Annotated in this window: 49 protein-coding genes and 1 riboswitch (1 of these 50 only partly in view); of the genes, 20 read left to right on the top strand and 29 right to left on the bottom strand. The window is 70.5% G+C overall.

Translation table 11 applies throughout. The features are described 5' to 3' along the window. The 6 genes from AB0H82_RS24870 to AB0H82_RS24895 form a co-directional block, all read right to left on the bottom strand. Window positions 1–10193: SDR family NAD(P)-dependent oxidoreductase (locus AB0H82_RS24870; RefSeq protein ID WP_362996254.1), on the bottom strand; the 10193-nt coding region annotated here is incomplete at its 3' end. Between the two features lie 191 nt (window positions 10194–10384). Further along, window positions 10385–11062 carry a response regulator transcription factor gene (locus tag AB0H82_RS24875; protein WP_362996256.1) on the bottom strand — a complete coding sequence of 226 codons (678 nt, stop codon included), beginning with the start codon at window positions 11060–11062 and terminating at the stop codon, window positions 10385–10387. A gap of 72 nt (window positions 11063–11134) precedes the next feature. Further along, on the bottom strand, window positions 11135–11353 hold the full coding sequence (locus AB0H82_RS24880) for a ferredoxin (protein ID WP_223828508.1): 219 nt from the start codon (window positions 11351–11353) through the stop codon (window positions 11135–11137). Between the two features lie 4 nt (window positions 11354–11357). Further along, a complete protein-coding gene (locus AB0H82_RS24885) occupies window positions 11358–12584 on the bottom strand; it encodes a cytochrome P450 (RefSeq protein ID WP_362996258.1) in 1227 nt (408 codons plus the stop codon). Between the two features lie 150 nt (window positions 12585–12734). After that, on the bottom strand, window positions 12735–13496 hold the full coding sequence (locus AB0H82_RS24890) for an alpha/beta fold hydrolase (protein ID WP_362996260.1): 762 nt from the start codon (window positions 13494–13496) through the stop codon (window positions 12735–12737). A gap of 43 nt (window positions 13497–13539) precedes the next feature. After that, on the bottom strand, window positions 13540–14475 hold the full coding sequence (locus AB0H82_RS24895) for an oxidoreductase (RefSeq protein WP_362996262.1): 936 nt from the start codon (window positions 14473–14475) through the stop codon (window positions 13540–13542). An 86-nt stretch (window positions 14476–14561) separates the two neighbouring features. Here AB0H82_RS24895 and AB0H82_RS24900 point away from each other — a divergent pair, with 86 nt between their 5' ends. Then, window positions 14562–15188, top strand: a complete 627-nt coding sequence (locus AB0H82_RS24900; RefSeq protein WP_362996264.1) for a TetR family transcriptional regulator — start codon at window positions 14562–14564, stop codon at window positions 15186–15188. Here the strand turns inward: AB0H82_RS24900 and AB0H82_RS24905 are convergent. Continuing rightward, window positions 15151–15420 carry an HGxxPAAW family protein gene (locus AB0H82_RS24905; RefSeq protein ID WP_362996431.1) on the bottom strand — a complete coding sequence of 90 codons (270 nt, stop codon included), beginning with the start codon at window positions 15418–15420 and terminating at the stop codon, window positions 15151–15153. The genes AB0H82_RS24900 and AB0H82_RS24905 overlap by 38 nt on opposite strands. A gap of 141 nt (window positions 15421–15561) precedes the next feature. On the opposite strand from AB0H82_RS24905, the gene AB0H82_RS24910 reads away from it, so the two are divergent. Further along, window positions 15562–16071, top strand: coding sequence for a MarR family transcriptional regulator (locus tag AB0H82_RS24910; protein ID WP_362996266.1), 510 nt, complete (start codon window positions 15562–15564; stop codon window positions 16069–16071). A 40-nt stretch (window positions 16072–16111) separates the two neighbouring features. Here the strand turns inward: AB0H82_RS24910 and AB0H82_RS24915 are convergent, their stop codons facing one another. From AB0H82_RS24915 to AB0H82_RS24940, 6 genes are all read right to left on the bottom strand, one after another. Continuing rightward, complete coding sequence (locus AB0H82_RS24915) at window positions 16112–16741, bottom strand: HAD-IA family hydrolase (RefSeq protein WP_362996268.1); 630 nt, start codon at window positions 16739–16741, stop codon at window positions 16112–16114. Window positions 16742–16842: 101 nt separating this feature from the next. Next, on the bottom strand, window positions 16843–17661 hold the full coding sequence (locus AB0H82_RS24920) for a hypothetical protein (protein ID WP_362996270.1): 819 nt from the start codon (window positions 17659–17661) through the stop codon (window positions 16843–16845). 265 nt (window positions 17662–17926) lie between these two features. Then, on the bottom strand, window positions 17927–18226 hold the full coding sequence (locus AB0H82_RS24925) for a hypothetical protein (protein WP_362996272.1): 300 nt from the start codon (window positions 18224–18226) through the stop codon (window positions 17927–17929). 64 nt (window positions 18227–18290) lie between these two features. Then, window positions 18291–18905, bottom strand: coding sequence for a GNAT family N-acetyltransferase (locus AB0H82_RS24930; protein WP_362996274.1), 615 nt, complete (start codon window positions 18903–18905; stop codon window positions 18291–18293). Window positions 18906–19071: 166 nt separating this feature from the next. After that, complete coding sequence (locus tag AB0H82_RS24935; RefSeq protein WP_362996276.1) at window positions 19072–20217, bottom strand: family 2 encapsulin nanocompartment cargo protein polyprenyl transferase; 1146 nt, start codon at window positions 20215–20217, stop codon at window positions 19072–19074. Window positions 20218–20319: 102 nt separating this feature from the next. Beyond that, window positions 20320–21726: a family 2B encapsulin nanocompartment shell protein gene (locus tag AB0H82_RS24940; protein ID WP_362996278.1), complete on the bottom strand. Its 1407-nt coding sequence runs from the start codon at window positions 21724–21726 to the stop codon at window positions 20320–20322. A gap of 260 nt (window positions 21727–21986) precedes the next feature. On the opposite strand from AB0H82_RS24940, the gene AB0H82_RS24945 reads away from it, so the two are divergent. The 3 genes from AB0H82_RS24945 to AB0H82_RS24955 all read left to right on the top strand — a co-directional run bounded on the left by AB0H82_RS24945 (window position 21987) and on the right by AB0H82_RS24955 (window position 23937). Next, on the top strand, window positions 21987–22223 hold the full coding sequence (locus AB0H82_RS24945) for a hypothetical protein (protein WP_362996280.1): 237 nt from the start codon (window positions 21987–21989) through the stop codon (window positions 22221–22223). 138 nt (window positions 22224–22361) lie between these two features. Further along, on the top strand, window positions 22362–22952 hold the full coding sequence (locus AB0H82_RS24950; protein ID WP_362996282.1) for an N-acetylmuramoyl-L-alanine amidase: 591 nt from the start codon (window positions 22362–22364) through the stop codon (window positions 22950–22952). 67 nt (window positions 22953–23019) lie between these two features. Then, a complete protein-coding gene (locus AB0H82_RS24955) occupies window positions 23020–23937 on the top strand; it encodes a pyridoxal-phosphate dependent enzyme (RefSeq protein WP_362996284.1) in 918 nt (305 codons plus the stop codon). Between the two features lie 6 nt (window positions 23938–23943). Here AB0H82_RS24955 and AB0H82_RS24960 read toward each other — a convergent pair whose 3' ends face one another. Then, window positions 23944–25542 (bottom strand): Na+/H+ antiporter, encoded by a 1599-nt coding sequence (locus AB0H82_RS24960; protein ID WP_362996286.1) that lies wholly within the window; start codon window positions 25540–25542, stop codon window positions 23944–23946. A gap of 46 nt (window positions 25543–25588) precedes the next feature. On the opposite strand from AB0H82_RS24960, the gene AB0H82_RS24965 reads away from it, so the two are divergent. From AB0H82_RS24965 to AB0H82_RS24975, 3 genes are all read left to right on the top strand, one after another. Beyond that, window positions 25589–25849, top strand: a complete 261-nt coding sequence (locus AB0H82_RS24965; protein ID WP_362996288.1) for a UBP-type zinc finger domain-containing protein — start codon at window positions 25589–25591, stop codon at window positions 25847–25849. Between the two features lie 247 nt (window positions 25850–26096). After that, complete coding sequence (locus AB0H82_RS24970) at window positions 26097–26510, top strand: anti-sigma regulatory factor (RefSeq protein ID WP_030780840.1); 414 nt, start codon at window positions 26097–26099, stop codon at window positions 26508–26510. Beyond that, the gene (locus tag AB0H82_RS24975) at window positions 26507–27538 is read left to right on the top strand and encodes an RNA polymerase sigma factor SigF (protein WP_362996290.1); all 1032 of its coding nucleotides are present in this window, start codon (window positions 26507–26509) and stop codon (window positions 27536–27538) included. Before AB0H82_RS24970 ends, AB0H82_RS24975 begins: the two co-directional genes overlap by 4 nt. A gap of 65 nt (window positions 27539–27603) precedes the next feature. Here AB0H82_RS24975 and AB0H82_RS24980 read toward each other — a convergent pair whose 3' ends face one another. Continuing rightward, complete coding sequence (locus tag AB0H82_RS24980) at window positions 27604–28062, bottom strand: hypothetical protein (RefSeq protein WP_362996292.1); 459 nt, start codon at window positions 28060–28062, stop codon at window positions 27604–27606. An 80-nt stretch (window positions 28063–28142) separates the two neighbouring features. Here AB0H82_RS24980 and AB0H82_RS24985 point away from each other — a divergent pair, with 80 nt between their 5' ends. Both AB0H82_RS24985 and AB0H82_RS24990 read left to right on the top strand, forming a co-directional pair. Further along, on the top strand, window positions 28143–29111 hold the full coding sequence (locus tag AB0H82_RS24985; RefSeq protein WP_362996294.1) for a diacylglycerol kinase family protein: 969 nt from the start codon (window positions 28143–28145) through the stop codon (window positions 29109–29111). A 316-nt stretch (window positions 29112–29427) separates the two neighbouring features. Then, on the top strand, window positions 29428–29685 hold the full coding sequence (locus AB0H82_RS24990) for a WhiB family transcriptional regulator (RefSeq protein ID WP_016639615.1): 258 nt from the start codon (window positions 29428–29430) through the stop codon (window positions 29683–29685). A gap of 180 nt (window positions 29686–29865) precedes the next feature. On the opposite strand, the gene AB0H82_RS24995 is transcribed toward AB0H82_RS24990, so the two are convergent. Both AB0H82_RS24995 and AB0H82_RS25000 read right to left on the bottom strand, forming a co-directional pair. Continuing rightward, window positions 29866–31332: a PAS domain-containing sensor histidine kinase gene (locus AB0H82_RS24995; RefSeq protein ID WP_362996433.1), complete on the bottom strand. Its 1467-nt coding sequence runs from the start codon at window positions 31330–31332 to the stop codon at window positions 29866–29868. Between the two features lie 337 nt (window positions 31333–31669). Further along, window positions 31670–32287 carry a TetR/AcrR family transcriptional regulator gene (locus AB0H82_RS25000; protein WP_362996296.1) on the bottom strand — a complete coding sequence of 206 codons (618 nt, stop codon included), beginning with the start codon at window positions 32285–32287 and terminating at the stop codon, window positions 31670–31672. Window positions 32288–32381: 94 nt separating this feature from the next. Here AB0H82_RS25000 and AB0H82_RS25005 point away from each other — a divergent pair, with 94 nt between their 5' ends. Continuing rightward, window positions 32382–33176 (top strand): SDR family oxidoreductase, encoded by a 795-nt coding sequence (locus AB0H82_RS25005; protein WP_362996298.1) that lies wholly within the window; start codon window positions 32382–32384, stop codon window positions 33174–33176. Between the two features lie 232 nt (window positions 33177–33408). Beyond that, window positions 33409–34194, top strand: coding sequence for a glucosamine-6-phosphate deaminase (gene nagB / locus AB0H82_RS25010; protein ID WP_362996300.1), 786 nt, complete (start codon window positions 33409–33411; stop codon window positions 34192–34194). 87 nt (window positions 34195–34281) lie between these two features. On the opposite strand, the gene AB0H82_RS25015 is transcribed toward nagB, so the two are convergent. The 4 genes from AB0H82_RS25015 to AB0H82_RS25030 form a co-directional block, all read right to left on the bottom strand. Next, on the bottom strand, window positions 34282–35790 hold the full coding sequence (locus AB0H82_RS25015) for a glycoside hydrolase family 3 protein (RefSeq protein WP_362996302.1): 1509 nt from the start codon (window positions 35788–35790) through the stop codon (window positions 34282–34284). A gap of 6 nt (window positions 35791–35796) precedes the next feature. Continuing rightward, window positions 35797–36627 carry a carbohydrate ABC transporter permease gene (locus AB0H82_RS25020; protein ID WP_362996304.1) on the bottom strand — a complete coding sequence of 277 codons (831 nt, stop codon included), beginning with the start codon at window positions 36625–36627 and terminating at the stop codon, window positions 35797–35799. After that, window positions 36624–37613, bottom strand: a complete 990-nt coding sequence (locus tag AB0H82_RS25025; RefSeq protein WP_362996306.1) for a sugar ABC transporter permease — start codon at window positions 37611–37613, stop codon at window positions 36624–36626. Before AB0H82_RS25025 ends, AB0H82_RS25020 begins: the two co-directional genes overlap by 4 nt. 95 nt (window positions 37614–37708) lie before the next feature. After that, entirely contained in the window at window positions 37709–38983 is a 1275-nt protein-coding gene (locus AB0H82_RS25030; protein WP_362996308.1) for an extracellular solute-binding protein, read from the bottom strand. A 324-nt stretch (window positions 38984–39307) separates the two neighbouring features. On the opposite strand from AB0H82_RS25030, the gene AB0H82_RS25035 reads away from it, so the two are divergent. From AB0H82_RS25035 to AB0H82_RS25070, 8 genes are all read left to right on the top strand, one after another. After that, window positions 39308–40090 (top strand): GntR family transcriptional regulator, encoded by a 783-nt coding sequence (locus AB0H82_RS25035; protein ID WP_362996310.1) that lies wholly within the window; start codon window positions 39308–39310, stop codon window positions 40088–40090. Between the two features lie 82 nt (window positions 40091–40172). Further along, window positions 40173–42308, top strand: a complete 2136-nt coding sequence (locus AB0H82_RS25040; protein ID WP_362996312.1) for a carbon starvation CstA family protein — start codon at window positions 40173–40175, stop codon at window positions 42306–42308. After that, a complete protein-coding gene (locus tag AB0H82_RS25045; RefSeq protein ID WP_362996313.1) occupies window positions 42305–42502 on the top strand; it encodes a YbdD/YjiX family protein in 198 nt (65 codons plus the stop codon). Before AB0H82_RS25040 ends, AB0H82_RS25045 begins: the two co-directional genes overlap by 4 nt. Before the next feature lie 121 nt (window positions 42503–42623). Further along, complete coding sequence (locus AB0H82_RS25050) at window positions 42624–42878, top strand: DUF3311 domain-containing protein (RefSeq protein WP_362996315.1); 255 nt, start codon at window positions 42624–42626, stop codon at window positions 42876–42878. Next, entirely contained in the window at window positions 42875–44503 is a 1629-nt protein-coding gene (gene mctP / locus AB0H82_RS25055) for a monocarboxylate uptake permease MctP (protein ID WP_362996317.1), read from the top strand. Before AB0H82_RS25050 ends, mctP begins: the two co-directional genes overlap by 4 nt. A gap of 80 nt (window positions 44504–44583) precedes the next feature. Continuing rightward, entirely contained in the window at window positions 44584–45084 is a 501-nt protein-coding gene (locus AB0H82_RS25060) for a GNAT family N-acetyltransferase (RefSeq protein WP_362996319.1), read from the top strand. A gap of 54 nt (window positions 45085–45138) precedes the next feature. After that, window positions 45139–45269: riboswitch (cobalamin riboswitch) on the top strand. Window positions 45270–45399: 130 nt separating this feature from the next. Next, window positions 45400–47814: a ribonucleoside-diphosphate reductase subunit alpha gene (locus AB0H82_RS25065; protein WP_362996321.1), complete on the top strand. Its 2415-nt coding sequence runs from the start codon at window positions 45400–45402 to the stop codon at window positions 47812–47814. Further along, the gene (locus AB0H82_RS25070) at window positions 47814–48836 is read left to right on the top strand and encodes a ribonucleotide-diphosphate reductase subunit beta (protein WP_362996323.1); all 1023 of its coding nucleotides are present in this window, start codon (window positions 47814–47816) and stop codon (window positions 48834–48836) included. The genes AB0H82_RS25065 and AB0H82_RS25070 overlap by 1 nt, the downstream gene beginning before the upstream one ends. A gap of 66 nt (window positions 48837–48902) precedes the next feature. On the opposite strand, the gene AB0H82_RS25075 is transcribed toward AB0H82_RS25070, so the two are convergent. The 8 genes from AB0H82_RS25075 to AB0H82_RS25110 all read right to left on the bottom strand — a co-directional run. Next, window positions 48903–50279: a cytochrome P450 gene (locus AB0H82_RS25075; RefSeq protein ID WP_362996325.1), complete on the bottom strand. Its 1377-nt coding sequence runs from the start codon at window positions 50277–50279 to the stop codon at window positions 48903–48905. Further along, window positions 50276–51400, bottom strand: coding sequence for an epi-isozizaene synthase (gene cyc1, locus AB0H82_RS25080; RefSeq protein ID WP_362996435.1), 1125 nt, complete (start codon window positions 51398–51400; stop codon window positions 50276–50278). Before cyc1 ends, AB0H82_RS25075 begins: the two co-directional genes overlap by 4 nt. A 314-nt stretch (window positions 51401–51714) precedes the next feature. Beyond that, a complete protein-coding gene (gene def, locus AB0H82_RS25085) occupies window positions 51715–52365 on the bottom strand; it encodes a peptide deformylase (RefSeq protein ID WP_362996327.1) in 651 nt (216 codons plus the stop codon). Window positions 52366–52428: 63 nt separating this feature from the next. Beyond that, the gene (locus AB0H82_RS25090) at window positions 52429–53409 is read right to left on the bottom strand and encodes a hypothetical protein (protein ID WP_362996329.1); all 981 of its coding nucleotides are present in this window, start codon (window positions 53407–53409) and stop codon (window positions 52429–52431) included. Window positions 53410–53547: 138 nt separating this feature from the next. Beyond that, window positions 53548–54807 carry an HD domain-containing protein gene (locus AB0H82_RS25095; protein WP_362996331.1) on the bottom strand — a complete coding sequence of 420 codons (1260 nt, stop codon included), beginning with the start codon at window positions 54805–54807 and terminating at the stop codon, window positions 53548–53550. After that, a complete protein-coding gene (locus tag AB0H82_RS25100) occupies window positions 54804–56159 on the bottom strand; it encodes an HD-GYP domain-containing protein (protein WP_362996333.1) in 1356 nt (451 codons plus the stop codon). The genes AB0H82_RS25095 and AB0H82_RS25100 overlap by 4 nt, the downstream gene beginning before the upstream one ends. A gap of 129 nt (window positions 56160–56288) precedes the next feature. Beyond that, window positions 56289–56597, bottom strand: a complete 309-nt coding sequence (rsrA, locus tag AB0H82_RS25105; RefSeq protein WP_362996335.1) for a mycothiol system anti-sigma-R factor — start codon at window positions 56595–56597, stop codon at window positions 56289–56291. Then, window positions 56594–57237, bottom strand: the 3' portion of a protein-coding gene (locus AB0H82_RS25110) for a sigma-70 family RNA polymerase sigma factor (protein WP_362996337.1). Its footprint extends 40 nt past the window's final position; the window shows 644 of its 684 coding nt (coding positions 41–684); its start codon lies beyond the right edge, outside the window; the stop codon is at window positions 56594–56596. Before AB0H82_RS25110 ends, rsrA begins: the two co-directional genes overlap by 4 nt.

Consider the following 57237-nt stretch of genomic DNA (forward strand, 5'->3'; position numbering starts at 1 on the left):
TTGACCACAGCCACCTGCAACCCGGCGGTCAACCTGCCCACAACCTGCGCCTCCGGCGCCAGGACAGACACCATCCCGCCCTTGCCCGCCAGCCGAACAATCGCCCGCGACCGCAACGCCACCACACGCGCCGCATCACCCAACGACAACGCACCCGCAACACAAGCCGCAGCGATCTCACCCTGCGAATGACCAACGACAGCAGCGGGCCGCACCCCCAGCGAACGCCACAACTCCGCCAGCGACACCATCACCGCAAACAGCACCGGCTGCACCACATCAACCCGACGCAGCAGCTCCTCATCGCCCTCGCGGACTACGTCCAGCAGGGACCAGCCGTCCACGAACGGCTCCAACGCCGCACCGCACTCCGCCATCCGCGACGCGAACACCGGCGAAAACTCAAGGAGTTCGCGGGCCATCCCGACCCACTGCGAGCCCTGCCCCGGGAACACGAACACCGCACCACCGTCAGCGGCACCCGCCGCCGCACGCCCGGAGACAACCCCAGAAGCCTCACGCCCGGCCGCCAACTCACCCAGACCGGCCGTCAGTTCGTGAATGTCACTCCCGAGCACAACCGCCCGGTGCTCCAACCCTGCACGCCCACGCGCCAAGGTGAAGCCCACATCCCGCAGGCCGGGCAGCTGCGGCTCACCCTCACCGAGCCGGGCCAGCAGCCGCCCCGCCTGCTCCGCCAGCGCCGCCTCACTCCGCGCCGACAACACCCACGGCACCACCGAAGCGGGAGACTCGGTCGGCGCTGTCTCCTCGACCTCCTCGACCTCCTCGACCGGGACCGATTCCAGGATCACGTGCGCGTTCGTCCCGCCGATACCGAAGGACGACACACCGGAGCGGCGCGGGCGGTCGAGCTCCGGCCACTCCTGGTTCTCGGTGAGCAGCCTGACCTGCCCGGACTCCCAATCGACGTGGTGGGAGGGCGTGTCGGCGTGGAGCGTGCGCGGCATGACGCCGTGCCGCATGGCCTGCACCATCTTGATGATGCCCGCGACACCGGCGGCCGCCTGCGTGTGCCCGATGTTCGACTTGACGGAGCCCAGCCACAACGGCTGATCCGCGTCCCGCCCCTGGCCATACGTGGCGAGCAGCGCCTGCGCCTCGATCGGGTCGCCGAGTGCGGTGCCGGTGCCGTGCGCCTCCACGGCGTCGACGTCGGCGGTGGTCAGCCGCGCACTGGCCAGCGCGTCACGGATGACGCGCTGCTGCGAAGGCCCGTTCGGTGCCGTCAGACCGTTGCTGCCGCCGTCCTGGTTCACCGCACTGCCCCGCACCACCGCCAGCACCTGGTGCCCGAGCCGACGCGCCTCCGAAAGACGCTCCACGACCAGCAGGCCCACTCCCTCGGCCCAACCCGCGCCGTCGGCGTCGTCCGAGAACGCCTTGCAGCGGCCGTCCACGGACATCGCCCGCTGCCGCGAGAACTCCACGAACGTCGTCGGCGTCGACATGACCGTCACACCACCCGCCAGAGCCAGCGAGCACTCACCGTTCCTGATCGCCTGCACCGCAAGATGCAGGGCCACCAGCGACGACGAACAGGCCGTGTCAATCGTCATCGCCGGGCCTTCGAGGCCCAGCTGGTACGAGATGCGGCCCGACGCCACGCCACCGCTGTTGCCGGTGATCATCAGGCCTTCGACGTCCTCGGTCGCCTCGCCGAGCCAGGTCCCGTAGTCGTGGTACATGAGTCCGGTGAAGACGCCGGTCCTGCTGCCGCGCAGGGAGTCGGGGTCGATACCGGTCCGCTCCAGCGCCTCCCACGCCGTCTCCAGGAGGAGCCGCTGCTGCGGATCCATCGCCGCCGCCTCACGCGGACTGATCCCGAAGAACTCCGCGTCGAAGTCCCCGGCAGCGGCGAGGAAACCGCCCCGGCGGGAGTAGCTCGTCCCGACGTGGCCCGGGTCCGGGTCGAAGAGGTTCGCCAGGTCCCAGTCGCGGTCGTCGGGGAAGTCGGTGATCGCGTCGATCCCGTCGAGGGTCGCCTGCCACAGGTCCTGCGGCGACCTGATCCCGCCCGGGAACCGGCAGGCCATGCCGACGATGACGATCGGGTCGTCGTCATCCGTGGCGGCTCCTCCGGCCGCCGTCAGGACCGGCGCCGGCGCACCCGCATCCGTCCCCCCGACCTCCTCCTGGAGGAAGCCGACCAGGGCGGTCGGCGTCGGGTAGTCGAAGACGAGCGTCGACGGCAGCCGGAGCCCCGTCGCCGTCTGCAGCCGCTGCCGCAGCTCCAGGCCCGTCAGCGAGTCGAAGCCCAGATCGCGGAAGGCCCGGTCGGCCTCCACCGACGCTCCGGAACCGAGTCCGAGCACCAACGACACCTGGCTGCGGACGAGTTCGAGCAGCGCGTCCCGCCGTTCGCCTCCGTCCAGCGCCGCCATACCGGCGGCCCACGACGAGGCCTCCTCCGCGGTGGGCGCGGCGGCCCGGCGTACGGGGGCACGGACGAGCGACTTGAATACCGCGGGCAGCCGGTCCCGCGCCGCCTGGTTGCGCAGCGCGGGCAGGTCGAAGCGGGCCGGGACGACGGTCGCCCGGTCGGCCGCCAGAGCGGCGTCGAACAGGGCGAGGCCCTGGGACATCGACATGGACCCGAGGCCGCTGCGGGAAAGCCGGGCGATGTCGGCCTCGTCGAGGTGCGCGGTCATCGCACTGTCACTGGCCCAAAGACCCCAGGCCAGCGACGTCGCCGCGAGCCCTTCGGCTCGGCGGGCGAGAGCGAGAGCGTCCAAGTACGCGTTCGCAGCAGCGTAATTGCCCTGTCCCGCCGTGCCCATCACACCGGCGGCCGACGAGAACAGCACGAACGCGGCGAGGTCGGCGTCCCGCGTCAGCTCGTCCAGGAGCCTGGCCCCCTCGGCCTTCGGACGCATCACGGTGTCGATCCGCTCGGCGGTCAGCGCGGTGACGATGCCGTCGTCCAGTACGCCCGCCGCATGGATCACAGCCGTCAGCGGACGCTCGTCCGAAATACCCGCCAGAGCGGCCGCAAGGCCCTCCCGGTCGGCGACGTCACAGGCCGCGAAGGCCACGGTCGCACCGGCTTCCGCCAGTTCGGCGGCCAGCTCCTCGGACCCCTCGGCACCGCGACGGCTGACGAGCAGCAGGTGACGTACGCCGTACTCGGCCACGAGGTGCCGGGCGAAGAGCTGCCCCAGCGCGCCGCTCGCTCCCGTGATCAGGACCGTGCCCTCCGGGTCCCACGCGGGGGCGGCACCTGCTTCCTCGGAGACGGTCATCACCCGAGGAGCCAGCACTCTGCCACCATCGAGGGCGAGTTGGGGTTCCCCGCTGGACAGCGCCGATACGACGACTGTCTCCGTGTCCGCGCCCTCGGGCACGTCGACGACCACGATCCGCCCGGGCTGCTCGGCCTGCGCCGAACGCAGCAGGCCCCACACCGCGGCCGTCGCCGGGTCCGGCGTGTCCGTCATCCCGCCGCGCGTGACCACGACAAGACGGGCTTCCTCCGCCGACTCGGCCAGGAAGCGCTGAACCGTCTCCAGCACCTCCGCGACCCGCACGCCGGCGTCCCCGCCGGGCTCGACGTGGGCGACGACGACATCGGCCGGAAGCCCACCACCAGCGCCAGAAGGCGCTGCCGCTACCGGTACGTCGACCCACCGCACCTCGAACAACGGGTCACCGCCCGCCACCGCCGCACCCAACTGCTCCCGCGACATCTTCTGCAACCGCAACTCGTCCACCGACACCACCGGCAGACCCGCACCGTCGAACGCCGCCAACCGCACGGCACCGTCCACACCCCGCGACAACCGCACCCGCAACGCGGACGCACCCACCGAATGCAACCGCACCCCGCTCCACGAGAACGGCACCACGATCTCCCCGGCGAGCAGCGGGTGCAGCGCGGCATCCAGCAGCGCCGGGTGAACCCCGAACTCATCGGCCTCCGCCGGGAGCCGCACGTCGGCGAACAGGTCGTCCCCCGCACGCCACAGCGCGGTCAGCCCCTGGAACACGGGCCCGTAGCCGTAACCGAGGCCGGCCAGCGTCTCGTAGGCATCCGCGACATCCACGCGCTCGGCACCGGCCGGCGGCCACTGCCCCTCCAGCCGCTCTGCCCCCGCCGACGCCCCGTCGGCCAGCGAGCCCACGGCATGCCGGATCCACTCGGCCCCCGAGTCCAGCCCCGCGCCCCGATCGGCGTCGGCGGCGGCGTCCTGGACGCGCGAGTGCACGGAGACGGTCCGGCGCCCCGCCTCATCCGGGGCCCCCACCGACACCTGTACGGATGTCGACACGCCCCGCGCCAGCACGAGCGGCCGCTCCAGCGTCAGCTCATCGATGGCACCGCAGCCGACCTCGCTCCCGGCGTGCAGCGCCAGCTCGACGAAGGCGGTACCGGGCAGGATGACGGTCCCGTAGACGGCATGGTCTTCCAGCCACGGGTACGTGTTCAGCGACAGCTGACCCGTGAGGACGAGGCCTTCCTGCGGCGCGAGAGCGACGGCGGCGCCGAGCAGCGGGTGCCCGGCGGGCCGCAGCCCCAGCCCGGCCGCATCCACCACGGAACGCCCCGTCGGCAGCCAGTGACGACGACGCTGGAAGGCGTACGTAGGCAACTCCACGAGCCGGCCACCCGCCACCCACGGCGACCAGTCCACAGCCACACCCGCGACGAACACCTCGGCCAGACTCTGCGCAAGCCGGACCGGACCACCCTCGTTCCGCCGCAGCGTCCCCACCGCGGTCACACCCGCGACACCCTCACCTTCGGCGGCCTGAGACACGGCACCCACGAGCACGGGGTGCGGGCTGGCCTCGACGAAGACGCGGTGTCCGGCCTCCAGGAGGTGGTGCAGGGCGGCATCGAAGCGGACGGTCTGACGGAGATTGGTGAACCAGTACTCCGCGTCCATCACCGCCGTGTCGATCACGTCACCGGTGACGGTGGAGAACAGCGGCACCTGCCCACCGCGCGGCTCGATGGCCGCCAGGACGTCCAGCAGCTCATCGCGCAGATCCTCGACCTGCGGCGAGTGCGAGGCGTAATCCACCGCGATCCGCCGCACCTGCACACCATCGGCCTCACAGGCGGCCATGAACGCATCCAGCTCACCGGGCGACCCCGACACCACGACCTGCTCCGGGCCATTGACCACAGCCACCTGCAGCCCCGCGGTCAACCTGCCCACAACCTGCGCCTCCGGCGCGAGGACAGACACCATCCCGCCCTTACCGGCAAGCCGCACAATCGCCCGCGACCGCAACGCCACCACACGCGCCGCATCACCCAACGACAACGCACCCGCAACACAAGCCGCAGCAATCTCACCCTGCGAATGACCCACCACAGCGGCAGGCCGCACACCCAGCGAACGCCACAACTCCGCCAGCGACACCATCACCGCAAACAGCACCGGCTGCACCACATCAACCCGACGCAGCAGCTCCTCATCGCCCTCGCGGACCACATCCAGAAGAGACCAGCCATCCACGAACGGCTCCAACGCCGCACCGCACTCCGCCATCCGCGACGCGAACACCGGCGAAAACTCCAACAACTCCCGAGCCATGCCCACCCACTGCGAGCCCTGCCCCGGGAACACAAACACCGCACCACCGTCAGCGGCACCCGAGCCCGCACGGCCCGACACAACCCCAGAAGCCTCACGACCGGCCGCCAACTCACCCAAAGCAGCCGTCAGTTCGCCGACGTCACTCCCGAGCACAACCGCTCGATGCTCCAACCCCGCACGCCCACGCGCCAACGTGAAACCCACATCCCGCAGACCGGGCAGCTGCGGCTCACCCTCACCCAGCCGGGCCAGCAACCGCCCCGCCTGCTCCGCCAGCGCCGCCTCACTCCGCGCCGACAACACCCACGGCACCACCGCGGCAGGCTCTTCCTCCACCGGGGGCACCACACCCGCTTCGGGCGCCGCCTCCAGGATCACGTGCGCGTTCGTCCCACTGATGCCGAACGACGACACGGCGGAACGGCGCGGCCGCTCCAGCTCCGGCCACTCCTGCTCCGACGCCAGCACGCTCACCGCACCGGACTCCCAGTCGACGTGACGGGACGGGGCGGAGACGTTCAGGGAGCGCGGCATGAGGCCGTTGCGCATGGCCTGCACCATCTTGATGACGCCCGCGACACCTGCGGCGGCCTGCGTGTGCCCGATGTTGGACTTGACGGAGCCCAGCCACAACGGCCGCTCCTCATCCCGTCCCTGGCCATACGTGGCGAGCAGCGCCTGCGCCTCGATCGGGTCGCCCAGCGACGTACCCGTACCGTGCGCCTCCACCACGTCCACATCCGCCGACGTCAGCCGCGCACTGGCCAGTGCGTCACGGATGACACGCTGCTGCGAAGGCCCGTTCGGCGCGGTCAGACCGTTGCTGCCGCCGTCCTGGTTCACCGCACTGCCCCGCACGACGGCCAGCACCTGGTGCCCGAGCCGACGCGCCTCCGAAAGGCGCTCCACGACGAGCAGGCCCACGCCCTCGGCCCAGCCCGTGCCGTCCGCGTCGTCGGAGAAAGGCTTGCAGCGGCCGTCGGCGGCGAGGCCGCGCTGGCGGGAGAACTCGACGAACATGCCTGGCGTCGACAGCACTGTCACGCCGCCCGCCAGGGCCAGCGAGCATTCGCCGTTCCTGATCGACTGCACCGCCAGGTGAAGGGCGACCAGCGATGACGAGCAGGCCGTGTCGACTGTCATCGCCGGGCCTTCGAGGCCCAGTTGGTACGAGATGCGGCCCGATGCCACGCTGGACGTGTTGCCGGTGAGCCGGAAGCCTTCGGTGCCGTCGGTCGGGGCGTCGAGGTGGGGGCCGTACTCCATGTTCGTGGCGCCGACGAAGACGCCGGTCCTGCTGCGGCGCAGGGAGTCGGGGTCGATGCCGGTCCGCTCCAGCGCCTCCCACGCCGTCTCCAGGAGGAGCCGCTGCTGCGGGTCCATCGCCGCCGCCTCGCGGGGGCTGATCCCGAAGAACTCCGCGTCGAAGTCCCCGGCGGCGGCCAGGAATCCGCCGCGGCGCGTGTACGTCGTGCCGGGGTTGGCCGGGTCCGGGTCGTACAGGTTCGCCAGGTCCCAGCCGCGGTCCTCGGGGAAGTCGGACGTGGCGTCCACGCCGGCGGCGAGGGCCTCCCACAGCTGCTGCGGCGAGTCGATGCCGCCGGGCAGCCGGCAGGCCATGCCGACGATCGCGACGGGGTCGTCGTCGGCCGCCGCCGTCCCGGTGGCAGCCGGGGTGGCCGCCGGGGCGTCGAGCGCGCCGACGATGCGTTCGTGCAGGTGGTCGGCGAGGTCGCGGAGCGTCGGGTAGTCGAAGAGGATGCTCGCGGGCATCCGCAGTCCGGTCGCCGAGACGAGGCGGTTGCGCAGTTCGACGGAGAGGACGGAGTCCAGGCCGAGGTCGCGGAAGGTCGCGTCCGGGTCGACGGCCGCGGTCCCGGTGAGGCGCGCCATGTGGTCGGCGAGCCAGCGGACCAGGAAGCCGTCGGGCTCGCTCCGGATGCTGTCGCGCAGCGCGAGCGTCGCGGAGCTGAGGTGTTCCTCGGCCGCCTCGGCGGCGGGCCGTTCGTCGAGCCAGTGGCGGCGGCGCTGGAAGGCGTATGTGGGCAGGTCCACGGTCCGTCCCGTGCCGACGGCGGCCGCCCAGTCGACGGGGGTGCCCGCGGTCCAGGCCGTGGCGAGGCCGGTGAGCAGGGCCTGCGGTTCCGCGTGGTCGCGGTGCTGGAGGGCGACCGCGGTCTCCGTCTCGGCCGGTGCGACGAGCGGGGTGAGGACGCTGCCGGGGCCGAGTTCGACGAACCGGGTGACGCCCTGTGCGCGGCATTCGGCGAGCGCGTCGTGGAAGCGGACGGTGGCACTGAGGTGCCCGATCCAGTACTCCTCCGTGAGCGCGGCGCCGGTCCTTCCGGTGACGGTGGAGACGATGGGGACGGCCGGTTCGGAGACGTCGAGGCCGTGGATGCGGCGGGCGAACTCGTCCAGCATGGGGGCCATCAGCGGCGAGTGGGCGGCGTTCTTGACCCGCAGGCGGCTCGTGCGGTGGCCGTCGGCGGCGAGCGCCCCGGCGATCCGGGTGACCGACTCGTCGGCACCGGAGAGCACCACGGCACGGGGGCCGTTGATGACGCCGACCGAGACGTCGTCGACGCCTTCGAGGGCGGTGAGCAGCTCCTCCTCGGTCGCCTCGACCGCGATCATGGCGCCGCCGGGCGGCAGTTGCTCCATGAGTTCACCGCGGGCGGCGACGAGGGCGGCGGCGTGGGCGAGCGGCAGGGCGCCGGAGACGTGGGCGGCGACGATCTCTCCGAAGGAGTGGCCGACCAGCAGGTCCGGGGTGACGCCCCATGAGGTGACGAGGCGGTACAGGGCGACCTGGAAGGCGAACAGGGCGGGCTGCATGTACCGCATGCCGTCGAGTGCCTCGGCGGCCGCGTCGTCGTCGCCTCCGAGCAGCACCGCGCGCAGGTCGAGGCCGGGGACGAAGTGGTCGAGCACCTCGTCGAGGGCGGCCGCGAACACCGGGTACGTCTCGTACAGTTCACGCCCCATGCCGACGCGGTGGGAGCCGACGCCGGAGAACAGGAACGCGGTCCTGCCCGGCTCGGCGAAGCCGCTCACGGCCTGTTCGTGGAGGCGTGCCAGGCCTGCCGTGAAGTCGTCCCGGTCCTTGCCGACGATGACGGCACGGTGCTCGAACGTGGAGCGTCCGGCGGCGAGGGAACGGGCGACGTCGGCGGTGCCGGTGTCCGGGTGCCGCTCGATGTGGGCGAGGAGGCGTGCGGCCTGCGCGTCGAGGGCTTCGCCGGTGCGGGCCGACAGGACCCAGGGAAGGGGGCGGTCGGCTCCGGGGCGGGGGGTGTCGTCGGGGGCGTCGGCGGGTTCGGGCGCCTCGGTCAGGACGACGTGGCAGTTGGTGCCGCCTATTCCGAACGAGCTGACGCCCGCGACGAGTTGTTCGTCGGGTGCGGGCCAGTCGGCGAGCCGGGTCTGCACCGCGAGGTTCAGGTCGTCCAGGGGGATCGCCGGGTTGGGGGCGGTGAAGTGCAGGCTGGCCGGCAGCCTGCGGTGGCGCAGGGACAGTGCGGCCTTCAGCAGGCCGACGATGCCCGCGGCGGCCTCCAGGTGCCCGAGGTTCGTCTTGACCGAGCCGACGCGCAGCGGCTCCCGGCCCGTGCCCCCGTCCGCGTCGGCGCGCGCGATGACGTCGGCGACGGCCGCCGCCTCGACGGGGTCGCCGACCGGCGTACCGGTGCCGTGGAGTTCGACGTACTGGACGGTGTCGGGGCTGATCCCTGCGTCGGCGTAGGCGCGGCGCAGCACATCGCGCTGGCCGTCGGCGTCGGGGTCGGTGAGGCGTTCGCCGCCGCCGTCGTTGTTGACGGCGCTGCCCTCGATGACGCAGTAGACGCGGTCGCCGTCCGCCAGCGCGCGGTCCAGCGGCTTGAGGAGGACGACTCCGCCGCCCTCCCCGCGTACGAACCCGTCGGCGTTCTCGTCGAAGGTGGCGCAGCGCCCCTTCGCGGAGAGCGCGCCGAGGCCCGCGGTGGCGCGCATGCTCTCGGGCGAGAGGATCAGGTTCACGCCGGCTGCGAAGGCGAGGTCGGCGTCGCCGCTGCGGATGCTCTCGCAGGCCAGGTGGACGGCGACCAGCGACGAGGCCTGTGCGGCGTCGACGGCGAGGCTGGGGCCGCGCAGGCCCAGGTGCCAGGAGACCCGGTTGGCGATGACGGCGCGGTGGCGGCCCGTGAAGTCGTGGGGGCCGCCGGGGCCCGGGGTCTCGCCGCGGGCGGCGAGGCCCGCGTAGTCGTCGGAGGAGACGCCGACGAACACGCCGGTACGGGAGCCGCGCAGCCGGTCGTCGCGGAGCCCGGCGTCCTCCATGGCCTCCCACACGAGTTCCAGCGCGAGGCGCTGCTGGGGGTCCATCGCGGCCGCCTCGTCGGGGGCGATGCCGAAGAAGGAGGCGTCGAAGGAGGCGACGTCGTCGAGGAAGCCGCCGCGCCAGGACGGGCTGCCGGTGCCGCGCTCCCGCGGCCAGGCCGAGACGGCGTCGGTGCCCTCCGTGAGCAGGTTCCACAGCTCCGCCGGAGTCGACGCCGAGGGCACTCGGCAGGAGGCCCCGATCACTGCGATGGCGGTGCCGCGGGCCTCGCCCGTCCTCTGCTCGTCTGACCTGGATGCCTTCATACGGCGAGTATCTGTTTCGGACCCGGGTATGGACTTCGGCCAGAGGACGGTGCTCGTCGGCCGGGCTTAGGGGCAGGTACGGGCCGGGGAACCTGGACTTTCGGCCAGGTCCATACCCCGTACGACGACGGGGGTGCCCGCACGGCCGAACCGTGCGGACACCCCCGTCGTCGCGTGCTTGCGCGCCGTCCTCACATGGCAGGCGCCAAGGCGATCAGCTGTGCCCGGGAAGCCACATGGGCCTTGGCGAGCACGTTGGAGACATGGAATTTGATCGTCTTCTCACTCAGGCCGAGTCGCCGGGCGATCTCTTTGTTCGCGAGCCCCCTGCGCACCAGTTGCAGCACCTCGGACTCGCGGGAGGTGAGCGGCGCGTGCGTGGGCACCGCCGAGAGGTGGCGGGGGGCCATGGCCCGGGTGAGCTTGAGCAGCGCCCCGCTGAGGCCGGGCGACACGTAACCAGTGCCGTCGACCGCCTTGCGGACCGCCACGGCGAGGTCCTCCACGGGGTCGTAGCAGTGCACCAGCGCACCCACGTTCACCTGCGCGAGGCCGATCCAGCGGGTGGCCGAATCCGTGTCCCCGACGACGACGAGTGCGGCGTCGACACCGGCCAGTTCCCTGGCGTGGCCGAGGTGCAGTTGCCCGTCGAGCACCACGGCATCCGGATCGCACAATTCCGCCGCGGAAAGGAGCTCCGAGAGCTCGGCGACCTCGGCGACGACGGACAGCGTGGGATCCTTTTCCAGTGATCTTCGGATCCCGAGACGCGCATAAGGATGCGGATCACAAATGATGATTCGTGCCTGACTTCCCCGGTTCAAATGGAAGACCCCCCCGTTGATCGAGCCTTCTTTTTCGTTGCGCATATTTCGCCCAGCGAAAAAGAACGCACCGGCCTATTCAGATTTTCCGAGCGGGGACGGCGCGGGCGCCGCCCCTCATGACGACGCAGGCACACGCTCCTCGATCTCGATCGCACCCACCGGGCACATCTGCGCGGCCGTCTCGACGAGTTCGTACAGGTCTTGGGGCGGCTCCGCGATCTGCAGCAGCACGAGCCCCTCCTTCTCGTCCTGGTCGAACACTTCCGAGACCGTCGCCACGCAGTTGCCCGCGCCCGCGCACAGCTCCCTGTCCACCGTGATCCGCATCGTCATCACGTCACCACGTCACCGGCAGCTCGGCCACGCCGAACGTCACCGCCATGGGGCGCTGCGGGACGTCGGCGAGGGTGAGTTCGGAGCGCAGCTTCGGGAAGCGGCGGGCCAGTTCGACGAGTGCCACGCGCAGCTCGGCGCGGGCCAGCGGCTGGCCGATGCACTGGTGGAGGCCGAAGCCGAACGCCATGTGGCGGTGTGCCTCGCGCCGCTGCGGGTCGAACAGGTCGGGGTCGGAGAAGACCGACTGGTCGCGGTTGGACATCGCGAGCATCGCCACGACGCCCTCACCGGCGCGGATCCGCTGCCCGCCGATCTCCGCGTCCTCCATGGCCAGCCGCGGCAGCCCGGTGCGTACGACGGTGAGGTAGCGAAGCAGCTCCTCGACCATGCCCGGCGCCAGGGACGGGTCCTCGCGCAGGGCTTCCAGGTGCTCGGGGTGCTGCAGGAGCACCAGCGCCGAGAGGCCGATCATGTTCGCGGTGGTCTCGTGGCCGGCCACCAGCAGGAGCATGGCCAGGCTGACGAGTTCGTCCTTGCGCAGCTCGCCGGTGTCCACGCGCTCCAGCGTGAGCCGGCTGAGGAGGTCCTCGCCGGGGTCCTTCCGCTTGGCGTCGACGAGGTCGCCGAGGAGGCCGGCCAGGGCGCCGAGGGCCGCTTCGACCTCGGCGGGGCCCGAATTCCTGTCCATGATCACGCGGCTGTGATCCTGGAAGAAGTCGTGGTCGGCGTACGGGACACCGAGCAGGTGACAGATCGTCATCGACGGGACGGGGAGCGCGAACTCCGCCATCAGGTCGGCGGGCGCACCGAGCTCCCGCATCCGGTCGAGCGCCTCGACGACCGTCTCCTCGATGAGGGGCTCGATCCGCCGGATGTTCTTGATCATGAACTCGGCGGTCAGCATCTTGCGGAACCGGCTGTGCGCGTCGCCGTCCATGAAGATGAACAGGCCCGACGCGTCGTCCTGCTTCGGCGGGATCGGATTCAGCACCGGGAACCCGGGCTTGTACTGATCGGAGCTGAAGCCCGGGTGCCGCAGCAGCTGCCGCACATCCTCGTGGCGGGTGACGAGCCACGCCCACCCCCCGAACGGAAGCCTGACCTTCCCCACGGGCCCTTCGAGCCGTTCCAGGTCCGATCCCGTGACCGGGATGAACGGATTGTCGTCCGGACCAATGAACGGGTATGCCGGCAGGCCGGCAATGTCTATCTCGGCCACGTCCCCCATGTTTTCCAACACCTCGCACGACTCGTATCCGAAAGAGGATTCAGCCTAACAAGGTGGTTGGCTCAAACAAGCTGGTTTACGTGGATACATTTCGCCGTGATCAAGGTCACACCATAAACATAATTCCGCAATAGTGCCGATGGATTGCGCCTATAGTCTCGCTAGAATCCGACTGGACACCATATCGGCGACGCTTGACATCTGTTCCGTGAGATAGAAATGCCCGCCCGGACGGGTCTCCCATGCGAAGCCGCCCTCCGTGTGCTCGGCCCAGGCGCGCGCCTCCTCCGGCGTGACTCGGCCATCCTCGGCGCCGACGATCACATGGATGGGCGCCGAGAGCGGCGGACGGGGTACGTACCGGTAGGTTTCGGCCGCCTTGTAGTCGCTGCGGATCGCGGGCAGCGCCCTGCGCAGCAGGTCCTCGTCCTCGAAGACCCGGGCGTCGGTGCCGCTGAGCGCCCGGAGTTCGTCGATCAGGCCGCGGTCGTCGCGCAGATGGATGGGCGCGGGGTTGGCGCGCGGCCGGGACGGCGCACGCCTGCCGGAGGCGAAGAAGGCCAGCGGCGGCGCACCCGCGCGTTCCAGGCGTACGGCCAGTTCGTAGCCGACCATCGCACCCATGCTGTGCCCGAAGAGCGCCAGCGGCCGGTCGGCCCACGGCAGCACCTCGCCGAGCAGCGCGTCGGCGAGACCGGTGACGGAGTCCACGCACGGCTCGTGCCAGCGGTCCTGCCGACCCGGGTACTGCACCGTCAGTACGTCGACCTCGGGCCCGAACGCACGGGCGAACGGAAGGTAGAAGGAGGCGGAGCCGCCGGCGTGCGGCAGGCACAGCAGCCTCGCGCGCGCCTCCTCGGCCGGCCGGTACCGGCGGATCCAGGCGCTGCTCCCTGCGGTCTTCGCGGTCATCCTCGCTCGCCCTTCGCAGTCATCTCCGTTCGCCCTTCGCCGGTCAGGCGGCGGCGCGGAACGCGTAGTGCACGGAGGTGAGTTCCTCGGAGAGGTCCCACAGCCTGCGCCCGCTCTCCGCGTCCGCGGCCCGGGGCGCCAGCTCCACCGTCTTCGGCGCGCCACGCAGCTCGGCCATACCGTCGGGGCCGATGAACCGGCCACCCGCCACATTCGGGTCGGTCGCCGCGAACAGCGTGGGCAGCGCGCCCTGGTCGGGGGTCTGCGCGAGCGGCAGCAGCAGCCGCCCGAACAGGAACTTCACCATGCCCGCGGGGGAGCTCGTCTGCAGGTTGGTCGAGGTGTAGCCGGGGTGGGCGAGCAGGCTGCGCACCGGGCTCCCCGCCGCGGTCAGCTTCTGGTGGAGCTGCCAGCCGAAGACGGCGTTCGCCAGCTTCGACTGGTTGTAGTAGCCCATCGGCGAATACTTGCGCTCGCCGTTGATGTCGTCGAAGAAGAGCTGACCCTGGCGGTGGTTGGGAGAGCTCACGGTCACGACGCGGGGGTCGTCCCCGGCTTCCAGGAGGTCGAGCAGCAGCCCGGTCAGCGCGAAGTGGCCGAGGTGGTTGGCGGCGAACTGCACCTCGTGGCCCTGGGGGCTGAGCAGTCGCTTCGGCGGCGCCATCAGGCCGGCGTTGTTGATGAGCACGTCCAGGCGCGCGTGGTCCGCGTGCAGCTTGTCGGAGAAGGCACGGACGGAATCCAGGTCCGCCAGGTCGACCCGCCGCACCTCCAGGGCGGCGCCCGGGGTCCCGGCGGTGATCTGCTCCACCGCGGCCCGGCCCTTGGCCTCGTCGCGCACGGCGAGGATCACGCGCGCGCCCTTGCGCGCCAAGGCCCGGGTGGTCGCGAGACCCAGGCCGCTGTTGGCCCCGGTGACGACGGCGACTCGGTTGCTCTGGTCAGGGATCTGCTCGGCGGTCCAGCCACGATTACTCATACGACACAAGCTGCCCTACGTGACACTGAGTGTCAACCCTTGCCCTTACTGCCGTTACGTACTCTTGATGCCACGCAGGGCACGAAATGTACACTGAGGCAGTGAGTACCCACCCGGAAGTGAGCCTGGCCCAACGCAAGCGCCAACTCGTCTCGGACGAGCTGACGTCGGCCGCGCTGCGGCTGCTGGCCCGGAGGGGGTTCGACGCGGTCACGGCCGACGAGATCGCGGCCGTCGCGGGGGTGTCCAAGCGGACCTTTTTCCGGTACTTCGCGTCCAAAGAGGACGTGGTGATCCACCTGCTGGCCGACGTGGGCACCGACATGCGCGCGGAGCTGGCGTCCCGCCCGGCGGACGAACCGCCGTCGGTGGCGCTGCGCCACACCGTCTGGGTCTCCGTGAACGCGTGCGCGGGGCCCGGCCAGGCCCTGCGCGTCACCCAGCTGATACTCGAAAGCCCCGCCCTGCACGCCCGCTTCCTGGCCCGCCAGGCACAGTGGGGCGACGAACTCGCCGAGGAACTCGCCCACCGCCTCGGCCTGGATCCAGGGACGGACCTCTATCCCCAACTCGCGGCCCGTATCGCCCTGTCCGCCTTCGGGGCCGTGCTGCAGAGGTGGAGCGCGGGGGACGGGGCAGAGGACCCGGCCGCACTGACGGACCGGGTCTTCGCCGTCATCGCACCGGCGCTGGACGCGGTGCGCCGGAGGTAGGCGACCGGCCGGCCAGCCGGCACCCGATGCAGTCCGCGTGTCCGGCACGCGCGGAGAGGTCCCGGGCCGAGAATCCCCGCAGGTCGAGGCTGCGCGGCGTCGGCGGCTTGCCCCAGCCCGCCAGATGCAGGACCCAGGTGGCGAGCACCGCCACCACCAGGAGTGCGAGCCCCAGCCAGATGCCGGGGCGCCAGCCGACGACGCCCACACCCGCGGCCACGGCCCCGAGCATCGCGACTAGGGAGCCCGTCCACCCCGCGACCGTGTGGCCTTCGTCGTGGAGTCCACTCACGTTCCTGCCTCCTTCTTGCACACGCACGCCGTAAGATGTCTTAGCAAGTAAGTAATTTATCTTAGCCAGTAAGGGAGTTCAATGCAGGAAAAGCAGGGATTGCAGGGGCAGCAGGGATTGCAGGGGCAGCGGGAGAAGCCCCGCCCCGCCGCCTCCGCGGCGGACGCCATCGGCGCGCTGGACGACCTCGTCGCCACCAACCTGATCGGCCGTCAGGACCTCGCCCGCAACCTCGGCCTGAGCGCCAGGGACCTGGTCTGCTTCGCCCACGTCCTGGAGGCGGACGCGCCGGTCACCGCGGGCGACCTCGCCGACCGGGCCCATGTCACGACGGGCGCCGTCACCGGCATCCTGAACCGCCTGGAGCGCGGCGGATTCGTGGAGCGCAGGCCCGACCCCACCGACCGGCGCCGCGTGCACGTCACCCCGGTCCCGGCCGCCGCCGAGCGGGTGCAGGCGGTCTACGGCCCGTACTCCAAGCTGCTCACCGAGCTCTGCGCGCGGTACTCCGCGGACGAGCTCGCGGTGATCACCGACTGGCTCACCGGCGCCGCGGCCCTGTCCCGCACGTATCTGGAGGACTCCTGCTGACCCCCGCCCCCGTGCCGAGACCCGCCCACGGCCGCCGCGATCAGGCCGGCAAGGCCAACGCCGCGCGCAGCTCGGCCGGTTCGCGGTAGAGCAGACCGGTCATGCCGAGCGCGACGGCCGCGTCCACGTTCTCCTGCCGGTCGTCCACGAAGAGGCAGCGGTCCGGGGCGACACCGGCACGTTCGGCGGCGATCTCGTAGATGCGGCGGTCCGGCTTGGCAATGCCGAGGTCGGCGCTGCTGACGACGTCGTCGAGGCAGCCGTCAGAGCCGGTGAGACCCAGCAGGGCGAGATCGTCGGCGAGCCACGGCGTCGCATTGGTGACGAGCAGCACGGGCAGCCCGGCCGCGCGGGCCCGCCGCAGCAGCCCCACCACGGCGTCGTCGGCCCGGAACTTGGTCTCGGCCAGCGCCGTCCCGAGCTCGTACCCGCACACCCACGGCACCCGGTCGGCGAGCCCGTCCGCGATCGCCGCGATCCACTGCTCCTTGGTGATCTCGCCGCGCATCAGCGGCATGTCGGTCTCGGGCCGGAAGGCGATCTCGGCGGTACTGCCCGGCGGCAGCCCGGCCGTGCGCTCCAGCCCCTCCAGCTCCGCCATGTCGTAGAAGCGGATCACGCCGTCGAGGTCACACAGCACGGCATCGAACGCCCGACCGCAGATCGTCATCCCATGTGTCTATCACGCGGCAACGCAACGCCCGAGAGCCCGGCGCCGCCCCACTCGGGACGTCCCGCGTGCCACGCCACCTCACGTCACTTCTCGCCGCGTCACTTCTCGCCGAGCGCCTCGCGGATCCCGTCCCGCACCCGGTCCTGGTCCTCGCGCACGGCCTCGTAACGGGACTTGTTGCGGCGCAGGTCCTCGCGCTGCTTCTCGTTGCTCACGCTCCACCACACCCCGGCGGTGTTCAGCTTCCGGTTGCACTCGACGTCGGCGACCGCCGTGCCCAACTCCCGCTTCGTCGGCGGGGTGTCGCCGTTCTCGCTCTCCTTCCACCACTCCTTGTCGCCGAAGGCCCGCGTCGGGTTCTCGTACCGCTTGAAGCCCTTGTCCTCGACGCAGCGCGACCAGTCGCGGAAGGCCCTGCGCACCCGGTCGTCCTTGGCGACGGCCTTGTCGATCTTCTCGATGCGCCGGGGCACGTACGCCCAGAGGCGGCCCGAATCGGTTACGTCCCTCTCGGTCCGCCGCGTCGCCTCTGCGGCGCAGCCTCCCTGTGGGATCTTCCGGCCGTTCACCGAGCGACCGCCCTTCCCCGGTCCGTACAGCGCCTCGTACTCCCGCTGCGTCAGCTCCCGCCCCGTCGGCCGCAGCTCCGCTCGCAGCGCCTTCGCATGGTCAGGGGCGAGGCCGTAGCCCCAGCGGCGGGCCCGATCGAGGTCGAGCGTCCCGTACGGGGACACATAAACCAGGGTCGAGGTGAAGGAGTCCGCCATGCGGATCCCGGGCGCAAAACCGGGGCCGAGCGGGAAGTCATCGAACCCCAAGGACCGCATGCACTGCCACCGCAACCGATTGCGCGCCTTCCCCAGGCGCTTGTGGTCCTCGCTGCTCAACTCGTACTTCGCCAGGGGGAGTGCCGGCATATCGCCCTCACTCCTCACACGCGGGACCCCGGGTTCCCGCGCGTACGCGGGCAGCGCATCGTCATCCGCTCCCGTGCCGACCCCGGCGCCGCATCCCGCCAGCCCCACCAACACCACGCCCACCACAGCGAGTACACCCCACCGCGCCTTCACCGCACCCCTCCCCCACCGGCATCACCACCGATCCGCCGGGGACCCTACCGCCACTGCCGCCACGGCTGACGGACGGCCGGGGAGAGCCACTGGGGAGAGCCAGGTAGGCGCGTCACTTGTCCTCGTTGTCGCCGGGCGCAGCGGGCCTCCTGCCGTACCTGCCGTGCCGCGACCGGGAACGCCTTGCACTCGCACGACCGCTCGACCCGCCTCCCGGCCGAGCCGTCTCCGCGTCCGCCTCGTCGACGCACGCCTCGCACTGCGCGTTGCGGCACGGGCCGGGGCCCCACACGGGGACGAACACCCCGAGCACCTTGCGCCGCCGGATCGCCGTACCCACCGGCCCTCCGCAGGCCGCGCACACCGGCTCGTCCTGCGCGGCGGGGCCGGGCCGTGGCCCTTCGCTGCCCATGCCGCCCAGAGTATTGCGGTTCGGCCCGCCGGGGCAGCCCTGGGGCAAACCCTGCGACCGCCTGCTAGACGGTGCGCTCCCCCGCCGTCTGCGGCTCACGCCACATGGGCCACATCCGAGGGCCGTCGGGCAGATCGAGCGCCGTCCCCATGAAGGTGAATCCCAGGCGCGCGTACAGGTCGCGGCTGCGCGAGTTGCTCGCCTCCAGGTAGGCGTGCAGGCCCTCGCGGTCGCACCGGTCGAGCACGGCGGCGACGAGCGCCGTGCCCAGCCCCTCGCCCTGCCGGTCCGGGTGCACGGCTATGAGGTGCAGGTATTCGTGCGCCCGGTCGGTCGGGTGGATCGCGTCGGTCAGCCTGCCGACGGTCTCGACGCGTTCGTTGCCGGCGTCGACGGCCTGGCGCAGCAGGGCCGGCCCGTCGTCATCGCCCTCGCGGTGCTCGCCCGCGGGAACGGACCACCACAGGGCCGCGGCCGCGCCGTCCTCGGTGATGTCGACGTACCCCTCGCTGAGCGCCAGGTCGAAGAAGGCATTCATCAACGCACCGTGGGTGCGCAGCCGGTACTCCTCGTCCGGGAAGATCCAACTGCTCACCGGATCCCGCATGAACGCCGCGTCGAGCAGCCGGACCACGTCCTCCCGGTCACCTTCTCCGGCCCTTCGGATCGCCACGCCCATAGCCCGCCCCTCACCGCTCGCCCGCATCCGTCGGCGCGCCCACCCACTCGCCAACTCTCCGGCGCGGGCCGCCGGTTGCAGCGTAAGCGATCACCTCCCCTCCCACGGAAGGCCCCCACACTCCCTCTCTCATGCGCCCTTCAGTGCGTACGCCCCATGCGGCCCTTCAATGCGTACGCCGCGTCACGAACTCGGCGAGCGCCAGCAGACCTCCCGCCGCTTCCGGGTCCGGAACCGCCCTGGCGAGCTGGACTATCGCGCGGGACATCCGGTCGGCCGCGTGCACCTGCGCCCAGTCACGGCCGCCCGCACTCTCCACGACGCGGGCCGCGCACGCCGCGCTCTCCCGATCCCCCTCCGTCCCCTCGGGCGGCCTCCGATACAGCTCGGCCAGTTCCGCAGCGGCCGGCGTGCCCGACGCCAGGGCCGCGACGACCGGCAGTGACTTCTTGTGGACGGCGAGGTCGGCACCCGCGGGTTTGCCGGTGTGCTCGGGATCGCCCCAGATCCCGATGACGTCGTCGATGAGCTGGAACGCGAGCCCCGCCTCCCGGCCGAACCCGTCCAGCGCGTCGACCTCCTCACGCCCCACCCCCGCGTACACCGCCCCCAGCGCACAGGCACAGCCGAGCAACGCGCCCGTCTTGGCCTCGGCCATGGCCAGGCACTCGTCCAGCGTGACCTCGTCCGGACTGCGGCGCTCCAGCTCGCAGTCCGCGTGCTGCCCCGCGCAGAGCTCCATGACGCAGTCGGCGAGCCGGGCGGCCGCCGCCGCGGCCCCCGGGTGGGGGTCGTCGGCGAGCAGCCGCTGCGCCAGTGCCTGCATGGCGTCACCGGCGAGGATCGCGTCGGCGACGCCGAACACGGTCCAGGCGGTGGGCCGGTGCCTGCGGGTGGTGTCGCGGTCCATCACGTCGTCGTGCAGGAGCGTGAAGTTGTGGACCAGCTCCACGGCGGCCGCCGCCCGCACGGCGAGTGCGGGCTCCCCGCCGAGCGCCCGGACCGCCGTGAGCACGAGGGCGGGCCTGATGGCCTTGCCCGCGTGCCCGGCGGCCGGTGTGCCGTCCGCACGCTCCCACCCGAAGTGGTAGAGCGCGACCCGGCGCAACGACCCGGGCAGCGTGTCGATCGCCCTGCGCAGCTCCGGATCGACGTGCGCCCGCGTCGACGCCAGGATCTCCACGGCCTCGCACCCGTCACCGGACTCGGCGCCGCCCCCCGGCACTCCCCCTGTGCCCGTCGCCACACCCGCCACCGCGTCCGACACCGCGCCCGCCGCTGTGCCCGCCGTGTCCGTCGTCGTGTCCGTCATGGACTCACCCCGCGAAGGATGCGGACGGTGGCTGTTCCTCGACCTGTGGGCGCGTACGGAGGGGGTGTACCCCGTGCCGCGCCCGGGGACACGGCCGCGGGGTCACGTCCAGCGGCCGATCTCGACGTTCTCCAGGACGCCGAGCGCGTCGGGCACGAGCACCGCGGCGGAGTAGTAGGTCGACACCAGGTAAGAGATGATCGCCTGCTCGCTGATGCCCATGAACCGTACGGACAGGCTCGGTTCGATCTCGTCCGGGATGCCGGTCTGGCGCAGGCCGATGACGCCCTGCTCCTCCTCGCCCGTACGCATGCAGATGATGGAGGTGGTGCGGGCCTCGGTGATCGGGATCTTGTTGCACGGGAAGATCGGCACCCCGCGCCAGGTGGGGATCCTGTTGCCTCCCATGTCGATGGTCTCGGGGACGAGTCCGCGCTTGTTGAGCTCGCGGCCGAACGCGGAGATCGCGCGCGGGTGCGCGAGGAAGAGCTTGGACCCGCGCCTGCGGCTGAGCAGCTCGTCCAGGTCGTCCGGGGTGGGCACGCCGGCGTGCGGCTGGATTCGCTGGTCGTACTCGCAGTTGTTCAGGAGGCCGAACTCGCGGTTGTTGATGAGCTCGTGCTCCTGGCGCTCCTTCAGCGCCTCGACGGTCAGCCGCAACTGCTGCTCGGTCTGGTTCATCGGCTGGTTGTAGAGGTCGGCCACGCGCGTGTGGACGCGAAGGACGGTCTGGGCGACGCTCAGCTCGTATTCACGCGGTGCCGATTCGTAGTCAACGAAGGTGCCCGGCAGCACGGCCTCGCCGACGTGGCCGGCGGACAGGTCGATGGGCGCCTCACCGAACCTGTTGGTGCGCTGCGCCGGGATGGACCGCAGCCGCTGGATGTGGGCGCGAAGCGACTCGCTGCGCTCCGCGATCTGTTCGACGTCCTGGCGGGGCAGGGTGAGGACCGTGCACGCGGTCACCGCACGTGCGGTGTACTCCCAGATGGTCTCGGGGTCGATGAGCGCCTGGTCGCCGAAGTAGGAGCCGTCGGCGAGCGTCTCAAGGACCGTGTCGTCGCCGTAGGGACCCGTGCCGACCTTCTCGACGCGGCCGTGCGCGAGCAGGAACACCTCGTCCGCCGGGCTGCCGAAGGACGTCAGGACCTCGCCCGCGGCGAACTCCCGCTGCCGGCAGCGCTGTGCCAGCTCCCCCAGCACGTCCTGGTCCTCGAAGTCCCGCAGCGCCGGCAGTTCGCCGAGCTCCGCCGGGATGACCTGCACCTGGTCGCCCGTCTTCACGAACGTCACCCGGCCGTCACCGACCGAATAGCTCAGCCTTCGGTTCACCCGGTACGTGCCGCCCTGCACCTGGACCCAGGGCAGCATCCGCAGCAGCCAGCGGGAGCTGATCTCCTGCATCTGCGGCGCGGATTTGGTGGTGGTGGCCAGATTCCGTGCGGCGGATGTGCCGAGACTCTGCTGCGGCTTCTCCGACTCGGTCCGGATCTCTTCGCCTACCGACATGGCTTTGCCCTCCCGAATGCCTGCTGTGATGTGCCCGCCCAAGCCTTCCAGCACGGATCGTGGCGGCGCCATTACACAAACGAGCGGGAATGGATCACGCTCCAGCGGGGCAGGAGGGGCGTTTCCACCCGTTCGGCGCAACTCGGGAGGTGTCGCGCCGGGCAGCCTGATGGGCTCGGGTATCGCGGGGAACTCCAAGATCCGCGACACCGTTGAACCCCACGCGGGAATTGCCCCGCACCAATCGGCAGGAGACAGCAATGGCAGGCTTCCTGGATCGCGCGAAAGAGCAGGCTCAGCGGGGCCTCACCCAGGGCAAGCAGAAGATCGACGAGGTCCAGGAGAAGCGGGCCGGCGACGCCCTCCTGAAGAAGCTCGGCGCCGCGTACTTCGCGGAGCGCCGAGGCACCGGTTCCTCGCAGGCCACCCAGCAGGCGCTGCAGGCCGTGGAGTCCCATGTCGCGACGCACGGGGACGGCTTCCTGCACGGCAACTGACCGGATCGGCTCGCACGGTGCCCGAACAGCGCTCGGATCGATTCCGAACAACTGGTCCGGGCACCGCAGTTCCGGTACAAGCAGGGCATACGAGACGGTCTGCGACCGGCGGCCGTCCCGCCTTGCAAAGGAGGGGTCATGGCCCCACCCATGTCCGCGGGCGAGTTCCTTCAGGCCCTGCAGGACGAAGGCCTGACCGTCGTCGAGGTCGGCGACTGGGAGCACCACAACCGCGACCACAAAGGCCCCTGGGGTCCCGTGCACGGTGTGGTGATCCACCACACCGTGACCTCGGGCAGCGAGCGCACGGTGGAGATCTGCCGTGACGGTTTCGCCTCGCTCCCCGGGCCGCTCTGCCACGGCGTCATCACCAAGGACGGCCGTGTCCACCTCGTCGGCTACGGCCGCGCCAACCACGCGGGCCTCGGCGACGACGACGTGCTCCGCGCTGTCATCGCCGAGAAGCGGCTGCCCCCGGACAACGAGGCGAACACCGACGGCAACCGCCACTTCTACGGCTTCGAGTGCGAGAACCTCGGCGACGGCGAGGACCCGTGGCCCGAGGAGCAGCTGGATGCCATCGAGAAGGCCTCGGCGGCGGTCTGCCGCGTGCACGGCTGGACGGAGCGCTCGGTGATCGGCCACCTGGAGTGGCAGCCGGGCAAGGTCGACCCGCGCGGCTTCACGATGGACTCGATGCGGGCCCGCATCGAGGAGCGCCTCAAGTAACCCCCGGGGAGCCCCCTACGAAGGGCTCCCCCCTGTCGGACCCCGTGCCACGGGAGACAATGGCGGGGTGTGTCCCACCCCGCCCGCAGGCCTGCGCCCCCGGCTGCCGTCCCCGCTCCAGCCCCTGGCTGACGACCGCTTCGCCCGTCGCGGAGTCCAGCTGCTCCTGAAGCGGGACGACCTGATCCACCGCGACCTGCCCGGCAACAAGTACCGCAAGCTCGCCCTGAACCTGCGGGCCGCCGCCGACGCCGGCCACGACACCCTCCTCACCTTCGGCGGCGCCTACTCCAACCACCTGCGCGCCACCGCCGCGGCGGGCCGCCTCCTGGGCCTCGCCACGATCGGCGTCGTCCGTGGTGACGAACTCGCCGGGCGCCCCCTCAACCCGTCGCTGACGCGCTGCGCGGCCGACGGCATGCGCCTGCACTTCGTCGACCGGGCCACGTACCGGCGGAAGGCCGAGCCGGAGACGCTGGCGGCGCTCCTGCGCGAGACGGACGCCTCGGCCGCGTACGTCATCCCCGAGGGCGGCAGCAACACCCTCGCCGTGCGGGGCTGCACGGCCCTCGGCGAGGAGCTGCGCGAGCACACCGACGTGGCGGCCGTCGCGTGCGGCACCGGCGGCACCCTCGCGGGTCTGGCCGCCGGGCTCGGCCCGGACCGGCGGGCCCTCGGCATACCGGTGCTCAAAGGCGGCTTCCTGGGTGACGACATAGCGGCCCTGCAGCGGCGGACGTTCGGCGAGCCGACCACCAACTGGCGCCTGGACGACCGCTTCCACTGGGGTGGCTACGCCCGCACCCCACCGGAGCTGATCGCCTTCGCCGAGGACTTCGAGGACCGGCACGGCCGCGAAATCGGCCTCTCCGTAGAACACCTCTACGTCGCGAAGCTCCTGTACGCCCTGACCGTCCTCTCCGAAGAGGGCGCCTTCCGGCCCGGCACCCGCCTCACCGCGGTGATCACCGGCACCCGCGAGTAGGCCGGCTCACTCCTCGATCTCCCGGTGGGCGGCCGCCTCCTCCAGGTCCAGCTTGCGCAGCAGCGTCCGCATCATCTCGTCGTCGATGCGCCGCTCGTCCCGCATCTTCACGAAGACCTCGCGCTCCGCGGCGATCGCCTCGCGCGCCAGTCGGCGGTAGGTCTCGTCCGCCGACTCCCCCGTCACCGGGTTGGCCTGGCCCAGCCGCTCCCACACCGAGTTGCGCCGCCGCTCCAGGACGGTGCGCAGACGGTCCTGGAGGGGCTGTGGCAGGCCATTGCGCTCGTCCCGCATGAGTTCCGCCAGCCGCGCCTCCGCCGCCTCTGAGGCGGCGTTCTGCGCCTGCGCCTCCGCGAGCGTCTGCGCCTGCGCGTCACGGCCGGGCAGTTTCAGGACACGGATCAGCCAGGGCAGCGAGAGGCCCTGCACGACGAGCGTTCCGATGACTGTGGTGAACGTAAGAAACAAGACAAGGTTGCGCGCCGGGAAGGGCTCCCCGTCCTCCATGGTGAGCGGGATCGAGAAGGCGATGGCCAGTGACACCACGCCGCGCATCCCGGCCCAGCTGACGATCAGCGGCCGCCGCCAGTCCATGTCGCCCTCGCGCTCCCTGATCCGCTCCGACAGCCCGCGCGGGAGATACGTCGCCGGATACGACCACACGAAGCGCGCCACCACGACGAAGACGAAGACCCCGACGGCGTACCAGACCGCCTGCGCCACGCTGTACTCGCCGAGCCCCCTGAGCACCACGGGCAGCTGCAGGCCGATGAGCGCGAAGACCGCCGATTCCAGGATGAACGCGACGACCTTCCACACCGCGGCCTCCTGCAGCCGCGTCTCGAAGTCGACCTGCCAGGAGCGGTGGCCGAGGTAGAGGGCGACGACGACCACGGCGAGCACTCCGGAGGCGCCGACCTGTTCCGCGGCGGCGTACGCGACGAAGGGGATGAGCAGGGAGAGCGTGTTCTGCAGCATCGTCTCCTTCAGGTGAGTGCGCAGCCAGTGGATCGGCACCATGAGGAGCAGCCCGACGCCGACCCCGCCGACCGCGGCCACCAGGAACTCCCGGATCCCGCCCGACCAGCTCGCGCCCTCGCCGACCGCCGCCGCGAGGGCCACCTTGAAGGCGGTGATCGCGGTCGCGTCGTTCACCAGGGACTCGCCCTGCAGGATCGTGGTGATCCGGGAGGGCAGCCCCACCCTGCGCGCGATGGCGGTCGCGGCGACGGCGTCCGGGGGCGCGATCACGGCGCCGAGGACGAGTGCGGCGGTCAGCGGCAGGTCGGGGACGAGCAGATAGGCGAGCCAACCGACGGCGACCGTGGCGAACAGGACGTACCCGACCGAGAGCAGTGCGACAGGTCTGATGTTGGCGCGCAGGTCCAGATAGGAGCTCTCCAGGGCGGCCGTGTGCAGCAGGGGCGGCAGGATCAACGGCAGCACAATGTGCGGATCGAGGTGGTAGTCGGGCACTCCGGGCACGTATGAGGCGGCGAGACCCACCCCGACCAGGAGCAGCGGTGCCGGTACCGGGGTCCTGCGCGCCGCCCCGGCCACCACGGCGCTCGCCGCGATCAGTCCCACCAGGGGCAATACATCCATCGGCAGACCCCTCCGCCCTCCGCGTTCCCGTCGTAACCTGGCAATCATGAACGAGTGCCCGCACGTCGCGGCGCTGCCGCACCCCGAGGTGGCCCCGCTGAGCGACACGTGCCTTGAGTGCCGGGCGGCCGGCAGCCACCCCGTCCAGTTGCGGCTGTGCCTGGAGTGCGGTCATGTCGGCTGCTGCGACTCGTCGCCCTTCCAGCACGCGACGGCGCACTTCAAGGAGACCTCACACCCTGTGATGAGGACCTTCGAGCCGGGGGAGAGCTGGCGCTGGTGCTTTGTGGACGGTTCGATCGTCTGACGCCTGGGTACGTCAACCCGGCGCTCGTTGTTTCCAATTGGGCTTGCGCGACCCCTAGCCACTGTCCGTACTCATATGCTTACTATGAGTGACAGCATCAAGGCGGGGTCCCTGGGACACGGAGCTGGGGAGCGCGGTAGCGTCACCGCAGAACGACGTGGTGCGTTACCCGTGTGACGCAGTCCGGACCACCGCTGGGCGGCGGCCCCGGAACCCCGAAAGTGCTTGTACCACCTTGGAGGTGAGGGTGTCCCAGATCGCAGGCGAGCCCGGGAATCAGGACTTCGTGGAGGTCCGCCTTCCTGCTGCGGGTGCCTACCTGTCGGTGCTGCGGACGGCGACTGCCGGCCTCGCGGCGCGTTTGGACTTCACTCTCGACGAGATCGAGGACCTCCGCATCGCGGTCGACGAGGCCTGCGCGATCCTGCTCCAGCAGGCCGTGCCCGGCTCGGTGCTCAGCTGCGTCTTCCGGCTCGTCGACGACTCGTTGGAGGTGACGGTCTCGGCGCCCACGACCGACGGCCGGGCCCCGGAGCGGGACACCTTCGCCTGGACTGTGCTGTCGGCCCTCGCGGGCCAGGTGGACTCGACGGTCGCCGAGGACAACACCGTCTCGATCAGCCTCTACAAGAAGCGCGGCGCGGGACCCGGGCCGGCGTGAGGGACGGGGACGGGCCGGTGCGGGACGAAGAGCGCGGCACACAGGGTCTGCCCGCCGCCGGCAGGGAGGGGTTGCGCCGCATGACCACCGGAATCCCCGAGCAGCAGGCCAAACCGCACCCGGAGGAGCCGGACCAGCCGGGTCCGCTGAGGGTGGCCGATGTGTCGGAGCAGGCAGAGCCGACCGCCAAGGACGAGCTCAAGCAGCTCTCCGGCCGGGGCGGCGGGCGACGGGCGGGAAACATGAGCGAGCACCAGCACGGCCGGCACGATCCGCAGGACCGCAGCGGCGCACGCGCGATGTTCATCGAGCTGCGCACCCTGGACGGCGGCAGTCGGGAGTACGCGGAGCTGCGCAACCAGCTGGTCCGCATGCACCTGCCGCTCGTCGAGCACCTGGCCCGCCGCTTCCGCAACCGCGGCGAGCCCCTCGACGACCTCACCCAGGTCGCCACGATCGGTCTGATCAAGTCCGTGGACCGCTTCGACCCGGAGCGCGGCGTCGAGTTCTCCACGTACGCGACCCCGACGGTCGTCGGCGAGATCAAGCGGCACTTCCGCGACAAGGGATGGGCGGTCCGCGTCCCGCGTCGCCTCCAGGAGCTGCGGCTCGCGTTGACGACGGCGACGGCCGAGCTGTCCCAGCTGCACGGCCGCTCCCCCACCGTGCACGAGCTGGCCGAGAAGCTGGCCATCTCCGAAGAGGAGGTCCTGGAGGGCCTGGAGTCGGCCAACGCCTACTCCACGCTGTCCCTGGACGTCCCCGACACGGACGACGAGTCACCGGCCGTCGCGGACACCCTGGGCGCCGAGGACGAGGCACTGGAGGGCGTCGAGTACCGCGAGTCGCTCAAGCCCCTCCTGGAGGACCTGCCCCCGCGCGAGAAGCGCATTCTGCTGCTGCGCTTCTTCGGCAACATGACGCAGTCGCAGATCGCGCAGGAGGTCGGCATCTCGCAGATGCACGTCTCCCGACTGCTGGCGCGCACGCTCGCACAGTTGCGGGAGAAGCTTCTCGTCGAGGAGTAGTCACTCTCCGTAGTGCCGCATTTTTCGGATGCCGCCGACTGATGCCGGGCGTCGTCCCGAGCGTCCTACTTCTGATCTTGCACGTTGCCGGGGCCCTGGATGCCGAGGGCCTCGGTCGTCGCCGGGTTGATCAGGAAGACGAGCGAGGCGACAGCCGTGATCGCGAGGACGATGCCTGCCGGGATCGCCACACTGTCGGCCTGCAGCATCTGCCACGACACCGGCAGCGCCATGATCTGGGTGATGATCGCGGGTCCGCGGCTCCACCGGCGCAGCTTCAGCAGCCCGCGCGCGGCGAGCAGCGGGAGCAGCGCGAGGACGATCAGCGTGATGCCGCCGGTCTCGGCCGACCGCGGATCGTCGGGTGATCCCGCGAGGCCCATCACGAGCATGTACACGCCCCCGGCGAGGAGGGCGACGCCCTCCAGCGCGACCAGGGCCGCGGCGGCGGTCACCCGCGCGGGTCGCTGGCCCGGCTCGGGCGACTCCGGGGCTTCGGGGGTGGATTTCCGCTCAGTACTCACCCCAGCAGGGTAGCTCCGGGGCCCTCCGCCCCGGCACCTCGGTCTAGGCCGTCCAAAGACCGCTAGGTAGTCTGCTTCGCATGCGTGCACTCCTCGTGGTCAACCCGGCGGCTACCACCACCAGTGCGCGTACGCGTGATGTGCTGGTGCACGCACTGGCGAGCGAGATGAAACTCGACGCGGTCACCACGGAGTACCGCGGCCACGCCAGGGACCTCGGCCGGCAGGCCGCGGAGAGCAAGGACGTCGAGCTGGTCGTCGCCCTCGGCGGCGACGGCACCGTCAACGAAGTCGTCAACGGCCTGCTGCACCACGGCCCCGATCCGGACCGCCTCCCCCGCCTGGCCGTCGTCCCCGGCGGCTCCACCAACGTCTTCGCGCGCGCCCTGGGACTGCCCAACGACGCCGTGGAGGCAACCGGCGCCCTGCTGGACGCCCTGCGCGAGGGCAGTGAGCGCACGGTGGGCCTCGGCATCGCGGGCGGCACGCCGGGCACGGAGGACGAGGCCGTGCCGTCGCGCTGGTTCACGTTCTGTGCGGGTCTCGGCTTCGACGGTGGAGTGGTCGGCAGGGTCGAACAGCAGCGCGAGCTCGGGCGCCGCTCGACGCACGCCCTCTATGTGCGCCAGGTGCTCCGCCAGTTCCTCGACGAGCCCCACCGCCGACACGGAATGATCACTCTGGAGCGGCCCGGCGAGGACCCGGTGACGGACCTGGTGATGTCGATAGTCTGCAACACCTCTCCGTACTCCTACCTGGGCAATCGCCCTCTGTACGCGTCCCCGCAGGCTTCCTTCGACACGGGCCTGGACGTGCTCGGTCTGAAGAAGCTGTCGACCGCCGCGGTGGCCCGGTACGGCACCCAGCTCCTGACCTCGACACCGGAGCGCGGACCCCACGGTAAGCACGCGGTCACGCTCCACGACCTCACGGACTTCACCTTGCATTCGAAGGTGCCTCTGCCCCTCCAGATGGACGGTGACCACTTGGGACTCCGGACGAGCGTGACGTTCACAGGCGTACGCCGTGCACTGCGTGTGATTGTGTGAGTGGAAGGGGCTAAAGTCCTTTCACTCGAACGTTTAGACCAGGGTCCACCCCATGGAAGTACGGCTGTGACCCAGCCGACACTGAGGAATCAAAAAAAACTTTCCTGAAGGGGTTGTATCCGCAGCCGAGGTTTGCGAATCTCTACATGGCGATCGGGACGGCCCGCAACATCGGCCCCACAGATCGCCAGAACCCCTCCTCCACCACAGGTCCACACCAGGCGACTGGGCGTCGGCCCTTCCCGTGCGGGGGGATTCGTGAAAGCGTTCACATTCACAAGCAACCCGCATGTAATACCAAGGAGAGGTAGCAGCCATGGACTGGCGTCACAACGCCGTTTGCCGCGAGGAAGACCCCGAGCTCTTCTTCCCCATCGGCAACACCGGTCCTGCGCTGCTGCAGATCGAGGAAGCCAAGGCCGTCTGCCGTCGCTGCCCCGTCATGGAGCAGTGCCTGCAGTGGGCGCTCGAGTCCGGCCAGGACTCCGGCGTCTGGGGTGGCCTCAGCGAGGACGAGCGCCGTGCAATGAAGCGCCGCGCCGCTCGCAACCGTGCACGCCAGGCCAGCGCCTGACGCCCACGCCCCCCACGAGCCTGAGCTTGGCGGCGCGTACAGCGAGTACGCAACTCCCGCCCCCGAGCCGCAGCCGCGCAGTACCCCCGATGCGCATCGCAACGTGAGCAGTGAGCCCCGGACCACTCAGGTCCGGGGCTCACTGCTTTCCGCTGTGCGGCCGCTGACCGTTTGCCGCCGCTACTTGTCGCCGCGCACCGGAATGTCCAGGACGACCCGCGTGCCGCGCTCCGGGGCGCGGACCATGTCGAAGGTGCCGCCCAGCTCCCCCTCGACCAGGGTGCGGACGATCTGCAGGCCGAGGTTGCCGGAGCGGTGCGGGTCGAAGTCCTCGGGCAGGCCGATGCCGTCGTCCTGGACGGTGATCAGCAGCCGCGCTTCCTTGCTGGTGCCGCCGCGTACGGCGGACACCTCGACCGTGCCGGTGTCCCCCTCGCGGAAGCCGTGCTCCAGAGCGTTCTGCAGGATCTCTGTGAGCACCATCGACAGCGGCGTCGCGACCTCCGCGTCCAGGATCCCGAAGCGGCCGGTGCGCCGGCCCGTCACCTTGCCGGGCGAGATCTCGGCGACCATCGCGAGCACCCGGTCGGCGATCTCGTCGAATTCCACGCGCTCGTCGAGGTTCTGGGAGAGCGTCTCGTGGACGATCGCGATGGAGCCCACCCGGCGCACGGCTTCCTCCAGCGCCTCGCGGCCCTTGGCGGAGTCGATGCGACGGGCCTGCAGCCGCAACAGCGCGGCGACCGTCTGGAGGTTGTTCTTCACCCGGTGGTGGATCTCCCGGATGGTCGCGTCCTTGGTGATCAACTCGCGCTCGCGGCGGCGGAGTTCGGTGACGTCCCGCACGAGGACGAGCGAACCGATGCGCGGGCCCTTGGGTTTGAGGGGGATCGCGCGCAGCTGGATCACGCCGTCGCCGCCCTCGATCTCGAACTCGCGCGGCGCCCAGCCGCTCGCGAGCTTGGCCAGGGCCTCGTCCACCGGCCCACGGGACGGGGCGAGTTCGGCCGTCGCCGTGCCCAAGTGGTGGCCGACGAGATCCGACGCGAGACCGAGCCGGTGGTACGCGGAGAGCGCGTTCGGCGACGCGTACTGCACGACGCCCTCGGCGTCGAGCCGCAGCAGACCGTCACCCACGCGCGGGGAGGCGTCCATGTCGACCTGCTGTCCCTGGAAGGGGAACGACCCGGCGGCGATCATCTGTGCGAGATCGGACGCCGACTGGAGGTAGGTCAGCTCCAGCCGTGAAGGGGTGCGCACGGTCAACAGGTTGGTGTTGCGGGCGATGACGCCCAGGACGCGCCCTTCCCTGCGTACGGGAATGGACTCGACGCGCACCGGCACCTCTTCGCGCCACTCCGGGTCGCCCTCGCGCACGATGCGGCCCTCGTCAAGGGCGGCGTCGAGGAGGGGGCGGCGGCCGCGCGGGACGAGGTGGCCGACCATGTCGTCCTGGTAGGAGGTGGGGCCGGTGTTCGGCCGCATCTGCGCCACGGAGACATAGCGGGTCCCGTCGCGCGTGGGAACCCAGAGGACCAGGTCGGCGAAGGAGAGGTCGGAGAGCAGCTGCCACTCCGAGACCAGCAGATGCAGCCACTCTAGGTCGGAGTCACCGAGGGCGGTGTGCTGGCGTACGAGGTCGTTCATGGAGGGCACGTGTGCGAGCGTACCTTTCGCATCCGACAGGCCCGCGCCTCGAAGGTCCGGCACATCCGCCGCGCGCCGGACGGATCCGAACAAGGGACCTGCGCGACAAGCCGTCCTCCTTCCCCGACGAGCCGCGGCGCCTGGGTGGGACCCTCAACCCACCCACGGCACCGCAGCCCTTCAGGTGCATCGGCCGCCAGAATGTGCGGTCCTGAACAGCCGATCGTGAGGATCCGACGCGGTCAGGGCAGAGAGCGCCGGCTCCTCGATCCGCTCTCCTGTGCGGGAAGAGCGGAGGCTTTACCCACGCATTGTGGACTAGACCATTCTCTTATGTCTATGCGTCGACGGATGTTTGTTGGTGGTTCGGCCACGCCCGCATGGCGAGGTCGGCCACCGCCTCCAGGTCCTCCCTGGTGGCGCCGTCCCTGGCCTGTTGCGACATTCCCTGGAAGACCGCCGCCGTGTAACGGGCGAGTGCCGCGGGGTCGGTGTGGTCCGGCAGCTCGCCCGCCGCGACGGCCGCGCGGATGCGGGACTCGATGCCCGCCACGTTGGCGTTCCGCCGCTCGCGCAGGGTCTGCTCCACCTCCGGCGTCGTGCAGTTGGTGGCGGCGGTGATGACGAGGCAGCCGCGCGGGTGGTCCGGGTCGGTGAACTCGGCCGCGGCCTCGTGCAGCAGCCGTGAGACGGCGGCGCGTGCGGTCGGCTCCTCGTCGAAGGCCCGGCCGCCGAAGGCGCCGTGCGTCGCGCCGTACCGCACGACGACCTCGTCGAAGAGCTTCCGCTTGTCACCGAACGCGGCGTAGAGGCTGGGCGCACCGATACCCATGACGCGCGTGAGGTCCGAGACGGACGTCGCCTCGTATCCGTTCTCCCAGAAGGTGCGGACCGCCTGCTCCAGGGCCGTCTCGCGGTCGAAGGAGCGGGGGCGTCCGCGCTGTTTCGTCGCCATGGGGTGAATTGTATAGCGGGCACTAGAAAAAGGGGCGGGGCGTGGGGTAGCGTTCTTTCTGTAGCGACCACTAGAGAAAGAGGGGGCGCCTGACATGGGTGCATTCGAGGGAAACAAGCAGGCGAGCACGCAGGGCGACCAGCGGGGCAGGCTCGCGGGGAAGACGGCCCTGGTCACCGGGGGCAGCCGGGGCATCGGGCGGGGCATCGCCGAGCGCCTCGGTCGGGACGGGGCCCGGGTCGCCGTGCACTACGGCAGCAACGAGGTGGCGGCGAAGGAGACGGTGGCGGCGATCGAGGCGGCGGGCGGCTCCGCCTTCGCGTTCGGCACGGAGCTGGGGGTGCCCGGGGACGCCGACGCGCTCTGGACGGAGTTCGACCGGCACGCGGACGGCCTGGACATCCTGGTGAACAACGCGGGCATCGGCCTGTACAGCCACGTGACCGAGGTCCAGGAGGCGGATTACGACCGCGTGTTCGCGGTCAACACCAAGGCGCTGTTCTTCATCGTCCAGAAGGGCCTCGGCCGGCTGCGCGACGGCGGCCGGATCATCAACATCTCGTCGGGCGTCACACGCATCGCCTTCCCGATCACGGTGGCGTACTCGATGACGAAGGGCGCGGTGAACGTGCTGACGCACACCCTGGCGCAGGAGCTCGGCCCCCGGGGCATCACGGTCAACGCGGTGGCGCCCGGCATCATCCAGACGGAAATGATGGACGGCCTCCCCGAGGCGCAGCGGGCGGACATGGCGGGGTACTCGGCCTTCGACCGCATAGGCCAGCCCGCCGACGTGGCGGACATCGTCTCCTTCGTGGCCTCGGACGACGCGCGCTGGATCACCGGTCAGTACATCGACGCGACGGGAGGTTCGGTACTGGGCGTGTGACCGGCGCTTCCCCGGCCTCGGCGCAGGGTTCCACAGGTGATCGACGGGCGCCCTACATGTGCCCGGCATGCGCCCGACGGGCGGAGGCGGGGCGGAGAGTCGAGCATGGATCGAAGAGCGGCGGAATCGGCTGTTCTGGCGATGCGGCACTGCTGTTCCAGCGGCGCAGCTCTGCTAGATTGGTCTATACCACCAGTACTTTCGAGCCCCTCTCCAGATCGGCAGGCCCAGCGTGGAAGTTGTCATCGTCCCGGACGCCACGGCAGGCGGCGAGCTCATCGCGGAGGCCATGGCCGCCCTGGTGCGCCGTAAGCCTGACGCCCTGCTCGGTGTCGCCACCGGCTCCACCCCGCTGCCCATCTACGAGGCGCTGGCCGCCAAGGTCGCGTCCGGTTCCGTGGATGCCTCGCGGGCGCGCATCTGTCAGCTCGACGAGTACGTGGGGCTGCCGCCCGGGCACCCCGAGTCGTACCGCTCCGTGGTGCTCCGCGAGGTCGTCGAGCCGCTCGGCCTGAGCGAGGCCTCCTTCATGGGGCCGGACGGCAGTGCCGAGGACGTGCAGGCGGCATGCGTGGCGTACGACAAGGCGCTGGCCGAGGCCGGTGGTGTGGATCTCCAGCTGCTCGGGATCGGTACGGACGGGCACATCGGGTTCAACGAACCGTGCTCGTCGCTCGCCTCCCGGACGCGCATCAAGACGCTGACGGAGCAGACGCGGGTGGACAACGCGCGCTTCTTCGACGGGGACATGGACCAGGTCCCCCACCACGTCATCACCCAGGGGATCGGCACGATCCTGGAGGCGCGGCATCTGGTGCTGCTCGCCACGGGCGAGGGCAAGGCGGACGCGGTGGCCGCGACGGTGGAGGGCCCGGTCGCCTCGATCGTGCCCGCCTCCGCCCTGCAGCTGCACCCGCACGCCACGGTCGTGGTGGACGAGGCCGCAGCGTCGAAGCTGAAGCTGGCGGAGTACTTCCGTCACACCTACGCGAACAAGCCGGAGTGGCAGGGCCTGTAGCAGCGCCGACAGCAACGGACAGCGAAAGGGGCGCCCTACCGGGGCGCCCCTTTCGCGTGGTGGGCGGATCAGCTCCCCCCGGCGGTGTCAGCCTGTGACGATGGCCTCCGCCGCTGCCTCGCCGCAGACGCGGGCCGCGCCGCGTGTGGCGATGTGGAGGGCGCCGATCGGGGCGGACTGGGGGACGCCCATCTCGACCACGACTGTGTCGGGGCGGGCCGTCACGAGGGTTCGCAGGGCCTCGGCCATCCAGGTGTGGCGGTGGGCGTCGCGGACGACGGCCACGATGCGGCGGTCCCCCGCGGCCGCGAGGGCCTGCTCGCCCGCGCCGTCGCCGGAGAAGGTGCCCGACTCCGTGCCGGGGAAGCGGCGCGTCAGCTCGGCCGTGACGCCCCAGGGGGTCTCGTCGCCGACCGCGATGTTGGGCAGCGGGGAGAAGGTGGCGACGTAGGGGGCCTCGGTGACCGGGGCCACGTACGTCTCGCCCCGGGTGACGGTCAGCGCGCGGCGGGCCGCGACGAGGCCGATGCCGGAGTCGGCCGCGCCCCCCGCACGCTCGGCCGCGCCCGGCGCCTTCGACGACGCGGCCCAGCCCGCGAGGGCCCGCACGCGGTCGGCCGCGTCGGCGAGCCGCTCCTCGGGCAGTTCGCCCGAGCGCACCGCCGCGACGAAGGCGTCCCGCAGCCGCAGCACGGTTCCCTCGTCGGAGGGGCCGCCGCCCGTGCAGATCGCGTCGGCGCCCGCGGCGATGGCGAGGACGCAGCCGCGCTCGAAGCCGTACGTCCCGGCGATCGCCTGCATGTCCATGCCGTCGGTGACGATGAGGCCGTCGTAGCCGAACTCCTCGCGGAGCAGGCCGGTCAGGATGCGGCGCGAGAGCGTGCCGGGGTTGTCCGGGTCCAGGGCCGGGGCCAGCACGTGGGCGCTCATCACGGCCCGGGTGCCTGCGGCGATGGCGGCGCGGAACGGTGCCAGGTCGCGGGAGTTCAGCACGTCCCGGTCGACGTCGATGACCGGCACGGAGTGGTGCGAGTCGATCGCCGTGTCGCCGTGCCCCGGGAAGTGCTTGGCGGAGGTGGCGACACCGGCCGACTGCATGCCCTCGACGTAGGCGGCGGTGTGCCGGGCCACGAGGTCGGGGTCCGAGCCGAAGGAGCGTACGCCGATGACGGGGTTGTCGGGGTTGGCGTTGACGTCGGCCGACGGCGCCCAGTTGAGATTGATGCCGCAGGCCGCGAGGCGCCGGCCGAGGTCGGCGGCGACCTCGCGGGTCAGCGTGGTGTCGTCGACGGCGCCGAGTGCGTGGTTGCCCGGGTAGGAGGAGCCGGTGCGCACCTCCAGGCGGGTGACGTCGCCGCTCTCCTCGTCGATGGCGATCAGGAGGTCGTCGCGCTCGGCGCGCAGCTGCGCGGTGAGCGCGGCGACCTGCTCGGCGGTGCGCACGTTGCGGCCGAAGAGGCTGACGGAGGCGAGGCCTTCGTCGATCCGGTGGCGCACCCAGTCCGGCACGGTGGCGGTGCCGTCGAAGCCGGGCTGCAGGACGGCGAGGGCGTTGCGGGTGAGCGTGTCACCTGCGTGCGTCGTGAGTGTCGTCATCAGGCGTTATCCCTTCACTGCGCCGTCGGTCAGGCCGCTGACGGCCCTGCGCTGCAGGAAGACGAAGAGGATCAGGATCGGGATGGCGAAGAGGGAGGCGGCGGCCATGGTGGCGCCCCAGTCGTCGCCGAAGGCGGTCTGGAAGCTGGACAGCCACACCGGCAGGGTCTTGGCGTCCGCTTCCTTGTTGAGCACGAGGACCAGCGGGAACTCGTTCCAGGCGGTGATGAAGCCGAAGAGCGAGGTCGACATCAGGCCCGGCGCGAGCAAGGGCAGGATGACGCGGCGGAAGGCCTGCATGCGCGTGCAGCCGTCGACCATGGCGGACTCCTCCAGCTCCTTCGGCACCGCGGCGACGAAGCCGCGGAGCGTGAGGAGGGTGAAGGGCAGGATCATCACCATGTAGAACAGGGTCAGCGGGATCAGGCTGTTCAGCATGTCCGCGTCGCGCACGATCATGTAGATCGCGATGACCATGACTTCCCAGGGCGCCATCTGCGCCAGCATGAAGCCGATGATGAAGCCGCGCCGCCCCTTGAAGCGCATCCGGGCGAGGGCGAAAGCCGCGGTCACGCCGATGATGAGGGAGAAGACGACCGCGAGGATCGTCACGATGAGGGAGTTGCCGACCATGGTCCAGAAGTGGTCGGCGTCCATCGCCGTCCTGAAGTGCTCAAGGGTGGCGTCGGTCGGGAACCAGACCGGGTCCTCGGCGATGATGTCGCCGGTCGGCTTGAAGGCCGTCGCGAACATCCAGTACACGGGGAAGACGCAGAGGACGAAGATGACGACGGCGGTCAGGTTGGGCCACAGCCGGCCCATCAGCGAGCGCTTCACAGCTCGTCCTCCTCTTGCTTGAGCACGATCCGCAGGTAGAACGAAGTGATGGCCAGCAGGATGACGATGGTGAGCAGCGCGATCGCGGCACCCATGCCGAAGTGCTGATTGCCCATGCCCTCGATGTAGGCGTAGACGGGGAGGATCTCGGTGAGCCGGTCGGGGCCGCCCTCGTTGATCGTGAAGACCTGTACGAACGCCTTGAAGACCCAGATGATCTCCAGGAACGTCGTGGCGTAGAGGAAGGGCCGCAGATACGGCAGCGTGACCTGGGTGAACTGCTTCCAGGCACCGGCGCCGTCCAGCGCGGCGGCCTCGTACAGCTCCTTGGGAATGGTGGTCGTGGCGGCGTACAGGTTGATCGCCACGAAGGGGATGGACATCCAGACGATCAGCAGCAGGACGACGAAGAAGGTCGAGTACTGCGTGGCCAGCCAGTCGTGGTCGGCCATCGACTCGAAGCCGATCTTGGCGAGCACCCAGTTGACGACGCCGAAGCGCTGCGCGAACAGCCACTGGTAGACCGTGCTCGCCGCGACGACGGGCATCGCCCAGGTGAGCACGAGGCCGAGCAGGAGGAAGGTGCGCATCTTCCGGCCGAGGCGCGCGAGCAGCAGTCCCACCAGCGTGCCGAGCACCATGATCAGGACGACGTTGACGGCGGTGAAGACGACCGAGCGTCCCGCGACCCGCCAGAAGTCCTCACCGGTGAGGACATCCTTGTAGTTGTCGAATCCGTTCCACTCGGTCAAGTGCAGAATGAACTGCCGCATGTTGAGGTTCTGGAACGACAGGATCCCGTTGTTGACCAGTGGCCAGCCGAGCAGCAGCAGGGTGACGATGATCGCGGGGGCAAGAAGCAGATAGGGCGTGAGGCCGGCGAGACGTCCCCGGGACCTGCGCGGGTCTCCTGGTCGTGGCCCGCCGTCCGGTGTCTGCACCTCCGTCGGGCCGGAGGGCGGCCGTTCGGTCTTCTGCACGGTCATGCTCGCCATCTCTTTCGTGGGCATAGCGGTACGCAGAGGTATGCCGGGGGCGGCGGGGGCGTGTCACCCGCCGCCCCCGGCAAGAGGGGGGTTGGTTACTGCTTCTGCGACAGGCGCTTGTTGAGCTCGCCCTCGACCTGCTTGGCGGCGTCGGCAGGCGACTTACCGTTGAGCACCGCGGTCATGTAGTTCTTGATCGGGTTCGGCGGGTTCTCCACCGCGCCCCACTCCGGGATCAGCGGGGTGGTGCCACCGCCGGCGGTGGCGGGGGCAGCGGCCTCGGCGGCCGGGTTGCCCTTGAGGTTGGACTCCAGGGCCTTCTTGTTCGGGATCACGCCGCCTTCCTTGGCGAGCTGGCCCTCGAACTTGTCGGACAGCGCGATCTTCAGGAACTCCTTGGCGAGCTCCTGCTTCTTGCTGGTCGCGGCGACGGCGAGGTTGGAGCCGCCGAGGAAGACGCCCTCGGGCTTGTCGGCCGTGGCGCCGGGGATCGTGAAGTAGCCGATGTCCTTCTCGATCTTCTTGTTGGCCTTGATCGCGGTCGCGGCCTCCCAGCTCATGCCGATGAAGGCGCCGGTCTTGCCCTTGGCGAAGACCTCGGCCTGCTGCGGGGTGGCCTCGTCCTTGTTCTTGGGGGCCTTGGAGAGGTCCGCGAACTGCTTGTACGTCTTCATGGCCTTGCCGACCTTGGGGTCGTCGAGGTTGGAGACGTACTTGTCGCCGTCCTTCTTGACCAGCTCGGCGCCCTCACCGATGGTCAGGCCGACGAAGTGGTACCAGTTCTGGCCGGGCAGGTAGATCGGCTCGGCGTCGGTCTTCTCGCCGATCTGCTTGAGGTTCTTGAGGAACTCGGCGCGGGTCTTGGGGGTCTCCTTGATGCCCGCCTCGGCCCAGACCTTCTTGTTGTAGATGACGACGCGGTTCAGGACGAAGAGGGGGGCGGCGTACTGCTTGCCGTCCACGACCGACGACTTGTTCATCGAGTCGGTCCAGTCGGAGCCGATGGACTCCTTGAGGTCGTCGAGCTCGGCGAGACCGCCGGTCTTGGCGTACGCCGGGGTCTGCGTGTTGCCGATCTCGAAGACGTCCGGGGGGTTCTCCTCGGAGAGGGCGGTGGTCAGCTTCTGCTGGATGCCGTTCCACTGCTGGACTTCGAACTTCAGCTTCGCGCCGGTCTTCTTCTCGAAGGCCGCCGTGACGTCCTTCTGCCACTGGTCCGGCGTCGAACCGTCCATCGCCCAGAGCGTCAGGGTCTCACCCTTGAAGCTGTCGGCTCCCCCGGCCTTCTTCTCGTCGTCGTCGCTGCCGCAGGCCGCGACCGAGACCAACATGCCCGCGACACCGATGGCCGCTATGAGCTTGCGCTTCACGTTCACCCTCCTCAAGGGATGCCAGTCAACCCCCCACCCGCAGCGACCGAATGGACCGAGATCTGCCCGTGGGACTGGAACCTGGTCTTTAATGGTGTAGACCAGTACGGGGAGCTTGGCCTAGACCTTTAGGGGTGTCAAGGGTGTATAAGAAGGGCAGTCGCGTCCGTTATCGGACCGACACCTGAGCAGGCAGAGTCACCCCCGAACTCTCGACTTCGCTCGACCAGGGGGCGCCCCCATGGCCCGTACGTGCCACGATGTGAGCCGCGACAGACGGAGGAGCCGGTGACGGCAGCAGCACAGGAGCCGGAAAGGCGAAGCATGGGCACCGAGGCGGGCAGTACCGGGACCGAGGTGGGCGCGCCCTCGGAGGCCCCGAGCGTCGGCCGCACCGCGCGCGTGCCCAAGTACTACCGCCTGAAGCGGCACTTGCTGGACATGACGGAGACGCTGCCGCCCGGCACCCCCGTCCCCCCGGAGCGCACCCTCGCCGCCGAGTTCGACACCTCCCGCACGACGGTCCGCCAAGCCCTCCAGGAACTGGTCGTCGAGGGCCGTCTTGAGCGGATCCAGGGCAAGGGCACGTTCGTCGCCAAGCCGAAGGTGTCGCAGGCCCTGCAACTCACCTCGTACACGGAGGACATGCGGGCCCAGGGCCTTGAGCCCACCTCGCAGCTCCTCGACATCGGCTACATCACCGCCGACGACACCCTCGCGGGGCTGCTCGACATAAGCGCGGGCGGCCGCGTCCTGCGCATCGAGCGGCTCCGCCTCGCCAACGGTGAGGCGATGGCCATCGAGACCACGCACCTGTCGGCGAAGCGCTTCCCCGCCCTGCGCCGCTCCCTGGTCAAGTACACCTCGCTCTACACGGCGCTCGCCGAGGTGTACGACGTGCACCTCGCGGAGGCCGAGGAGACCATCGAGACCTCCCTCGCCACCCCGCGCGAGGCCGGGCTGCTCGGCACCGACGTCGGCCTGCCGATGCTGCTCCTGTCCCGCCACTCGCAGGACGGGAACGGCCGGCCGGTGGAGTGGGTGCGCTCCGTCTACCGCGGCGACCGGTACAAGTTCGTCGCCCGCCTCAAGAGACCCACGGACTGACACCCGTCCGAGGTCTGGCGCCGGACGGCTCCGCTGCTCTACGTTCCTCCCGTCATCGCCTGATGAGCGGGAGGACGACCCGGTGCGCAGAGCGACTCCTCGATCCATCGTCATCTGGTCCCTCGTCGCGCTGGTCGGCGCCGCGGGATGGACCGTCCTCGCGCTCGCGCGCGACGAGGAGGTGTCGGCCGCCTGGATGGTGGCGGCGGCCCTCGGCACGTACGCCATCGCCTACCGCTTCTACGCGAAGTTCATCGCGTACAAGGTCCTCAAGGTCGACAGGACCCGCGCCACCCCGGCCGAGCGGCTCGACAACGGCATCGACTTCCACCCGACCGACCGGCGCGTGCTGCTCGGCCACCACTTCGCGGCGATCGCGGGCGCGGGCCCGCTGGTCGGCCCGGTGCTCGCCGCCCAGATGGGATATCTGCCCGGCACCATCTGGATCATCGTCGGCGTGATCTTCGCGGGCGCCGTGCAGGACATGGTCGTACTGTTCTTCTCGACGCGGCGCGACGGCAAGTCGCTCGGGCAGATGGCGCGCGAGGAGATCGGCCCGTTCGGGGGCGCCGCCGCGCTGCTCGCCACCTTCGCCATCATGATCATCCTGCTCGGGGTGCTCGCGCTCGTCATCGTCAACGCGCTCGCCGAGTCGCCGTGGGGCACCTTCTCCATCGCGATGACCATCCCGATCGCCCTGCTGATGGGCTTCTACCTGCGGGTCCTGCGCCCCGGCCGGGTCAGCGAGGTCTCCCTGATCGGCATCGCCCTGCTGCTGCTCGCGCTCGTCGGCGGGCGCTGGGTCGCCGAGTCGTCCCTCGCGGACACCTTCACGCTGGCGCCCTCGACGCTGGTCGTCTGGCTGGTGGCGTACGGCTTCATCGCCTCGATCCTGCCGGTGTGGATGCTGCTCGCGCCGCGCGACTACCTCTCCACGTTCATGAAGATCGGCACCATCGTCCTGCTCGCGCTCGGCGTCGTGATCAGCCTGCCCACGCTGAAGATGGACCCGGTGACCGACTTCGCCTCGCGCGGCGACGGACCCGTCTTCGCGGGCTCGCTCTTCCCCTTCGTCTTCATCACCATCGCCTGCGGGGCGCTGTCCGGCTTCCACGCGCTGATCTCCTCGGGCACGACGCCGAAGATGATCCAGAAGGAGACGCAGATCCGGATGATCGGCTACGGCTCCATGCTGATGGAGTCGTCCGTCGCGGTCATGGCGCTCGTCGCGGCCTCGATCATCGACCCGGGACTGTACTTTGCGATGAACGCGCCGGCGGGCGTCGTCGGCGACACCGTGCAGGAGGCGTCGAAGGCCGTCGCGGGGTTCGGGTACTCCATCTCGCCGGCCGATCTCGCACAGGCCGCGAAGAACGTCGAGGAGTCCTCACTGCTCTCCCGCACCGGCGGCGCGCCCACGCTCGCGGTCGGCGTCTCGGAGATCTTCTCGAAGGTCACCGGCGGCTCGATGCGGGCCTTCTGGTACCACTTCGCGATCATGTTCGAGGCGCTGTTCATCCTGACCGCGCTCGACGCGGGCACGCGCGTGGGCCGCTTCATGCTGCAGGACATGCTCGGCAACGTCTACAAGCCGTTCAGGAAGGTCAGCTGGAAGCCCGGCCTTGTCATCACCAGCGCGCTCGTCACCGGCCTGTGGGGATACTTCCTGTGGGTGGGTGTGCACGAGCCGCTCGGCGGGATCAACCAGCTCTTCCCGATCTTCGGCATCGCCAACCAGCTCCTCGCGGCCGTCGCCCTCGCCGTCTGCACCACGCTCCTCGTGAAGTCCGGACGCCTCAAGTGGGCCTGGATCACCGGTGTTCCGCTCGCCTGGGACGCGACGGTGACGCTCACCGCGAGCTGGCAGAAGGTGTTCTCCAGCGATCCGCGCGTCGGCTTCTTCCAGCAGCGCGCGAACTACCAGGACGCCATCGACGCGGGCAAGGTCCTGCCGCCCGCGAAGACCATGGACGACATGCACACCGTCGTCACCAACGCGACGGTGAACGGCGTCCTTTCGGCGGCGCTCGCCCTGCTCATCGTCGTCGTGCTGGTGGACGCGGCACGCGTCTGCGTGCGGCACGTCCGCAACCCCGCCGCATCGCGGCTGAGCGAAGCGCCGTACGTGGAGTCGGAGTTGACCGCGCCGGCCGGGCTCTTCGCGACCGCGGAGGAGAAGCGGGAGGAGCAGGAGGAGAAGCGGGAGCTGACGCGATGACCTGGCTGCTGCGCGGGGTCCGCTGGATGCGGTGGTACGTCCGTGAGCTGACCGACGAGTCGGCGTACGAACGGTACGTGGCTCATATGCGCCGGGACCATCCGGCCGCAACCGTCCCCAGCCGCCGCGCATTCGAGCGCATGCGGGCAGACCAGCAGGAGTCGGACCCCCGGCAGGGATTCCGCTGCTGCTGAGCAGGCATATCGACCACACAGTCACTCGTCCGTTATCCGGACAGGGGTTCCATAGATCAAGACTCTCGCTTAGATTTCCCGCACGTTAAGCATGGGATAAGTGAGGGAACGGAGCCGCGATATGTCAGATGCGCCTGAAGTGAACAGACCGGTCGTCACGCCGGTCCGCGTGGTCATCGCCGTCTGCCTTGTCGCGCCGTTCGTGGCGATGCTGTGGGTGAGCTCCTACGCCAAGATCGAGCCGACCTTCATCGGCATCCCGTTCTTCTACTGGTACCAGATGCTCTGGGTGCTCATCTCCACGCTGCTCACGATGATCGCTTACAAGCTGTGGCAGCGTGACCAGCGCGCCCGCAAGGAAGGGGCGCGGTCATGAAGGACGGAGTCAACGGCGTCGCCCTCGCCGTCTTCATCTTCTTCTTCCTCGCGGTCACGGTCATGGGCTTCCTCGCCGCCCGCTGGCGCAAGGCCGAGAACGACCAGAGCCTGGACGAATGGGGCCTCGGCGGACGGTCGTTCGGCACCTGGGTCACCTGGTTCCTGCTCGGCGGCGACCTCTACACCGCTTACACGTTCGTGGCCGTCCCCGCGGCGATCTACGCGGCGGGCGCGGCCGGCTTCTTCGCCGTGCCGTACACGATCCTCGTCTACCCGCTGATCTTCACCTTCCTGCCGCGCCTCTGGTCGGTCTCGCACAAGCACGGCTATGTGACCACCTCCGACTTCGTGCGCGGGCGCTTCGGCTCCAAGGGGCTCTCGCTGGCGGTCGCGGTCACCGGCATCCTCGCCACGATGCCGTACATCGCGCTCCAACTGGTCGGCATCCAGGCCGTCCTGGACGTCATGGGGATCGGCGGCGGACCCGACACCAACTGGTTCATCAAGGACCTGCCGCTGCTGATCGCGTTCGCGGTGCTCGCCGCCTACACGTACTCGTCGGGGCTGCGCGCGCCCGCACTGATCGCGTTCGTGAAGGACGGCCTGATCTACCTCGTCATCGTCGTCGCGATCATCTACATCCCGATCAAGCTCGGCGGCTTCGACGACATCTTCGCCACGGCGGGCGAGGCGTTCTCGCAGACCAACCCGGCGACCGACAAGCCGCGCGGCGCGCTCGCCCCGCCGGAGGCCGGTCAGTGGACGTACGCGACGCTGGCGCTCGGCTCGGCCCTCGCGCTCTTCATGTACCCGCACTCGATCACGGCGACGCTCTCCTCCAAGAGCCGCGACGTGATCCGCCGCAACACCACGATCCTGCCCCTGTACTCCCTGATGCTGGGCCTGCTCGCGCTGCTCGGCTTCATGGCGATCGCGGCCGGGGTCAAGGTCGAGAACGGCCAGCTGGCGATCCCGCAGCTCTTCGAGGACATGTTCCCCGACTGGTTCACGGGTGTCGCCTTCGCCGCGATCGGCATCGGCGCGCTCGTCCCGGCCGCCATCATGTCCATCGCGGCCGCGAACCTCTTCACCAGGAACATCTACAAGGACTTCCTCAAGCCCGACGCGACGCCCGAGCAGGAGACCAAGGTCTCCAAGCTGGTCTCGCTCATGGTGAAGGTGGGCGCCCTCGTCTTCGTCCTCGGCATGGACAAGACCGTCGCGATCAACTTCCAGCTCCTGGGCGGCATCTGGATCCTGCAGACGATGCCCGCGCTGGTCGGCGGCCTGTTCACCCGGTGGTTCCACCGCTGGGCGCTGCTCGCGGGCTGGGCGGTCGGCATGGTCTACGGCACGCTCGCCGCGTACGGCGTCGCCTCGCCCACGCAGAAGCACTTCGGCGGCTCCTCCGACACGATCCCCGGCATCGGCGAGATCGGCTACATCGGCCTCACCGCGTTCGTCCTGAACGTGGTCGTGACCGTGGTCCTCACCTTCGTCCTGAAGGCGCTGAAGGCCCCCGAGGGCATCGACGAGACGTCGCCGGAGGACTACACGGCGGACGCGGGCGACCCCGGCGTCATCCAGGAACTGCCGAAGGCGACGGCGGGCGCCGGGCACTGAACCACCCCCTCCCGCACGTGACATGGGCCGCCGGAAAAACCGGCGGCCCTTTGTCGTACTCCTGTTGCACACTTCGCCCCATGGACTTCACGATCACCATCAGAGGGGCGCACCCCGAGGAGTACGAGGCGCTCGGCGACCTCACCGCACAGGCCTATCTCGACGGCGGACACCTGGACTTCGGGGTGGAGGACCCCTATCTCGCGGTGCTGCGCGACGTGCCGGCGCGGGCGGCGGCGGCCGAGGTCCTGGTGGCCGCGGCGGACGGGAAGATACTCGGCTGCGTCACCTATGTGCCGGCCGGCGGCCCGATGGCCGACATCGCGCGGGCCGACGAGGCGGAGATCCGCATGCTGGCCGTCTCCCCCGGGACGCGGGGCCGGGGTGTGGGCGAGGCGCTCGTACGGGAGTGCGTGCGGCGCGCCGGGGAGGCGGGCCGCAGCGCGCTCGTCCTGTCCACGCAGACCTCCATGCACGCCGCCCACCGGCTGTACGAGCGCCTCGGCTTCGTGCGGACGCCCGAGCGCGACTGGCGGCCGATCGAGACGGTGCCGCTGCTGACGTACGCCTTGAAGCTCTAGGCCTCGGGCTCGCGGGCCGACACAAGATGTGGGCCCGCTTCAGGAGCGCGGCACAAGATGTATGCTCATGCTCGCTGTCGCCGCAGGGGAATCCGGTGCAAGTCCGGAACTGTCCCGCAACGGTAGACGTGTACGCATTTGTCGTGCGCGGAGTCCGAAGACCTGCCGACAGTGCACCCGTGCCGTCCGGCCCGGGTGCCGACCGTCCGGGCCTCGTGGAATGGGCCGGTGGACGCGGTACGCCGCCCTGCCCGGGTGCGCCCGTGTGTGCCGTCCCCTCCCCCAGGCCCAGAGCCGAGCGAGGGAGAGCTCCACGTGACCATCGCGCCTGCCGAACCTGCGTCAGCGCTGTCACCGCAGCCCATCGACAGCACCGAGGGTGCCGACGGACCGGGGGCCGCGCTGCTGCGGACCCTGACCGACCTCACCGCCGACCTCCCCGACACCGACCCCGGCCGGGTCGCCGCCGCCGCGCTGCGCGGCCGGTCGGCCAGAGCCGACGAGGCGGAGCTGCGCGAGCTGGCGACCGAGGCGGCCGCGGGGCTCATCTCCGAGGACCCGGCGTACTCGAAGCTCGCCGCCCGGCTGCTCACCCTCTCCATCGCCGCCGAGGCGGCGTCACAGGGCGTGCGCTCCTTCACCGAGTCGGTCGCCGTCGGCCACCGCGAGGGCCTGATCGCCGACCGCACGGCGTCCTTCGTCACCGCGCACGCGGCCCGGCTCGACGCGCTCGTGGAGGCCGCGCTCGCCGACGGCGCCGACCTCCGCTTCGGCTACTTCGGCCTGCGTACCCTGCACAGCCGCTATCTGCTGCGCCACCCGATCACGCGGCAGGTCATCGAGACGCCGCAGCACTTCATGCTGCGCGTGGCGAGCGGCCTCGCGGAGGACGGGAGCTCCCGCGCGCTGGACGAGGTCGCCGCGCTCTACGGCCTGATGAGCCGCCTGGACTACCTGCCGTCCTCGCCGACGCTCTTCAACTCCGGCACCCGCCACCCGCAGATGTCGTCCTGCTACCTCCTCGACTCCCCGCTGGACGAGCTCGACTCGATCTACGACCGCTACCACCAGGTCGCGCGGCTCTCGAAGCACGCGGGCGGCATCGGTCTTTCGTACTCCCGCATCCGCTCCAGGGGTTCGCTGATCCGCGGGACGAACGGGCACTCCAACGGCATCGTGCCGTTCCTGAAGACCCTGGACGCCTCGGTCGCCGCCGTGAACCAGGGCGGCCGGCGCAAGGGCGCGGCCGCGGTCTACCTGGAGACCTGGCACTCCGACATCGAGGAGTTCCTTGAGCTGCGCGACAACACGGGCGAGGACCAGCGGCGCACGCACAACCTCAACCTCGCGCACTGGATCCCCGACGAGTTCATGCGCCGGGTCGCCGCCGACCAGGAGTGGTCGCTGTTCTCGCCGTCCGACGTGCCCGAGCTCGTCGACCTGTGGGGCGAGGAGTTCGACACGGCGTACCGGAAGGCGGAGGCCGCCGGGCTCGCGAAGAAGACCATGCCGGCCCGGGACCTGTACGGCCGCATGATGCGCACCCTCGCGCAGACCGGCAACGGCTGGATGACGTTCAAGGACGCCGCCAACCGCACCGCCAACCAGACCGCGGAGCCCGGCCACACCGTGCACTCCTCGAACCTCTGCACGGAGATCCTGGAGGTGACGGACGACGGGGAGACGGCCGTCTGCAACCTGGGCTCGGTGAACCTCGGCGCGTTCGTGGACCCGGCCGCCCAGGACATCGACTGGGAGCGGCTCGACGACACCGTCCGCACCGCCGTCACCTTCCTCGACCGCGTCGTCGACATCAACTTCTACCCGACCGAGCAGGCCGGCCGCTCCAACGCCAAGTGGCGCCCGGTGGGCCTCGGCGCCATGGGCCTGCAGGACGTCTTCTTCCAGCTGAAGCTGCCCTTCGACTCCCCCGAGGCGCGCGCCCTCTCCACGCGGATCGCCGAGCGGATCATGCTCGCCGCCTACGAGGCGTCCGCCGGGCTCGCCGAGCGCAACGGGCCGCTCCCCGCCTGGGAGAAGACCCGCACCGCCCGCGGCGTGCTGCACCCCGACCACTACGGCGTCGAGCTGACCTGGCCGGAGCGCTGGGCCGCGCTGCGCGAACGCATCGCCACCACCGGCATGCGCAACTCGCTGCTGCTCGCCATCGCGCCGACCGCGACCATCGCGTCCATCGCGGGCGTCTACGAGTGCATCGAGCCGCAGGTCTCCAACCTCTTCAAGCGCGAGACGCTGTCCGGCGAGTTCCTCCAGGTCAACGCCTATCTGGTGGAGGAGCTGAAGCGGCTCGGCGTGTGGGACGCGCAGACCCGGGAGGCGCTGCGCGAGGCCAACGGCTCGGTGCAGGGCTTCGACTGGATCCCCGAGGACGTGCGTGCGCTGTACCGCACGGCGTGGGAGCTCCCGCAGCGCGGCCTGATCGACATGGCCGCCGCGCGCACCCCGTTCCTCGACCAGGCGCAGTCCCTGAACCTGTTCCTGGAGACGCCGACCATCGGCAAGCTCTCCTCGATGTACGCGTACGCCTGGCAGTCGGGCCTGAAGACCACGTACTACCTGCGCTCGCGCCCCGCCACCCGCATCGCCCGCGCCGCCGGCGGCTCCCAGACCGCCGCCACCGCCCCCGCCCCCGTCCCCGCGCAGGCCACGGCCGAAGAGGCCGTCGCCTGCTCCCTGGAAAACCCCGAGTCCTGCGAGGCCTGCCAGTAATGAGCACGACGACCAACAGCGAGAAGAACCTCCTCGACCCGGGCTTCGAGCTGACCCTGCGCCCCATGCGCTATCCCGACTTCTACGAGCGCTACCGGGACGCGATCAAGAACACCTGGACCGTCGAGGAGGTCGACCTCCACTCGGACGTCGCCGACCTGGCGAAGATGACGCCCGAGGAGCAGCACCTGATCGGCCGGCTCGTCGCGTTCTTCGCGACCGGCGACTCGATCGTCTCCAACAACCTCGTGCTCACGCTCTACAAGCACATCAACTCCCCCGAGGCGCGGCTCTACCTGAGCCGCCAGCTCTTCGAGGAGGCCGTGCACGTCCAGTTCTATCTGACGCTGCTCGACACCTACCTGCCCGACCCCGAGGACCGGGCCGCCGCGTTCGACGCGGTGGAGGAGATCCCCTCCATCCGGGAGAAGGCGCAGTTCTGCTTCAAGTGGATGGACTCGGTCGAGAAGCTGGACCGCCTGGAGACGCAGGCCGACCGCCGCCGCTTCCTGCTGAACCTGATCTGCTTCGCCGCGTGCATCGAGGGCCTCTTCTTCTACGGCGCCTTCGCGTACGTCTACTGGTTCCGCAGCCGCGGTCTGCTGCACGGTCTGGCGACCGGCACCAACTGGGTGTTCCGTGACGAGACGATGCACATGAGCTTCGCCTTCGACGTGGTCGACACCGTGCGCAAGGAGGAGCCCGAGCTCTTCGACGACGCGCTCCAGACGCAGGTCACGGACATGCTGAAGGAGGCCGTGGAGGCCGAGCTGCAGTTCGCGCGCGACCTGTGCGGCGACGGCCTGCCGGGCATGAACACCGACTCCATGCGCGCGTACCTGGAGTGCGTCGCCGACCAGCGTCTGCAGCGCCTCGGCTTCGCGCCGGTCTACGGCTCCGAGAACCCCTTCTCCTTCATGGAGCTGCAGGGCGTGCAGGAGCTGACCAACTTCTTCGAGCGGCGGCCTTCGGCGTACCAGGTCGCGGTCGAGGGCTCGGTCTCCTTCGACGACGAGTTCTAGACGAGTTTTGACCTGTTGCGGTGTGCCCGCCCCGCCCTTCGTCGGGCGGGGCGGGCACACGTGCGGTCAGCGCGGCACGGCCCGCAGGACGAGCCGCTTCGGGTGCAGGGTGATGCCGACCTGGGTGCGTGCGTCGGTCTCCTCGACCGGCTCCAGGCGCCACTTCGGGACCACCGTCCCCAGGATCAGGGCGAGTTCGGCCAGGCTGAAGTGGTCGCCGGGGCACTTCCGGTTGCCGACGCTGAACGGCATCATCGCGAACTCCGGTACGTCGCCGGCGCGTTCCGGATTCCAGCGGTCGGGGTCGAAGTCGAGGTGCCGCTCGAAGGAACGCGGGTCGCGCTGCATCGCGTACACGCTGTAGACGATGTCCGCGTCCGCCGGAATCGAAAAGCCGCCCAGCTCGGTTTCGGCCACGGACCGGCGCGTGAATATCCAGGCGGCCGGTCGTATACGCATCGCCTCGGTGACGACATTGCGGGTGTGCGGCAGGACCTTGAGATCGGCGAATGTGATCGCCCGATCCGGGGCCACGGAATTTACCTCTTCAACCAACCGCCTTTCCTGCTCGGGGTGTTCGGTCAGCAGCTGGAACGTCCACGCCAGCGTCGACGCCACATTCTCCGCACCTGCCACGACGAGCGATACCACGTTGTCGTGGATCTCCTGGTCGGCTATCGGCCCCCCGGCTTCGTCCGTGGCCCGCAGCAATTCCGCCAGCAGGTCGTCGGGGCCGCCGGGGCCCGCCGCGCGGCGCTCCGCGACGATCTCGTCGACGAGCGCGTGCAGGTCGGCGAGCGCGCTCTCGAACCGCCGGTTGGCGGGGGTCGGCACGCGGTAGAGCGGTCCGACCGAGAGCACCATCCGGCGGTAGAGGCCCTCGAAGACGGTGTGCAGCGAGTCGGCGATGCGGTCCGCCTTCTCCCGGATCGAGTCGACCTCCAGGAGGGAGCGCGAGACGATGCGCACGGCGGTGCGGAACATCTCCGCGCTCACGTCGACCGTGGCGCCCGGCTGCCAGCGGGCCGCCGTGGCGCGCGCCTCCTCCTCCATCACCTTGGCGTAGTCGGCGATCCGCTCGGGCCGGAACGCGGGCTGCATCATGCGCCGCTGGCGCCGGTGCAGCTTGCCGTTGCTGGTCGCCACGCCCTTGCCGAGGAGCACTTCGAGGGTGTCCCAGAGCGGTCCGCCGACGATGTAATCGGGGTTCTTCAGCATGGCCCCGACCAGTTGCGGATCGCACACCACGTACGCCGTCCGGGGTCCCAGCCTGATCCGGACGAGATCCCCGTGGTCACGCAGCGCCGAGAGGAAGCCGAGCGGGTCGCGCACGAGGTTCCAGGCGTGGCCGAGTACCGGGGCCCCGCCCCGGACGAGGGGCGGGGTGCGCAGCGGCCCGGCTCCGGAAGCGGGGGGCGCGGGTATCGCGGATTCGACGCTCATTCCTCACCTACCAGTTCGTTTTCCGCCAGGGCTTCTTCCGTCACGTACGGGGGGATGGACCTGTCGTCCCAGCTGTCCACCCGATAGCGGCCGGATTCGTGATGGAACCAGTACACGGAAGAGAACCAGTTCCGCATGTTGAAGACGCATGATTTCACCGCGTCCGCGAGTTCCCCGCCGTTCGCGCTTTCGTCCGCCAATTCTTCGGCGAACAGAAGAACTTCCCGTTCGGCTTCGATGAAATCTGAGACGCATTGGCCGACGCGCCTGTGAACTTCTCGCACCGCCTCCTCCAGCCGCATTCCCTCGTGCTGGATGAGGCTGATTCCGAGATTGTGCACTTCGTCTCCCGCGAGTTCTTTCGGGAGTGAGCACAGGTCGTTGTACCAGGCGGAGAAGTCCTGGGTCGCCAGTGCCGCCCTGCGGTACGCGGGATGTCTCCGTACGGCGCTCGGCAGCTCGTACCGGGCGGTGGGTTCGAGGAGGTCGATCCACGCCCAGTGCGCGAACGTGAGGCGGCGCAACTCTATGTACGCCTCGACGGTGGGCACGGTGCCGAACCGGCGGTTCCTGAACTCCTGGTCGTACGCGTCGATCACCGGGTGGAAGTGCCGGGCGAACCTGGCGTTCCAGCTGGGGCTCAGGGCGGAGTACAGGCGGAGCACGCAGTCCGCGAACCCCGCGACCAGCGGGTCCTTGTGGTGCACGAACTGCCGGGGTTCGTCGAGGGTGCCGTGCAGGCCGCGGCAGAGCCGCCGCCACTGGGGCGTCCTGCCGTGCACCGAGTCCCGGTCGTGCCGGTCGTCCCAGGCGAAGAACCAGCTGCTGAGGTCCGCTATCGCGGTGAGCAACTCGTCCGGCGCGCCAATGTAGTAGCCGGCGACGAGATCCGTGTAGCAGAGGCTGTCCGCGTACCGTTCGACCTTGTCCGGGGGCATGAGCCGCATTTCGCGCAGCCATGTCCTGGACTTCTCCTGAAGCTTTGGCCAATACGGGTGCAGACGGCGAGGGAAGGTCGCTTCGATCACCGGAAGGGCCAGTGCCGGCGGCACCGTTACCGCCGATGACCGTGGCCGTGTGTGTGGATGTGTCTGTGAAGTGCTTCCGGAATATGCAGGCACGAACAAACCCCTTTCAGCCGCCCTGAGGACACACGCCCCTCCCGCCGTGCCGGGCGCGCGCCGTTGCGTATCCCCGCGCTTTCCATTCAGCACCACAACTGACCGTTCAGGGAACAGATTTGCGCCATTCACTACCCCCCAGTGCCGAGAACATCCCCGTACGTGACTGAATATGGATCACTGGCAGCCTGTTCTGCTCGCACAAGCGAGCGGCTCATGTCCGTGCATGCCAACGGCCCCTGGTCACGGGGTACTTCCCGGACCAGGGGCCGCTCGTGTCACGCGGTTCCCGCGCCGCTCAGGCGGCGCGTGCGTCAGTCATTCGCCACCACGGGGTAGCGCGGGGTGCCTTCTTCCATCTGGCGCAGCGCGTCCTTGCGCTCCCGCTTGGAGAGGCGGTCGATGTACAGGTACCCGTACAGGTGGTCCGTCTCGTGCTGCAGGCAGCGCGCGAAGTAGCCCGTGCCGCGCACCTTGATCGGGTTGCCCTTCTCGTCCTGCCCGGTCACCTCGGCGTAGTCCGGACGGGCCAGCGGGGCGTAGGCGGTCGGGACGGAGAGGCAGCCCTCGCCCGAGTCGTCGAGGCGGCGGCGGTCGGCGGGCAGCTCCTGGAGCACCGGGTTGCAGACCACGCCGACGTGGCGGACGCCGTCGTCGTCCATGCAGTCGTAGACGAAGACCTTCAGGTCGACACCGACCTGGTTGGCGGCCACGCCCACGCCCTGCGCGACGCGCTGGGTCGCGAACATGTCGTCGATCAGCTTCGCGAGGTCGTCGTCGAAGGCCGTGACGTCCTTGCACTCCTTGTGCAGCACCGGGTTGCCGACGACGGTGATGGGCCGGGACGTACCGCGCTCGCGGTAGGCCGTCTCCCGCTCCTCGCAGTCCTCCGTGTCGATGACGAAGCCCTCGTCGTCGACGGGGAGCACCCCGCCGGAAGTCTGCTGCTCAGTGTCCTGCGCCATGTCCGCCGTACGCCTTCCTTGAAACCCTCAAGAGATTGTGCCCGTACAGCCTACGGCGAAGTGTCAGCAGACCTCTTCGAGATCCCGCCAGTCACGGGAATCCGGGCTGTCCGCCACCCAGCCGTCGAGCAGCCCGCGCACCAGGCCCGCCGGTGCCGCGAGCCCGCACTCGCGCTCCGGTACCCAGAGGGCGCCCGGGCTGCGGTGGCCGAGCGGGCCCGGGTGGCCCGGCTCGCTGTGGTCGTGCGGATCCAGGTGCTCGCCGTCGCCCTCGTCGCTCGGCATCCGCGACTCGGAGCACATCCGGCAGAGCAGCCGCACGGAGGACGACCAGTCCTCGGCGGCGAAGCCCGCGTCGGCCGCGAGCCGCTCCAGGGCGTCCCTGTCGTCCTCGGTGGCGGCCTCCAGGAGGACCACCCAGGTCGGCACGGGCGAGGGCGCCCAGAGCTCGATCTCGTCGAACACGGGGAACGAGTGCCCGGCCGCCGTCGTCCGCTCGCCGTGCGGGACGCCGTCGTGCAGCACGACCTCGCCCCAGCGGCGCCCGGAGGAGGGCAGCGGAATGGACAGGACCTCCATGCGCGCCGGGTCGAGGCGCCGGCCCCACACGACCTCCGCCTCGCCCTCCGGGGAGAGCCGCACGGCCGCGCTGCCGAGGTCCATGCCCGTGGGCTCGCCGGAGGCGGCCACCCCGCCGGGCACCCGCAGGCCGTACGCCTGCCAGGCGCGGCGGGCCAGCGGCCAGTCCTGCAGCGCGGTCGCCGCGATGCCGACGTTCCACCAGTCGGGGGCGCCCGCTGAGCGGTCCAGAAGCGCCACCGCCCGCAGTCCGGCCGCCCGCGCCTGCTCCCAGTCGTGCCGGAACTTGTGCAGCAGCGCGAGGTTGAACCAGGACTCGGACAGCCAGGGTTCGAGATCCGCCGCGCGCGTGAGCAGTGCCCCCGCGTCCTCGTACCGGCCGTCGCCGATCAGCGTGAACGCGCGGTCGGTCGCCTGCCGCCATGAGGCGGAGGGCCGGTGCCGTCCCTTGCCGAAGATCCTCACGATTTCCGCCTGATTCCCGCCTGCCACGTCATGCGTAGGTCTCGTCTCGTCCGGGCGCGGCGTCGGGTCCGTACCCCCGTGCACCCTCTTCTTCGCATCCAACCACGTACGGTCGGACGGCCGCTCATTACCCATGGGTTACCCAGCAGGGCGCGAGGTAAGGCCGTCCCTGGACAGCACCCGGGCCAGCGACTCCACGACCTCCGGCTGGTAGTCGTGGCCCGTGGCCAGGCGCAGCCTCTCCAGGGCGTGGAGCGGGCCGCCCAGCGCCCCTGGGGGTCCTTCTCCCCGCGCCATCTCGTCGTACGCGTTCGCCGTCCGCACAATACGTGCGGTGAGCGGCTGCTCGCGGTACGGGTCGGCCTGCCGCTCCACGACGACGGCGACCGCGGCCGCCACCCCCGTCTGCCGAACGACCGCTCCGCCGAGCAGGGCTATTCGGCGCTGTTCCGCGGCGGGGAGCGTCGCGGTGGCGCCCGCGGGGACGGGGTCGACGAGGGACAGCTGTCCGATGTCGTGCATCAGCGCCGCGTGCTCCAGGACGGTGAGGTCCGACTCGGAGAGGCCGAGGTCCCGCCCGACGGCCCGGCTGAGGCCGGCCACCCGGTGGGCGTGGCCCTGCGGGGTGTAGCCGGCGATCTCGGTGGCCCTGGCCAGGGAGGCCATGGTCTGCCGGTAGGTGGCACGGACCGCCGCGTACCGCCGGAAGGAGAGCTGGGTGAGCAGCAGCGGGAGGCTGAGGACGGGCAGCGCCCACAGTCCGGCCACGGCCACCGCGAGCGCCATGACGGCACCCGTCGCGCACACCGCGGAGCCGATGCCCGGCATCGCCCGCAGCTCCTCGCGCAGCAGCGGCCCGAACGGCCAGCGGGTGCGGGCGTGCGCCGTCACGGCGGCGAGGACGGCGTCGCAGAGCGCGGTGAGGGCGAGCAGGGCGACGATGACGAGCGCGAAGTACGGCCCGTGCCCCACCCACTCGCCGAGCTTGCCCGAGTTGTAGAGGGGCTGGAAGCACGCCGCGGCGAACCCGACGGTCAGCACCCGGCGCGCCATGTGGTCAAGGGAGGGTCCGCGGCCCAGCGCCACGTTCGGTACCGCTCCGACCAGGGCCGCCGCGACGACCACGGCGATCACCTGCAGGACCCCATGGTGCGTGGCCCGCCCGGAGCTCTCGCCGAGCAGGGCGTACGCGAGCGCTCCCGCGGCGCCCAGCGGCGCGGGTTCCCGGTCCTCTCCGCTCCCCCACCGGGCCAGCTCGCCGAGGGCGATGAGCACGCCGAAGGCGAGGGCGGCCCGGCCTTCGGTGATGCCGTGCCAGAGGGTCCACGCGAGGGAGGCGAGGGCGAGCAGCCCGGCCAGGCAGGTGACCGTGGGAGGCAGCCGGGAGGGGGCCTTCACCGGGCCACCGGGCGGAACGCCGCGGGCACGGCGGGCGCGGCGGGCACGGGTCCCCGCGGTCCGCCCCCGCCCTGCTCGGGCACGTCCGCCGTGACCTCGGGGTGCCAGCCGTGCCGGTCCAGGGCCCGGGCGAGCGCCCCGACCATCTCGGGGTCGAACTGCGCGCCCGCGCACCGGGTGAGTTCGGCGACGGCCGCCTCGACGGGCCGGGCCCGCCGGTAGGACCGGGTCGACGTCATGGCGTCGAACGCGTCGGCCACCGCCACCACCCGCGCGCATTCCGGGATCTGCGGCCCGGCGAGCCCGTACGGGTAGCCGCTGCCGTCGATCCGCTCGTGGTGGTGCAGGATCGCCGCCCTGGCCTCGCCGAGGAAGCCGATGCCGCGCACCATCTCGTGCCCGTACTCGGGGTGCAGTTCGATGACGCGGCGCTCCTCCGGCGTCAGCGGCCCGTCCTTCCGCAGCAGCCGGGTCGGTACGCCGAGTTTGCCGACGTCGTGCAGGATGCCCGCGAATCGCAGGACCTCGACGCGCTCGTCGTCCATGCCGAGCTCGCGCGCGATCATCACGGAGGCGCGGCCGACGCGCTCACTGTGCCCGCGGGTGTACTTGTCCTTGAGGTCGACGGCCTGGACGAGCGCGCGGATGGTGGCCTGGTGGGCGGCGCGCTCGCGGTGGTACTGCGCGAAGACCCAGCAGGAGACGCCCATCGGGAGCAGGACGAGCAGGGCGGCCGCCGGGCCGTACGGGCTGGTCCAGAGGACGGCCATCATCAGTCCGGCGAGCCCATGCACGGCGACGGGCGCGAGCGCGCGCGGGAAGAGTCCTCGCCAGGCGGCCCGCGCGGGGACGCGTTCGGCGGTCAGGAGGACGCCGCCGTCCAGCACGGTGAGCACGCCGGAGAAGGCGAGGACGGCGGCTCCGGCGGGCCCGAGGACGTAAGGGAAGTCGGGGGCGGCGCCGGCGGCGGGACCGCCGAGGGCGGCGTAGACCCGGGCGGACACCCAGGCGGCCAGGGCGAGTTGGGCGGCGCGCCACACGCGGCGCAGCCGGCGGGGAGGCCGGTCGACGCGGGCGAGCAGCGCGCCGGGGACGGCGACGAGCGCGGCGGCCGACGGCGGCAGCAGGAAGACCCCGGCGAGCAGGACGGGAAAGAAGGTGCCGAGTCCGCGCGGGGCCCGGCGGCCGACGAAGCGGCACCTGGTGATCTGCTCGCATCCGGCGTAGAGCACGGAGAGGAGGGCGACGGCCGGCCACGACGGGTGCTCGCCCGCCGCGGGTGCGGTGCAGGCGACACCGGCCAGGGCGACACACAGGATGTAGACACGGGCCCGCACCGGCACCGACCGCATGGAGGTCTCCTCCCCGTTTCCGGTCCGGAGACTAGAACGGCGGTCTCCCGGCCAGCGCCCGGCTGCCGGTAATTAGCACGTTCGAGTGACGGGGGAGGAGAGCGGGGCCCGTGGGCGGACCCCGCGTGTTCAGGCCTCCGAGGGGGCCGCGTCCTGGGTGACGTCCTGCTCGGGGACGGCCTGCCCGGAACGGATGAGGTCGATGCGGCCCATCACCTTGGCGCGCAGGTCGACGGGGACGTCGTCCTGGCCGCAGCAGCGCTTCACCAGCTTCTTGACCGCCTGCTCAAGGCCGTACTTCTCCAGGCACGGAGAGCACTCCTCGAAGTGCGTCTCGAACTTGGTGCAGTCGCTGTCCGGCATCTCGTGGTCGAGGAACTCATAGAGATGGTCCAGGACTTCACTGCAGTCAGTCTCGTGCGGCTCTCCGCAGCTCATGAGCCCGAGCCTTTCGTTCCGTTCGACTCCCCGGCACCTGCCGGGACGAGCCCGCGCTCACGGGCGTAGTCCTCCAGCATGCCGCGCAGCTGGCGGCGGCCCCGGTGCAGTCGGGACATCACCGTACCGATGGGTGTCCCCATAATGTCCGCGATCTCCTTGTACGCAAAGCCCTCTACGTCGGCCAGATAGACGGCGATGCGGAATTCCTCGGGGATCGCCTGCAGGGCCCGCTTCACGTCCGAGTCGGGCAGGTGGTCCAGCGCCTGCGACTCGGCGGAGCGCAGACCGGTGGACATGTGCGACTCGGCGCGCGCGAGCTGCCAGTCCTCGATCTCCTCGGCGGCGCTGCGCTGGGGCTCGCGCTGCTTCTTGCGGTACGAGTTGATGAACGTGTTGGTGAGGATGCGGTACAGCCACGCCTTGAGGTTGGTGCCCTCGCGGAACTGGTGGAACGACGCGTACGCCTTGGCGTAGGTCTCCTGCACCAGGTCCTCGGCGTCCGCCGGGTTGCGCGTCATGCGCAGCGCCGCCGAGTACATCTGGTCGAGGAACGTCAGCGCGTCCCGCTCGAAGCGGGCCGTGCGCTCCGCGGCCGTCTCGGTGTTCTCCGAACTCTCTCGGGGCTGCTCCGCCTGGC

This window comes from Streptomyces sp. NPDC050732, from assembly GCF_040654255.1.
Classification (GTDB): Bacteria; Actinomycetota; Actinomycetes; order Streptomycetales; family Streptomycetaceae; genus Streptomyces.

What these genes read in the sequence shown, in the direction of transcription:
- AB0H82_RS24900 (WP_362996264.1), top strand. Translation starts at nt 14,562, where the DNA reads ATGTACACTGAGGCAGTGAGTACCCACCCGGAAGTGAGCCTGGCCCAA.
- AB0H82_RS24910 (WP_362996266.1), top strand. Translation starts at nt 15,562, where the DNA reads ATGCAGGAAAAGCAGGGATTGCAGGGGCAGCAGGGATTGCAGGGGCAG.
- AB0H82_RS24885 (WP_362996258.1), bottom strand. Translation starts at nt 12,584, where the DNA reads ATGGGGGACGTGGCCGAGATAGACATTGCCGGCCTGCCGGCATACCCG.
- AB0H82_RS24945 (WP_362996280.1), top strand. Translation starts at nt 21,987, where the DNA reads ATGGCAGGCTTCCTGGATCGCGCGAAAGAGCAGGCTCAGCGGGGCCTC.
- AB0H82_RS25100 (WP_362996333.1), bottom strand. Translation starts at nt 56,159, where the DNA reads ATGCGGTCGGTGCCGGTGCGGGCCCGTGTCTACATCCTGTGTGTCGCC.
- AB0H82_RS24915 (WP_362996268.1), bottom strand. Translation starts at nt 16,741, where the DNA reads ATGACGATCTGCGGTCGGGCGTTCGATGCCGTGCTGTGTGACCTCGAC.
- def (WP_362996327.1), bottom strand. Translation starts at nt 52,365, where the DNA reads ATGGCGCAGGACACTGAGCAGCAGACTTCCGGCGGGGTGCTCCCCGTC.
- AB0H82_RS24995 (WP_362996433.1), bottom strand. Translation starts at nt 31,332, where the DNA reads ATGAACGACCTCGTACGCCAGCACACCGCCCTCGGTGACTCCGACCTA.
- AB0H82_RS24875 (WP_362996256.1), bottom strand. Translation starts at nt 11,062, where the DNA reads ATGCGCAACGAAAAAGAAGGCTCGATCAACGGGGGGGTCTTCCATTTG.
- AB0H82_RS24935 (WP_362996276.1), bottom strand. Translation starts at nt 20,217, where the DNA reads ATGACGGACACGACGACGGACACGGCGGGCACAGCGGCGGGCGCGGTG.
- AB0H82_RS24930 (WP_362996274.1), bottom strand. Translation starts at nt 18,905, where the DNA reads ATGGGCGTGGCGATCCGAAGGGCCGGAGAAGGTGACCGGGAGGACGTG.
- AB0H82_RS24920 (WP_362996270.1), bottom strand. Translation starts at nt 17,661, where the DNA reads ATGCCGGCACTCCCCCTGGCGAAGTACGAGTTGAGCAGCGAGGACCAC.
- AB0H82_RS25060 (WP_362996319.1), top strand. Translation starts at nt 44,584, where the DNA reads ATGGACTTCACGATCACCATCAGAGGGGCGCACCCCGAGGAGTACGAG.
- AB0H82_RS24965 (WP_362996288.1), top strand. Translation starts at nt 25,589, where the DNA reads ATGAACGAGTGCCCGCACGTCGCGGCGCTGCCGCACCCCGAGGTGGCC.
- AB0H82_RS24940 (WP_362996278.1), bottom strand. Translation starts at nt 21,726, where the DNA reads ATGTCGGTAGGCGAAGAGATCCGGACCGAGTCGGAGAAGCCGCAGCAG.
- mctP (WP_362996317.1), top strand. Translation starts at nt 42,875, where the DNA reads ATGAAGGACGGAGTCAACGGCGTCGCCCTCGCCGTCTTCATCTTCTTC.
- AB0H82_RS24990 (WP_016639615.1), top strand. Translation starts at nt 29,428, where the DNA reads ATGGACTGGCGTCACAACGCCGTTTGCCGCGAGGAAGACCCCGAGCTC.
- AB0H82_RS24950 (WP_362996282.1), top strand. Translation starts at nt 22,362, where the DNA reads ATGGCCCCACCCATGTCCGCGGGCGAGTTCCTTCAGGCCCTGCAGGAC.
- AB0H82_RS25005 (WP_362996298.1), top strand. Translation starts at nt 32,382, where the DNA reads ATGGGTGCATTCGAGGGAAACAAGCAGGCGAGCACGCAGGGCGACCAG.
- AB0H82_RS24880 (WP_223828508.1), bottom strand. Translation starts at nt 11,353, where the DNA reads ATGACGATGCGGATCACGGTGGACAGGGAGCTGTGCGCGGGCGCGGGC.
- AB0H82_RS24985 (WP_362996294.1), top strand. Translation starts at nt 28,143, where the DNA reads ATGCGTGCACTCCTCGTGGTCAACCCGGCGGCTACCACCACCAGTGCG.
- AB0H82_RS24905 (WP_362996431.1), bottom strand. Translation starts at nt 15,420, where the DNA reads ATGCTCGGGGCCGTGGCCGCGGGTGTGGGCGTCGTCGGCTGGCGCCCC.
- AB0H82_RS24925 (WP_362996272.1), bottom strand. Translation starts at nt 18,226, where the DNA reads ATGGGCAGCGAAGGGCCACGGCCCGGCCCCGCCGCGCAGGACGAGCCG.
- AB0H82_RS25050 (WP_362996315.1), top strand. Translation starts at nt 42,624, where the DNA reads ATGTCAGATGCGCCTGAAGTGAACAGACCGGTCGTCACGCCGGTCCGC.
- AB0H82_RS24960 (WP_362996286.1), bottom strand. Translation starts at nt 25,542, where the DNA reads ATGGATGTATTGCCCCTGGTGGGACTGATCGCGGCGAGCGCCGTGGTG.
- AB0H82_RS25000 (WP_362996296.1), bottom strand. Translation starts at nt 32,287, where the DNA reads ATGGCGACGAAACAGCGCGGACGCCCCCGCTCCTTCGACCGCGAGACG.
- AB0H82_RS25075 (WP_362996325.1), bottom strand. Translation starts at nt 50,279, where the DNA reads ATGAGCGTCGAATCCGCGATACCCGCGCCCCCCGCTTCCGGAGCCGGG.
- AB0H82_RS25015 (WP_362996302.1), bottom strand. Translation starts at nt 35,790, where the DNA reads ATGACGACACTCACGACGCACGCAGGTGACACGCTCACCCGCAACGCC.
- AB0H82_RS25045 (WP_362996313.1), top strand. Translation starts at nt 42,305, where the DNA reads ATGACCTGGCTGCTGCGCGGGGTCCGCTGGATGCGGTGGTACGTCCGT.
- rsrA (WP_362996335.1), bottom strand. Translation starts at nt 56,597, where the DNA reads ATGAGCTGCGGAGAGCCGCACGAGACTGACTGCAGTGAAGTCCTGGAC.
- AB0H82_RS24895 (WP_362996262.1), bottom strand. Translation starts at nt 14,475, where the DNA reads ATGAGTAATCGTGGCTGGACCGCCGAGCAGATCCCTGACCAGAGCAAC.
- AB0H82_RS25025 (WP_362996306.1), bottom strand. Translation starts at nt 37,613, where the DNA reads ATGACCGTGCAGAAGACCGAACGGCCGCCCTCCGGCCCGACGGAGGTG.
- AB0H82_RS24890 (WP_362996260.1), bottom strand. Translation starts at nt 13,496, where the DNA reads ATGACCGCGAAGACCGCAGGGAGCAGCGCCTGGATCCGCCGGTACCGG.
- AB0H82_RS25035 (WP_362996310.1), top strand. Translation starts at nt 39,308, where the DNA reads ATGGGCACCGAGGCGGGCAGTACCGGGACCGAGGTGGGCGCGCCCTCG.
- AB0H82_RS25070 (WP_362996323.1), top strand. Translation starts at nt 47,814, where the DNA reads ATGAGCACGACGACCAACAGCGAGAAGAACCTCCTCGACCCGGGCTTC.